This is a genomic window from Bradyrhizobium sp. Ken01 (assembly GCF_055807355.1).
Genome location: NZ_JBVVPC010000028.1, coordinates 55,624 through 110,614, shown reverse-complemented (window position 1 = coordinate 110,614; position 54,991 = coordinate 55,624). Strand labels below are relative to the sequence as shown.

Below are 54,991 nucleotides of genomic sequence, written 5' to 3'. Positions count from 1 at the left end.
CCTTGTCCTGCCAGCGCAGATACTTCGCCGAGTTGCCGAACGCCTCGCCGGTCTGCTTCACGTCGGCGCCCATGATCTCGTAGGCCTTGGCTTGGTCCTTGGCGATCATGTCGAGGGCCTCGAAATAGCTGTCGGCGAGCGCCTTGGCGGCCTTCGGGTTCTCGGTGAGGAATTTCGGCGTGCAGCCGAACGTGTCCATGACCATCGGATAGTCGAGCGTGGTCGCGATGATCTTGCCCTTGTCGGGTGCGGCACGAACCGTCGACAGATACGGCTCATAGGTCATCGCGGCATCGTTCTGGCCGGAGACGAAGGCCTGTGCGGCCGCCGCCGGCTCGAGGTTCACGACGGTGACGTCCTTCACCGACAGGCCGTTCTTCTTGAGCATCCAGGCCAGCGCGAAATAGGGCGAGGTGCCGGGCGCGGAAGCCGCAACCGTCTTGCCCTTCAGATCCTTGATCGAGGCGAGCTCGTTGCGCACGGCCATGCCGTCGGCGCCGTAGCTCTTGTCGAGCTGGAAGATCTGCTTGGTCGCGACGCCGTTGGCGTTCCAGGAGATCCAGGTCTCCACGGTCGTTGCCGCGCACTGGACGTCACCGGACGCGATCGCGAGATGGCGATCCTTCTGCGGTATCTTCTTGATGGTGACGTCGAGGCCGTTCTTCTTGAAGATGCCGGCTTCCTTCGCCAGCGTCAGCGGCGCAAAGCCGGTCCATCCGGAGATGCCGACGCCGACCTTGACGTCGTCGGCGAGCACGGGGGTGGAGACCGTAAGCGCAATGACTGCCGCAAATACTTTCGAACTACGCATGATAGTCGTCCTCTTGCCGATCGATGGATTGACGTCCTGTTGATCTTGGTCGGTCCTCATGGACCGTTGCCCGAAGCGTTGCACGATTTGTGCCGACATCGTCCTCTCAGCCTCCCTTGAATCGGGCGACAAGGCGGTGAGAGTCACCGGGATAGAGCAGCCGCACCGCGGTGATCGTGCGCGTGCTGCGCCAGGTATAGCGGTCGATCACGAGGCAGGGTGCGCCGACGGCGATGTCGAGCGCTTCCGCCGTGCGATCGTCCGCGACGATAGCGCTGATCGTATGCTCGGCCTCGGTCCATGGAACATGGTGAAGCAGCCACGAGCCGGGCGGCTCACGCGAAAAATCCGCGGTCGCCGCATCCGGCACCGACGCGAGATCGATCAACCTGTCCTCGACTGCGAAAGGCACGTTGTCGGCGCTGTGGCGGCAGGTGATCGCGATCACCTTGCCGGCCTTCTTGACGCCGAGGCGGTCGCGGTCGGCAGCGGTTGCGGTGCGGAGCTTGCGGCCGATCAGCTCGTAGCCGTAAGCGCGCCCGAGCCCGGTGATCTCGGCGCGCATGTCGGCGATCTTGAGCACGGCCGACTGGTGTTGCGGCCGGCGGACGAAGGAGCCGGCACGTCGCCGCCGCTCGATCAGGTCGGCTTGCGCGAGCTCCGACAGGGCCTTGTTCACGGTCATGCGCGAGCAGCCGTAACGCGCGACCAGCTCGTGCTCGAATGGGATGCGATGCCCGGGCGGCCACTCGCCGGTCAGAATGCGGTTCTCGATATCGGCGCGGATTCGCTTGTACAGCGTCGGCTGGTCGGTCGTATCAGTGGCGAGACTCATGCAACGAGCCTCCGCACTGATGCGTTGAAGCGTTCGCGCGCGGCCTGGCGCAGTCTGTGCTGGCCGCCTTCGACCACCTTGTCGCCGCCGACCCAGACGCAATCGATCGCACCGCTGCCCGCAGCAAAGATCCAGCCGTCCATGACGGAGTCGTGCGCGCGCCCCGCCAGCGAGGGATGCGTGATGTCGAGCGTGACGATGTCGGCGCGCGCACCGGGCGTGAGACTGACTGACGTCTGTGCCAAGGCCCGGGCACCGCCTGCAAGCGCATGATCGAACAGGGCGCGCCCCGTCGAGCGGCCTGGGCCAGCGGAGAGCACGTTCCGCCCGCGGTGCTTGAGCCGTTGGCCATATTCGAGCTGGCGCAGCTCGTCGGCGACGCCAACGAGCACATTGGAATCCGTGCCGATGCCAAAGGCGCCGCCGGCACCGACGAATTCGCGGGCCGGGAAAATGCCATCGCCAAGGCTTGCCTCGGTGATGGGGCAGAGTCCGGCGACCGCGCCGATCCTGGCGAAGGCAGTGACTTCTTCATCCGTCGTGTGGGTCGCGTGGATGAGGCACCAGCGTCGGTCGACGGGCGCGTGCTCCAGCAACCATTGCACTGGACGTCGTCCGGACCACGCCAGGCAATCCTCCACTTCCTTCACCTGCTCGGCGGCATGAATGTGCACCGGTCCCCCGTCCGCGAGCGGAATGATCGCTGCAAGCTCGTCCGGCGCCACCGCGCGCAAACTGTGCGGCGCGATGCCAATATTCGCGTCCGGCAATCGTGCAATCGCCTTGCGCGAGGCCGCCATCAGCGCGGAAAATTGATCAACCGTACATATGAAGCGGCGCTGGCCGGCGTGCGGCGCCGCGCCGCCGAAGCCGCCATGCGCATAAAAACTCGGCAGCAGCGTCAGCGCGATACCCGAGGCCTCTGCCGCCTGCGCGATGCGTGCGGCCATTTCGCCGATGTCGGCGTAGGGCGAGCCGTCGCGATCATGATGCAGATAATGGAATTCGCCGACGCGGGTAAAACCCTGCTCCAGCATCTCGACATAAAGCAAGGTCGCGACCGCTGCGACGTCGTCAGGCGTCATCGCCAGCGCGAAGCGGTACATCGTCTCGCGCCAGGTCCAGAAGGTGTCGGCGCTATCGCCGCGTAGTTCTGCAAGCCCCGCCATGCCGCGCTGGAACGCATGGCTGTGCAGGCTCGCCAATCCCGGCAGCGCGATCTGGTGGCGTTCGTCGCCGAAGGCCGGGGTCACGCCCGGCGTCACCTCGGCGATCGCGCCGGCGGCGATCACCACCTGCACGTCATTGGCCCAGCCCGAGGGCAGGAGCGCGGAGGCGAAATGCAGTCGTGTCATGTTTCCATGCCGGCTGGACAGAACCGCGACACGATTATATGTCTAGACATATAAGTCAAGCATCCCAGGGCGCAGGGGCATCCGCGAAGGGACAGTTGCATGGCAGAGCGCTTCGACCGGATCTGGCATAACGGCCGGCTCGCCACGATGCGGGCCGACCGTCCCGATCTCGGCGAGATCGAGCACGGCGTGATCGCTGCGCGCGGCGGCCGTATCGTCTATGCGGGTTCGCAGGCCGATTTTCCGGCGAGCGCCGATGCAGCCGACCGGATCGATTGCGAGGGGCGTTGGATCACGCCTGGTCTCGTCGATTGTCACACCCATCTGGTCTATGGCGGCAACCGCGCCCATGAATTCGAGCTGCGCCTGAAGGGCGCGAGCTACGAGGAGATCGCGCGCGCCGGCGGCGGCATCGTCTCGACGGTGGCCGCGACACGCAAGGCAAGCGAGGCCGAGCTCGTAGCACACGCGCTGCCGCGGCTCGATGCGCTGATTGGCGAGGGTGCCACCACGGTCGAGATCAAGTCCGGCTACGGCTTGGACACCGAGACCGAGATGCGGCAGCTGGCCGCCGCGCGAAGCCTGGGTCGTCAGCGGTCGGTCGCGATTCGAACCTCGTTTCTTGGTGCGCATGCCCTGCCGCCGGAGGCCGACGGCAACAAGGATCGCTACATCGATCTCGTCTGCAGGGAGATGTTGCCGGCGGTCGCGCAGGCGGGCCTGGCTGATGCCGTCGATGCCTTCATGGAGGGTATCGCATTCTCCGGGGAGCAGACGGCTCGGGTGTTCGAGACGGCGAGCCGGCTTGGACTGCCGGTCAAGCTGCATGCCGACCAGCTCTCGAGCCTCGGCGGTGCTGCGCTCGCCGCAAAATTCTCGGCGCTATCGGCCGATCACCTCGAGCACACCGACGAAGCCGGTGCAGCGGCAATGGCAAAAGCTCAAACGGTGGCCGTGCTGCTGCCCGGCGCCTTCTACTTCATCCGCGAGACGCAAAAACCGCCGGTCGAGGCATTCCGCAAGCACGGCGTTGCCATGGCGCTGGCGACCGACTGCAATCCGGGCAGCTCGCCGCTGACATCGCTCCTGCTCGCCATGAACATGGGCGCGACGCTGTTCCGGATGAACGTGACCGAGTGCCTTGCCGGTGTCACTCGCGAAGGCGCGCGAGCGCTCGGCGTGCTCCATGATACCGGCACGCTCGAGGCCGGCAAATGGTGCGACCTTGCGATCTGGGGCATCGAGCGCCCTGCCGAGCTGGTCTACCGCATCGGCTTCAATCCGCTGCACCGCCGGGTGTGGAGGGGACAGTGACGGAGCGGGGCGCGCCGATCGTTGTCAAGCCGGGAACGGTCAGCCTCGATGATCTCGCGCGCGTGCTCGAAGGCACATCTGTCGTTCTCGATCCCTCGTTCTGGCCGCGCGTCGACGCGGCCGCGGAGATCGTGGCAAGGGCCGCGCGAGCGGATGCTCCCGTCTACGGCATCAACACCGGCTTCGGGAAGCTGGCGTCGAAGCGCATCCCGCCTGATGAGACCGCGCTGCTCCAGCGCAATCTCATCGTCTCGCATTGCTGCGGCGTTGGCACGGCGACGCCCGAACCGATCGTCCGTCTGATGATGGCGCTGAAAATCATCTCGCTCGGGCGCGGCGCCTCCGGCGTGCGCCGCGAGGTGATCGAGCAGCTGCAGGCCATGCTGGCGCGGCGCGTCTCACCGCTGGTGCCGCAGCAAGGTTCGGTCGGCGCTTCCGGCGATCTCGCGCCGCTCGCGCATATGACCGCTGTGATGATCGGTGAAGGGCAGGCGATCGTCGACGGCAAGATCGTGTCGGGTAGCGATGCGCTCGCCGCGGCCAGCCTGCCGCCACTGACGCTCGGTCCCAAGGAAGGGCTCGCGCTGATCAACGGCACGCAATTCTCCACCGCTTACGCCATCTCCGGCGTGCTGCGCGCATTTCGCCTGGCCCGTGCCGCGCTCGTCACCGGCGCGCTGTCGGTCGATGCGGCGATGGCCTCCACGGCGCCGTTCCGCCCCGAGATCCAGGCACTCCGCGGCCATCCCGGACAGATCGCGGCCGCGGCAAGCTTGATGGCGCTGCTCGACGGCAGCGACATCCGCCTATCGCATCTCGAAGGCGACGAGCGCGTGCAGGATCCCTATTGCCTGCGCTGCCAGCCGCAGGTTGCGGGCGCGGCGCTCGACCTGATCGTGCAGGCGGCGCGGACGCTGATCGTCGAAGCCAATGCCGTCACCGACAATCCGCTCGTCCTGGTCGAGACCGGCGAGATCGTCTCCGGCGGCAATTTCCATGCCGAACCGGTGGCCTTTGCGGCGGATACCATCGCGCTCGCGCTGTCGGAGATCGGCGCGATCAGCGAGCGGCGCATCGCGACGCTGGTCGATCCCGCGCTCAATTTCGGCCTGCCGCCGTTCCTCACTCCCGATCCCGGTATCAATTCCGGCTTCATGATCGCCGAGGTGACGGCGGCCGCGCTCTATGCCGAGAACAAGCAGCGCGCGGCCGCCTGTTCGATCGACTCGACGCCGACCAGTGCCAACCAGGAAGACCATGTCTCGATGGCCGCGCATGCTGCACGGCGCCTGTCCGACATGGCGGACAATCTCGCCACAATCCTGGGCATCGAGTTCTTGGTGGCCGCCCAAGGCATCACACTGCGCGCGCCGCATGCGACCAGCGCGCCGCTCGCCGCCGTCATCGCCGCACTGCGCGAGCAGGTGCCGCAGCTCGGCGCCGACCGCTACATGGCCGGCGATCTCGCCAAGGCTGCTGCGCTGGTCGAGGCCGACGCGCTGCCGGCTGCGGTGCTCGCCGTACTTTCAACCGACCCGTTTCCGACGCTTGCCTGACGAGGTGCTCCGCATGAACCGCCGACTGGACAATGAACGCACCATTCGCGCGCCCCGCGGCAGCGAAATCAGCGCCAAGAGCTGGTTGACGGAAGCTCCCTTGCGCATGCTCATGAACAATCTCGATCCCGACGTTGCAGAACGTCCGAGCGAGCTGGTCGTCTATGGCGGCATCGGCCGCGCCGCGCGCGACTGGGAGAGCTTCGACCGGATCGTTGCTTCGCTGCGCGAGCTCGAGGACGACCAGACGCTGCTGGTCCAGTCCGGCAGGCCGGTCGGCGTGTTCCACACCCATGCCGACGCGCCGCGCGTGCTGATCGCCAACTCCAACATCGTGCCGCACTGGGCGACGCTCGATCATTTCAACGAGCTCGATCGCAAGGGCCTGATGATGTACGGCCAGATGACGGCGGGTTCCTGGATCTACATCGGCAGCCAGGGGATCGTGCAGGGCACCTACGAGACGTTTGTCGAGGTCGGGCGTCGCCATTACGGCGGCAGCCTCGCCGGCAAATGGATTCTGACGGCCGGTCTCGGCGGCATGGGCGGCGCGCAGCCGCTGGCAGCGACCATGGCCGGGGCCTCGATGCTGGCGGTCGAATGCCAGCCGAGCCGCATCGAGATGCGTCTGCGCACCGGGTATCTCGATCGCCAGGCCGCAACGCTCGACGAGGCGCTTGCGATCATGGCGGAGGCGGCGAAGACGAAGAAGGCGGTCTCGGTCGGCCTGCTCGGCAATGCCGCCGAGATATTTCCCGAGCTGGTCCGGCGTCGTGTCAGGCCCGACATCGTCACCGATCAGACCAGCGCGCACGATCCGATCAACGGCTATTTGCCGAAGGGCTGGACGCTCGCCGAGTGGGAGACCAAGCGCGCCGCCGACCCCAAGGCCGTGGAGCGCGCCTCGAAGATCTCGATGGTCGAGCACGTCCAGGCCATGCTGGATTTCCATGCGCAAGGCATTCCGACGCTCGACTACGGCAACAACATCCGCCAGATGGCGCAGGACATGGGCCTGAAGAATGCCTTCGATTTCCCCGGCTTCGTCCCCGCCTATATCCGTCACTTGTTCTGCCGCGGCGTCGGGCCTTTCCGCTGGGCTGCGCTGTCGGGCGATCCCGAGGACATCTTCAAGACCGATGCCAAGGTCAAGGAGCTGATGCCTGACGACAAGCACCTGCACAATTGGCTCGACATGGCCAAAGAGCGCATCAAGTTCCAGGGCCTGCCGGCGCGGATCTGCTGGGTCGGGCTCGGCGATCGCGATCGCCTGGGCCTTGCCTTCAACGAGATGGTGGCGCGTGGCGAATTGACGGCACCCATCGTGATCGGCCGCGACCATCTCGACAGCGGCTCGGTGGCGAGCCCCAACCGCGAAACCGAAGCGATGAAGGACGGTTCGGACGCTGTGTCCGACTGGCCCTTGCTCAACGCGCTGCTCAATTGCGCCAGCGGCGCGACCTGGGTGTCGCTGCATCACGGCGGCGGCGTCGGCATCGGCTATTCCCAGCATGCCGGCATGGTGATCGTCGCCGACGGCACGCCGGAAGCGGCGAAGCGGATCGCGCGCGTGCTCTGGAACGATCCTGCCAGCGGCGTCATGCGCCACGCCGACGCGGGCTACGACACCGCGATCGACTGCGCCCGCGACAAAGGGCTCGATCTGCCGAGCCTGCGCTAGGCGCGACTCAGGCCACGACCCTGGCTCCGGCGCCGCTGAGGCGTTGGCGTTCCTTTGCGAGATACTCGTCGATCGCGTCGCCGTGCATGGGCTTTGCGAAGTAGTAGCCCTGGATGAAGTCGCATCCCAGCCGGCGCAAGGTGTCGAGCTGAGCGCGGGTCTCGACGCCCTCGGCGACGCAGGCGATCTCCATGTCGTCACAGAGGCCCGTGAGAGACTTGATGATCTTGTGGCTCACTGGATTGTCGTTGACGTCGGCGATGAAGCTGCGGTCGATCTTGATTTTGTCGAGCGGCAGCCAGTGCACGTGGCTCAGCGAGGAGTAGCCGGTGCCGAAATCGTCCAGCGAAATGCCGCAACCCATCGCCTTCAATGCCGCGATCGACTGTTGCGCGCGTACGAAATCGAAGGTGACGGCGGTCTCGGTGATCTCGAAGTCGATCCGGCGCGGCGGCAGCCCGCTCTTCTCCACGATGGTGATCAGCGGCAGGATGCCCTCGGGCGAGCAGACGTCGTGGGCGGACAGGTTGAACGACAGGCGGATGTGGTCGGGCCAGGTCCTGGCCGTCGCGAGCGCACGTACCAGCAGCGCCTGCGTCAGCGGCCGGATCAGGCCGATGCGCTCGGCGGCCGGAATGAAGTCGGCCGGCGAAACCAGGCCAAGGCGGGCGCTGTGCCAGCGCGCCAGGACCTCGAAGCCGGCGGTGTGCTCGCTCATGGCGTCTACGATCGGCTGGAACACCAGGTCCATCTCGGTGCTGAAATCGGCGGTGCGCAGCAAATTCTCGATGACGCCGCGGCTGCGGATCTCGGCCTCGAGCTCGCTCGAGAAGATCACGGTGCGGCCGCGCAGATGGCGCTTGGCGTGATAGAGCGAATAGTCGGCGCATTCATAGAGCGCTTCCGCCGTCGTTGCCGATTGCGGGAATAGCGCGAAGCCGATCGAGCAGGACAGCCCGGTATGGGCGGTGTCGAGCTGGTAGGGCAGCTTGACCTGGTCACCAACGCGTTCGCCGAGCCGCATCAGATCCGTATCGTCAGGGTCGCCGCACACGACGAGACCAAACTCGTCGCCGCCGAGCCTGGCGAATTCCACCCGCTGCGGACCGAAGCCCTCGCAGACCTCGCGGATGCGCCGGCCCGCCTCGATCAGAACGCGGTCGCCGACGGAGTGGCCGTAATTGTCATTGATCGGCTTGAAGCCATCGAGGTCGATGATCCCGACCGCGACTCGAACGTTCCTGCGCTCGGCATCGGTGAACGCGCTCGACAACTCGGCGAAGAAGCGGCGGCGGTTCGGCAACTCCGTCAGGGAATCGAGGTTGGCGAGGCGGAAGTTCTCGTCCGAAAGGGCCTGGGTGGCGGCCTGCTGCGCCAGCAGCGATTTGCGGCTCGCGACGAGATCGGCGAAGTCCCGATAGTAGATGAACAGCACCGTCACCATCGCCCCCGACACGAGCAGATTGTTGACGGCGATCGCCTTCAGCGTCGGCTCGCCGGTGGCCCAGAAGAACAGCACATAGGGCACGTCGACGACCAGCGTCACGATCAGTGCCGCCGAGCGCAGATGCATCAGCGAGAAAATGCAGCCGATCACGGTCACCGCCATGTAGAAGGCCACCTGACTCTTGGCGAAAGCATCGCCGTAAGGGTAGAGTGCGAAGGACCATGCTGTGAAGCCTGCGCCGATCGGCGCCGCGATCCAGTTGGTAAAGCGCAGATTGCGCAGGATGTCGGCATCGGTGCGCACGACACGGCGCTGGCGCAGCCACCAGAATGTGCGAAAGCCTGTGATCGCGATCAACAGGGCGGGCACGATCATACTGAGCGAGGGCGGTGCCAGCGGCACATAGGTATAAGCCACCGCGATCGTGTTTGTGATCAGGATGAAATAGAGCAGCGGGATTTGTTTTGAGAACGCGTCGAATTGCGCGCGCATCAGTTCCGGATTGTCGGCCGGCACCCGAAACAGCTCCACAACGGCAGCTAGATGAGACTTCAAATTGGTGACAGGCATTGCAATTTCAGCCCTGGATTCCTTCAAAACGCGGCCGATCTTGCACGGCGAGGGTAAAGGGCGCGTTAGATTGGAGTCTTTCGCGAGAGGTTCGACGCGCCGCTGATCTTCTCGATACGCGCACCGGTGAGGCTGCGTTAACGATATCCGGCGGCGGAAGTGCGGGGATTGGCTGAAAGAGCCTGCATAAGTAGCGGCTACGCTCCGCTAACCATGTGCGCCAGCGCAACGTATTGTCGCACCGACGATTTCGTGGCAATGCGCGGAATAACTGTGCCTGTCCGTTTTGACCATGGCGGCCATCGCTGCAACGCGGCCGGCTGAGGTTTGACCGCGCGCAGTCGGCTCGCCATACTTTGCCCCAAGGCGAGCCAGAAAGACTCGTCGCCATCGGGAGCTGAAATGACCAAATCATTCTCCGTCCTTACGGGGACGCTGATTTCCCTCGTCTCCTTCACTTCGATTGCCTTCTCGCAGCCGGCCTGCGTCACCCAGAATATGGCTGTGCCGCCTGGGGCCAACACCGCCGACAAGGCGGGCCCGTTCTTCATCGATACGACGGGTCTCGACTTCAAGACGGCGCCTCCGACGCGCGATCCCTCCAATCCCAATTACCCGCGCGCCACCGAGCTTCCTGACGCAACGCTGCCGCCACCGGGCGCCGAGGGCAATTTCATCGTCGGTCCCACCCACAATCCTGCGCCGGAGACGATCGCGAAGGAGGGCGTGCCGCGTGGGACGACAAAGTCCTTCACGTTGTCGTCGAAGGAGAGCACCATCTACAATCCGGGCCTGATCCGCGACGATCTTGCCGGTTGCACCAATTCCTCGATCATGACGACCATCACGGCGCCGAACGACAAGTCGCACATGATCGTCACCACCAGCCATCCAGGGATCTGGTCGCGCACCATCGACGTCTACGTGCCGGCGCAATATGTGCGCGGCACCGAGGCGCCGTTCATCGTGGTCGGCGACGGCGGCTCCAACGCCTACAAGGATCTCACCGTCACGCTCGACAATCTGATCGCGCAGCGCCGCGTGCCGCCGATGATCGCGATCCAGATCGGCAATGGCGGGCAGGACGCGCAGGGCAGTCAGCGCGGCCGCGAATATGACGCGGTGTCAGGCGCCTACGCGCAATTCGTCGAGCGTGAAGTGCTGCCGCTGGTCGAAAAGAACGCCGAGGTCAGGCTGACCAAAAATCCCGATGGGCGTGCGACCATGGGGCTGAGTTCGAGCGGCCTGGCAGCCTTCACCATGGCGTGGTTCTATCCCGATCTCTATCACCGCGTGCTGGCGTTCTCGCCGACCATGGTCAACCAGCAATGGCCGCATGACCCGTCGCTGCGCGGTGGCGCCTGGGAATATCACAGCGCATGGACGGGGCCGGCCACACCCAATCTCATCTCTAAGGCGGGCGTGCTCAGGCCGGCCGAGCCGCCCGGCGTGCCGCTGATCGTCGCTGCGCCGGCCAAGCCGATCCGCTTCTGGTTCTTCGGCGGCGACCAGGACCTGTTCTATCCGAACCCCACCATTCCCGACGGCATGCACGACTGGACCCTCTCCAACGCGCTGATGGCCAAGGTGCTGGCGGAGAAGGGCTACCACTATCAGTTCCTGTTCGTGCGCAACGCCAAGCACGTCGACCGTCCCACGATCGCGCAGACGCTGCCGTCGGCGCTAGAGTGGGTCTGGAAGGGCTATCCTATCCCTTGAGCGCAGGGAATAAAGGGTCAGGCGAGGGCGGCCTGGCGTTCGCGCATTGGCTCGCGGACACGGTCGGGTTTCCCCGGCTCGGCGAGCCGCGTAAAACTGCGCTGGCTTGCATGCGCGGGTGCTTCGACAATCACGCCTTCGCAAACGATCTGCCCGCCGAGCATCCTGAATTCCAGCTTGTCGTAGCGCGGCATCGTCTCGCCGGGCGCGGGCGGCAGCAGCCCGACGCTCCCCTGGATGTTCAGCGTGGCATCGCCGGCGCCGTGAAGCCGCGGATTCCACATCCTGATCCCGGTCTCCGCCCAACGCTGCCGGATCAGCGTGGCGCGGTCGGCGGGTTCTACGGCTCTCACGCGAGCTTTCGGTGCACTCGGGATCTCCGGAGCGGGAGACACAAGGGCCGGAGCTGGCTCGATAGTTGTGACGACGCCGGGCGTCTCGGTGGAATCTTCCACTTCGCCGTCGGAGGGATCGCTGTCGATGCTCTCCTCGGGGACATGCTCCAGCGAGATGTCGCGATCCGCGAACGCGACGCACGTGTCGTCGAGAGTCGAGAAAGCATCCACGTCGACGACGGGCGCGATCGCGTCAACCGGGACGACCTCGACATCGACAGACGAGGCCTTCTCCGCGACAACGGGCTCAACGTCGGCCGCGAGTTCGGAAGTTGGATCTCTGTTGATGATGAGTTCGGGGACGTCGATCGCTTCGCGCAGGACGTCGATGGTCGCGACCGAAGCTCCTACGACGACCGGCTCGACTTCCGCCGCCGTCTCCGGGGATGATTCGCCGCTGCCGCTGACATCGGCTGGCGCTTCCGACGTGCTCTCCGCGATGACAGGGCTGGCGCTGTCGTCTTCGGGGGCTGAAGCTGCGACCGCGGGGTCGCAGTGCGTCGGATCCGCGCCGATGCTGGTGTCGAGAACCTCCGCGGCTTCTGCGATGTCAGCAACAAGGGCGAGCGAGGCGTCTGCGGTATCAGGCGCGACGTCGATGCTGCCGCCGTGCGGCGCGGGCCGAAGCCGTTTGAACGCCCATTTCACCGCGGGGATGCGGCGCAGCAACGATATCAGTCTCGAAAGCACTGGGAGTTGTCCAAGAGGTACTCGGCTTAAGGCCATCGCTGATTCGCCAGCAATGTAAAAATCCCCGGCTGTCACACTGATGTCAATGTAGATGGGACCAATTGCAGAACATCCACGCTTTCAGTTTTGCCGCGTGACTGTAGTCAAGGTGCCGCCCGCCAATACTCTTCGTTCGACAGCAAACCCTTCACGCATAACATCGGTGACGACATACTTGAGCCGCACGAAGGCGTCTGGGGAGAGGGGGCGATCGCCCCCTCTCCAGAATTTCCGACCGATGCCGGCGTACTTTCCGGAGCCAGCGCCGCCGCCGGCCTGGCTGCCCATGTTATTGGTGTTGCTGCCGCCCGCCGACGGAGTCTGCTTGCCCTTGCTGTCGGCGGCCTCGTTCTGCATGTTCGACGATGCGCCGGTCGTCATGCCCTTGGTCGCGGGGCCCCGCGACGAGGGGCCAACGTCGCCCTGGCCGGATGCGCCTGGGGCGGGTTGTGTCTGCGCAAAGGCGCTGCCGGTCGCCAGCGCCATGATGCATGCGGATGCCAAAATGATCTTCTTCATCTGGTTTCCTCCTGGGTTGACGTGAGGACAACTTGCGCGCGGAGCGGACGTTCCTCACGGGGAGACGTCGCGAGGATCATGACCAAGCGCCTTGGGGCGCTTGTCGCGTTCCCTGTAGGGCTCTATCGACGGTAGAGTTTGGAACATCGGGCATCTGGTGTAAGGACGAGGCATGAAAAGGATACTGACTCTCGGAGCGGTTCTGCTCTGGTCCACTATCGCAGTGGCGCAGGAGCGCGCCATCACTGTGGCCTCGACGACGTCGACGGAACAGTCGGGGCTGTTTGGCTATTTGCTGCCGCTGTTCTCGAAGGCCGCGGGCATAGACGTGAAGGTCGTGGCCGTCGGCACGGGCCAGGCGCTCGACATCGGACGGCGCGGCGATGCAGACGTCGTGTTCGTCCATGACAGGCCTGCCGAAGACAAGTTCATGTCCGAAGGCGAGGGTGTGAAGCGCTTCGACGTCATGTACAACGACTTCGTCATTGTCGGGCCGAAGAGCGATCCCGCGAAGATCGCCGGCGGCAAGGACGTGGCCGAGGCGCTGCGCAGGATCGCGGCCGCGAAGGCGCCGTTCATCTCGCGCGGCGACAAGTCCGGCACGCACGCCGCCGAATTGCGGCTTTGGAAGGAGGCTGGCGTCGACCTCCGTGCCGCCAAAGACGGCTGGTATCGCGAGATCGGTCAGGGCATGGGCCCGGCACTGAACATGGCGTCGTCGTCGAATGCCTATCTCCTATCGGACCGCGGCACCTGGTTGTCATTCAAGAACCGCGGCGAGCTCGCCGTCCTGACCGAAGGCGACAAGCGGCTGTTCAACCAGTACGGCGTCATGCTGGTCAATCCGGCCAAGCATGCAAACGTGAGGGCGCGGGACGGGCAGGCCTTCATCGACTGGCTGATCTCTCCTGGGGGGCAGGAGGCCATCGCCGGCTACAAGGTCGGGGGCGAGCAGCTATTTTTCCCCAACGCGCCCCACTAGCAGGAAGGCGACGGTCGACACTGCGACGCTGAGTGCGAGCAGGATCAGCCCGAGCCCGAGCGCCAGCGGTAAGTCGCCCTTGCTGGTCTCCAGCGCGATCGCGGTCGTCATCGTGCGCGTGAAGCCGCGGATGTTGCCGCCGACGATGAGGATGGCGCCGACCTCGGCGATCGCGCGCCCGAAGGCTGCGAGAAAGGCCGTCAGCAGCGAGGTCCGGCCCAGCGCGAACAGCAAGCCGATGCTGCGTAGCGTTGACAGCCCGTCGATCCGCGCCAGGTCGCCATACTCCGCCCACAGCAGGCTCGCCGGCCGGTGCACCAGTGCGACCACGATCGGTGTCGCGAGCAGCGTCTGCGCAACCACCATGGCCGCCGGCGTGAACAACAGGCCGGCGGGCCCGAGCGGGCCGGAGCGCGACAGCAGGAGATAAAGCGCGAGCCCGACCACCACCGGCGGAAGACCAAGCAAGGCATTGGTGAGGACGATGATGACCTGCCGTCCGCGGAACCGGGTGATCGCAAGCAGGGCTCCGAACGGCGCCCCAATCAGAAGCGCCAGGATGCTGGCGGTCAGGCTGACGCGAACCGACAGTCCGACGATGCGCAGAAGCTCTGCGTCGGCCTCGCCGATCAGCGCGAATGCGGCGCCGATGGATCGCGCGAAGTCGTTCATCCGTGCCCGAGCTTCGGCGCCCGCCGCCATGGCTGGGGTGCGTCGATTCCGGGGCTGCGGAGGTGATTCACGTATATTTCCCTGAGGGCATCGTCGTGCAAGGCGACGGCGGAGCGGTTTGGTAACCCGAATTTGACCGGAATCAAAGCCCCGTGCGGCATGGCACCGTCGGGGCTCAGATCAAGCCGCGCAGCACTTCAACAAGCCGGGCACACTCGGCCTCCGTTCCGACCGTGATGCGGAGGAAGTCCTCGATGCGCGGCTTTCCGAAATGACGGACCACAACGCCACGCTGCCGAAGCGCTGCCGCGAGATCTGCTCCGCTCCGGCTTCGATGGCGTGCGAAGACGAAGTTGGCGAGCGACGGCAACACTTCGAAGCCGAGCTGTCTGAGATCGCGGGCCAAGGTTTCGCGGCTTGCGATGATGCGGGCACGGGTGTCTCGGAACCAGCCGTCATCCTCGATCGCGGCGACGGCGCCGGCGATCGCGAGGCAATCGAGCGGATAGGAGTTGAAGCTGTCCTTCACCCGTTCCAGCGCTTCGATCAGTGGTCGTTGGCCGATGGCAAAACCAACCCGCAGGCCAGCGAGCGAGCGCGACTTCGAGAAGGTCTGGATGACCAGCAGATTGTCGTGGCGTGCAACCAGCGGCACGGCGCTCTCGGCGCCGAAATCGACATAGGCCTCGTCCACCACCACCAGCCGGTCCGGCTGTTCGGCCAGCAGCGATGCGATTGCGTCGCGCTGAAGCGCGATGCCGGTAGGAGCGTTCGGGTTGCAGAGGAGGATGGCACTCGATGGTCGCCTGTAATCGGAGATATCGATCCTCATCGCAGCATCGAGCGGCACCTCGTCGTGCGTTATTCCATAGAGGCCGCAATAGACGGGGTAGAAGCTGTAGGTGACGTCGGGGAATAGAAGCGGTGGTTCGTGCTTCAGAAGCGCCTGGAAGGTGTGGGCCAGAACCTCGTCGGAGCCGTTGCCGACGAACACTTGCTCGGGCGCCACATCGCAATGGGCCGCGATCGCCTCGCGCAGGCGCGTCGCGCGAGGATCGGGATAAAGGCGCAGCCGCTCCGCGGCCGATGCGATCGCCGCCAGCACGCGCGGCGAGGGCGGGTAGGGATTCTCGTTGGTATTGAGCTTGACGATGCCGTCCTGCTTGGGCTGCTCGCCGGGGACGTACGGCGAAAGCGTGTGGACGACCGGACTCCAGAAGCGGCTCATGATCTCCAATCCGAACTTGATCGGGGCACAGTACGGTATGCGGGACCTCGGCGGAAGTGCGCCTGCATTCAGCATTCCAGGCAAATCCGCACGACGTTTACTGCCGGAGACGTTCCCGCAAGCGCGACCCTTATGCTAGGGTCATCGCACCACCGCCCAGAATGAAAACAAGAACGAAGGCTGGCGCGCCCCAAGGCGCCGAACGGCCGAAAAGAGAGGAACACATGCCGGGTGCAGCCCTTCCCAGCGCTCCCTCGATTCCGACCGCACCCGTCGCCTCAGCCGTTCTCGACCGCTTGCGGGCCATCGTCGGCGACAAAGGCCTGATCCTCGACGAACCAGACAAGCTGCCCTTCGTGACCGACTGGCGCGGCACGCTGGCGGGGCAGGCCGCGGCGGTCGTGCGTCCGGCCAGCACCGCGGAAGTCTCCGCTGTCGTCAAGCTCTGCTACGACAACGGCATTGCCATCGTTCCGCAAGGTGGCAACACCGGCCTGATGGGCGGCGCTACGCCGTGGCCCATGCACCGCGGCATCGTGCTGTCGCTCGGTCGCATGAACCAGGTGCTGGATGTCGATCCCGTCGGCTACGCCATGACCGTGGAGGCAGGCTGCATCCTCGAGACGCTTCAGGACACAGCCGCGCGCCACGACCGCCTCTTTCCGCTCAGCCTCGGTGCTCAGGGCTCGTGCATGATCGGAGGCAATCTGTCCACCAATGCCGGCGGCGTGCAGGTGCTGCGTTATGGCAATGCGCGAAATCTGGTGTTGGGTCTGGAGGTCGTGCTGGCCAATGGCGATGTCTGGGAGGGCCTGCGCGCACTCAAGAAGGACAACACCGGCTATGACCTCAAGCATCTGTTCATGGGCGCCGAAGGGACGCTCGGCATCATCACCAAGGCGGTGCTGAAACTCTGGCCGGCGCCGAAAGACGTATGCACGGCATGGCTTGCAATCCGCGATCCCAAAGCCGCTATCGACCTTCTGTCGGAGGCGCATGCCGCTTCCGATGACAATGTCGGTTCCTGCGAGCTCATCAGCCGTGCGTGCACCGACATGGTGCTGCGCCACATTCCCGGCACCCAGGATCCTCTCAAGGCTGAGACCGAATGGTATCTCCTTCTCGAATGGTCGTCGGCCCGGCCACGGCAGGACGGCGGCACGGGCATGTCGGACAGGATGGAGCAGTTCCTGGCCGACCACCTCGAGGCGGGCCGGGTGCTGGATGCGGTGATCGCGCAAACCGAAGCGCAGTCGCGCAACATGTGGCGAATTCGCGAGAGCGTGGCCGACGCATCGCGCACAGAAGGGCCGGGCTTGAGCTACGACGTGTCCGTCGCGGTCTCCAGGATCCCCGAGTTTATCGACAGCGGTCTTGATGCCGTGCTCGCCATCCTGCCGACGATCCGCCCCTATCCGCTCGGCCATATCGGAGACGGCAATGTGCACTTCTCCTTCATGGGTCCGAAGGGCATGGACCTCGATACGCTGTCCCAGTATTCCGCGGCAATCACACGGGCCGTCAACGACCTCGTCACCTCCATGGGCGGCTCGATCTCGGCGGAACATGGCATCGGCATCGAGAAGCTCGACGAGCTCCAGCACTATCGCTCCCGGACCGAGCTCGACATCATGCGCACGATCAAGCGAGCGCTCGATCCCAAGAACATCATGAATCCGGGCAAGGTACTTCGTCTCGATTGAGCCGCTACCGCCTCGAGCTCGGTGCTTCCGAACGCTCGGCGCTTCCAGAGACGGGTGCCGCAGATTGGCCGGGCCAAACAGGCCCGGGAGCGCGAATCATGCCGTTTCGCGGCCGAAAGGCAGCTTTATTCCCGCCTTGGATGCTTTAAGGAAGGGACAGGATCAGGTCGCACCCGCCCGGGAGCGGTGCTAGACCCTGATCCAGGAACAATGGGACGGGGCCGGTATGGCACGTCCACAAGGATGAAGGATTTGAGGCAATGATCCAGACCGTTGGCATCATCGGGGCAGGGACCATGGGGAACGGCATCGCGCAGATTTGTGCCGCGGCCGGGCTTTCGGTCGTGATGGTCGATATTTCCGATGCGGCAGTGAACCGCGGGATTTCGACGGTTGGCGGCAGCCTCGAGCGCCTGGTCAAGAAGGAGAAGATGTCGGCGGCCGATCGCGACGCCACGCTCAAGCGCATCACCGGCACCACGGACCGCGCCAAGCTCGTCGATTGCGATCTCGTCATCGAGGCCGCGACCGAGAACGAGGAACTCAAGGTCAAGATCCTGAAGGATCTCTGCGCGACGCTGTCACCGCGCACGCTGCTCGCCACGAACACCTCGTCGATCTCGATCACGAAGCTCGCCGCGGCGACCGACCGGCCCGACCGCTTCATCGGCATGCACTTCTTCAATCCGGTTCCGGTCATGGCGCTGCTGGAGCTCATCCGCGGCTTGCAGACCTCCGACGACACCCACGCCAAGGCGCTCGATTTCGCCAAGCGCGTCGGCAAGGTGGCGATCACGGCCAAGAACAGCCCCGGCTTCGCCGTCAACCGCATCCTGTGCCCGATGATCAACGAGGCGATCTTCGCGCTGCAGGAGGGGATTGCGACGGCAGAAGAGATCGATGCCGGCATGAAGCTCGGCTGCAACCATCCGATCGGACCGTTGGCGCTCGCCGATCTCGTCGGGCTCGACACCATGTTGTCGGTGATGGAGGTCTTTTACAAAGGCTTCAACGACCCCAAATACCGTCCGGCCCCCTTGCTCAAGGAAATGGTCGACGCCGGCCATCTCGGCCGCAAGACGGGGCAGGGCTTCTACACCTACAGCGCCTGACAATGGCGCGGGCGGCGGGCGTTGCGTGCTCGCCGCCAGACCCCGCGATTTGCGCTGCGACAAAGACGCCGCGCGCAATCGGCCCGACAATGTCGAACGGGCGGCCTGCGGGAACAACGGAACGGATAACAAGGGACATGTCGGATCGACTGAAGGCCGAGCGCGAGGCGGCGGCCGCGCGGCGGAATTTGCTGACCCAGGATGCAATCGAGCGCACGGGGATCACCGAAGAGATGATCGGGGAACTCGTGACCCGTTTCTACGGGCGCGTGCGCGAGGATGAGTTGCTGGGGTCGGTGTTCGTGATCGTTCAGAATTGGGACGAGCATCTGGCCAAGCTCCGGGATTTCTGGTCGTCGGTCGTGCTGATGAGCGGCCGCTACCATGGTTCGCCGATGCGGGCGCATATGCCACTGAACTTGGTCGGGGATCATTTCGACCGCTGGCTAGATCTGTTCGAACAGACCGCGCGCGAGGTCTGCCCGCCGCAGGCAGCCGCGCTGTTCATCGACAGAGCGCGCCGCATCGCCGACAGCTTTGAGATGGCATCGGCAACCTTGGCCGGCCGTATCGCGTCGCCGCGTCACGTGCTCCGCTCCTAGAATACAAAATGCCTGCCTGAGAAACGCGCAAGCCGCACTGATGGCGCTATGGTTCGCGCCGAGCGTCGGCGCATTGCACCAATACCAATAGCATTAACCTGATCTGCAAAATCATCATGCCGGTCGCGCAGCGTGACGTTGCAATTAAAAAAACGCGCGAAAATGCGGGTGTTCGAGTTCAATCAGTGCGAGCATAACCGTGTGATGCACTGCGGGAAAAAATCTTTGCCTTTTTTTCGGCAGAGTTCCAGCGCCTGCTTGTGAACATGTCGCGTGCATCGTTCAACCCATCCTCTTCATCCTCCGACAACACAGCGGAATCCGAAGCTGACGCGTGCACGGAGCAAACCCGGCGGGCGCTGTTGATGAGCGCGCTGGCCACGACGGCGTGCCTCGCCTGTTCCACGCAGGTCCACGCGAGCGAGGATGCGCCCGGCTCCGACGAGCGGCCTCAGAAGGGCGATCTGCTCGTATTCTCCGAAGGCGATCAGGAGGGAAAGCCCGTCACCGCGGCCGCTCTGTCGGCCGGCGGACCGCCGGTGCATGCCTGGCCGAAAGATCCGAAGACATCGGTCGTGCGCAGCGCCTCGCGCCTCAACGAGATCCTGATTATCCGGCTCGACCCCGCGGAGCTCGACGAGCAGACGAAAGCGCGCGCTGTCGACGGCATCATCGCCTATTCGGCAATCTGCTCGCATGCCGGCTGTCCCGTCACGGCGTGGGTGAAGAGCGATGTCGGTGACAAGGAAGTGCTCAAATGCATGTGCCACAACTCCGAATACGATCCTCGCGCGGGCGCGCAGGTCGTGTTCGGGCCGGCGCCGCGACGGCTCGCTGCGCTGCCGCTGGCGCTGGCTGACGGCTCGCTCAGCGTCGCCGGAAACTTCGTCGGAAAGGTAGGTGGCGCGCAGCCGGGATGATGGGCGTGCGGGTTGTGCCCGCGTCATGAGAGACCGCATCCGCCGATGGGCGGACGACGGGACGAACGACAAGAATTCAAAACAAGAATTCAAACGAATGAAAAAAGGGGAACGCCATGACCAGGAAGCAGTGGTTACTGTCCGGCTTCGTCGCCTTCACATGTCTTGCCTCGACCGCCGCCATATCAGGCCCGGTCGAGAACTACGCGCCGGTCACGGCGCAGCGGTTGGAAAACCCGGAGCCCGCCAACTGGATGCTTTACCGGCGGACCTATGACGGGCAGGGCTACAGCCCGCTCGACCAGATCAACACCTCGAATGTTAAGAACCTCACCCCGGTCTGGACCTTCGCGACCGGCGTCGTCGAAGGTCACGAAGCGCCGCCGATCGTCAACAACGGCGTGATGTTCGTTGCGACCCCGATGGGGCAGGTGATCGCGCTGAACGCCAAGACCGGTGACGAGTATTGGCGCTACAAGCGGCAGCTCCCCGACGATCTATTCCAGCTGCATCCGACCAGCCGCGGCGTCGGCCTCTGGGAGGACAAGCTCTATCTTGCCACCACCGACGACCATGTCGTCGCGCTCGACGCCAAGACCGGCAAGGTGGTGTGGGACACCAAGGTGCAGGACTACAAGAAGGGCCAGTACATGACCCTGATGCCGCTGATCGTCGACGGCAAGGTCATCGTGGGTGGCTCCGGCGGCGAGTTCGGCGTGCGCGGCTATGTCGCCGCCTATGATGCCAAGGACGGCAAGGAGCTGTGGCGGACCTATACCATTCCCGGCGAAGGCGAACCCGGCCACGACACCTGGCAGGGCGAGGATTGGAAGAACGGCGGCGGCTCGGCCTGGATGACCGGCAATTACGACAAGGACACCAAGACGATCTATTGGGGCGTCGGCAACGCCGCGCCGTGGCCCGGCGAGATGCATCCCGGCGACAATCTCTATACCTCCTCCGTGCTCGCGCTCGATCCGAACACCGGCAAGATCAAGACCTATCACCAGTATCACCAGAACGATTCCTGGGACTGGGACGAGGTCGAAGCGCCGATGTTGATCGACCTGCAACGCGACGGTCGCAACATCAAGAGCCTGGTCCATCCGGGACGCGATGCGATCTTCTGGATACTCGAGCGCACACCGACCAAAATCAACTACGTCGCCGGCTGGCCGTTCGTCTCCACCGACGTCTGGAAGGGCATCGACGCCGAGAGCGGCAGGCCGATCGTCGATCCCGCGCACAAGCCGATGGTCGGCAAGCGCGTGGAGTTCTGTCCGTCGCTGTGGGGCGGCAAGGATTGGCCGTCGGCGGCCTACAGCCAGAAGACCGGCCTCGTCTACGTGCCCGCCAACGAGAATTTCTGCGGCGGGTTCACCGGCGAGAAGGTTCCGCTCAAGCCCGGCGAGCTCTGGCTCGGCACCAAGCCGGAGGACATCGGCCTGAAGACGAAGCCGGGTGCCGATCATTTCGGCGAGCTCCAGGCTTGGGATCCTGCCACGGGCAAGAAGGTGTGGCAGCACAACTTCCCCAAGTCGCAGCTGTTCGGATCGGTGACGGCGACCGCAGGCGATCTCGTCTTCGTGGGCGGCACCAACGACCGCAACTTCCGCGCCTTCAACGCGGAGTCCGGCGAGCTGCTCTGGGAGCAGAAGACCAACTCCGGCATCATGGGCATGCCGGTGTCCTATGAGATCGACGGCACGCAATACATCGCGATCCAGTCGGGATGGGGCGTGGATGCGCAGCGCATCCAGGATGCACTCGTGACCAACGATATCGGCATCGAAGCCAACGTGCCGCAGGGCGGCGTGATCTGGGTGTTCGCGCTGAAGAAGTAAGCTCCGCTGGCGGATCGAAAGAAGCGGAGTGTCAGGGGGCAAATGCGGCGGACGGCAACGTCCGCCGCATTTTGCGTCGGCGTTGTCCCTTCTCCCCTTGCGGAGAAGGTGGCGCGAAGCGCCGGATGAGGGGTTCTATCCGCGCATCTCAATATGCGAGACCCGCGCAGGCATACCCCTCACCCAAGCGGGGTCGTGGCAACCGGCGTCGCTGCCCTCTCCCGCAAGGGGAGAGGGCGTATCGATGCGCTTCGGCGAAGAAGTAGAGCCGATAATCACGGCGTCAAAATGCCGATGCGCAGATCGCTACTTCCCCTCGCGCTCGACCTTGTCCTTTGCCTTCTGGTTCATCTCGCGAACCTTGGGATCGGGATTGTGCTGCCCGGTGGTCTGGCTGGTCGAGGGCGGCGTGGCATTGGTGTTAGGGAGAGAGTTCTGGTCCGGCGTGCTGGGGCGCGTCGCGGTGGTCGGCGGCGCGGTGTTGCTCTGGGCGTATGCGCCAGTGGCCGTCAAAAGAAAGGCGCTCGACAGCAACGGGACTGCGAGCGCCTTTGAGATATGGGTCATCGATCTGCTCCTGTCAGATCGATGCAAACGGCGCGAGGCCGCCTTGTGTTCCCGCCTTTACGCTTCCAATTGCTTGCCGAGCGGAAGGCTGCGGACGCGCTTTCCGGTCGCGGCGAAGATGGCGTTCATCAGCGCCGGCGCGAATGGCGGGACGCCGGGCTCGCCCACGCCGCTCGGCGGCGTGTCGGGTCCTGGCGGCACGATGTAGACGTTGGTCACCGCAGGGGATTCGTCGATCCTGAGGACCTGGAAGTCGTCGAAGTTCTTCTGCTGCACCTTGCCGTCCTTGAAGGTGATCTCGCCGTATTTGGCGAGACTGAGCCCCATGATCGCCGCGCCCTCGATCTGGGAGGCGATGCGCTCGGGGTTGACATAGGTGCCGCAGTCGATGGCGGTGTCCACCCGCGGCACCGTCAGCTTGCCCTTGTCGTCGACGGCCACCTCGACGATGGTCGCGATATAGCTGACGAAGCTGCGGTGCACGGCGATGCCGAGGCCATGGCCTTTCGGCACTTGACGGCCCCATTCGCCCTTCTCGGCGACCAGCTCGACCACCTTGCGCAGGCGCGCGGTGTCGATCGGATAGCTGTCCAAGGGCTCGCCGTAGTTCCACATGTCCTTCACAGCAGGCTTGACGATGCGCGGGCTGCCGATCAGCGCGAGCAGCGTCTCCTTCTGGTCGCGGCCGGTCGCATGGGCGATCTCGCCCACCATCGACTGGACCGCAAACGCGCGCGGGATGTTCGAGACCGAGCGGTACCAGCCGATGCGGGTGAACGCCGCGGCCTCGGGGTTCTCGCAGGAGATGTTGGCGATCTCGAAGGGCATGTCGACGAGGCCCATGCCGAGCTCGAAAGGCGCCTGGTGCTTTGCACCTGCCGCAAACGTCGAGCCGATGCTCGGGGCCACGCTGCGATGGCGCCAAGCGACCACTTTTCCGCTCTTGTCGAGCCCCGCCTCGATCCGTTCCACGGAGACCGTGTGCAGGAAATCGTGGCGAACGTCGTCCTCGCGCGTCCACTGCACCTTGACGGGCACGCCGAGCTCCTTCGACAGCAGCGCGGCCTCGAGCGCGAAGTCGCATTTCGACTTGCGGCCGAAGCCGCCGCCGAGCAGCGTGACGTTGACCGTGACGTTGCCCTCGGGAATGCCGAGCGTCTTCGCGACGTCCTCGCGCGTACCGCCCGGGCTCTGCACCGGCGCCCAGATCTCCGCCTTGTCACCCTTGACGTCGGCGACTGCCACCGGTGGCTCCATGCTGACATGGGCAAGATGCGGCAGATAATATTCGCCGACGACGACCTTGTCGGCGCCCTTCAGAGCAGCCTCGGCGTCGCCTTCCTGGCGCACCACAAGACCCGGCTTGCGCGAGGCCTCCTCGAGCTCCTTGCGGTAGGCGACGGAATCGTATTTGCCGTTGGCGCCGTCGTCCCAGGTCAGCTTCAGCGCGTCGCGGCCCTTGATCGCCGCGCCGGTGTTGCGCGCGATCACGGCAACGCCGCCGAGCGGCTGGAATTTCGACGGCCACGGCCAGCCGCGCACCTGCATCACCTTCTCGACACCGGGGACCTTCAACGCCGCGTCCGGATCGAACTTGACCAGCTTGCCGCCGGTCACCGGCGGGCGCGCGATCACGGCATACTTCATGCCAGGCAGCCGCACGTCGGCGCCGTAACGCGCCTTGCCGGTGGTGATGTCGTGGAGATCGACGATGCCGATCTGGCCCTTGCCGAGATAGCGGAAGTCCTTGGGGTCCTTCAGCTTGAGCCCTTCGATGCTCGGCACCGATTCCTTGGCGGCATCGGCTGCGAGCTCGCCGAAGCCAAGCTTGCGGCTCGTCGCGCTGTGGACGACCTCGTGATTGACGGCCTTGACCTCGGTTGCCGGCACACCCCAGCGTTTCGCGGCGGCTTGCTCCAGCATGGTGCGGGCGGAGGCACCGATCTGGCGCATCGGCATCAAATAGTGCCGCGTGCTGCGCGAGCCGTCGGTGTCCTGGTTGCCGAACTTGACCTCGTCGCCATGGGCCTGTTCCACCTTGACCCGCGCCCAGTCGGCTTCCATCTCCTCGGCCACGATCAGCGGCAGGCTGGTGCGCACGCCGGTGCCCATTTCGGCGCGGTGGGCGAGGATGGTGACGGTGCCGTCGGGTGCGACCGCGACGAATACGCGCGGATCGACCACGACGCCGTGCGGCATCTTGCCGGCGCCGGTCTCGTAGGCGAACGCCTGGCGCGACATCACGGGCGCCGCGAGCACGAAGCCGCCGGTGATGCCGAGCCCCTTCAGGATGCTGCGGCGCGAAACCTTCTCGACCTTGATGTTCTTCTCGAAGCCACGAAGCTTCTTCGGGTTGTCGATGAAATTCATGTCACACTCCCGTCGATGCGAGATGGACCGCATTCTCGATGCGCTGGTAGCAGCCGCACCGGCAGATGTTGCCGGACATCGCTTCGCGGATCTGGTCGTGCGACGGCTTTGGGTTCTCCATCAGCAGCGCAGCCGCCTGCATGATCTGGCCTGCCTGGCAGAAGCCGCATTGAGGAACGTTGACCTGCCGCCAGGCCTTCTGCACCGGGTGATCGCCGTTCGGATGCAGTCCCTCGATCGTCGTGACCTCGCGGCCGGCGACGTCGTTGATCGACGTGATGCAAGCGCGCACGGCTTCCTTGTCGACGATGACGGTGCAGGCGCCGCACAGGGCCTGGCCACAGCCGAACTTGGTGCCGGTCAGCCCGGCCTCATCGCGCAGGAACCAGAGTAGCGGGAGATCCGGGTCGCCGTCCCAGCTCTGTTCCTGGCCGTTGATCTTCACCTTGATCATGATCGTCCCTCGCTCTTCATAAGCTTGTTGATTTCAGATTTTCCAGATGCCGGTCGGTGCAATGTCCGCTGTGCGGCGTCGCATTCCAGCGGTCATCCCGCGCGGGCAGATCCCGGCAGGAATCAGGAATGCCAATGTCATGTCCGGATGTGTTCGATACCTCCCGTCTTGTTCTTGATTATTGAATTCGCGCGGCATCGTCACGTCGCGATCTTAGCAAGGATCGCTTCGGTCTAGCATTCACAGCCAAGTGTTCTCTAGTCAGCTGTTCTCGATGGGAAAAGATTGCAACGAAGGTTTGTCAAAAGCAGGGCGCCGCATCACGCCGCGCGCCTCTCGAGATGGGCACACTAAAAAAGCTTCGTCCGCCAGAAGACCTGTTCGGACGAAGCAGGATGCCTCAGTCGAGGGAGGGAGAAACGCAGGCGCAGCGGACTTCAAGCAGGAAGCCGGCAGCCCTGCGCAGTCATTCAGAGACCAGGACTGAGGGAGCTCGCGGCCCCCACACAAGCGCAATCGAGAAGCGGCGGCATCGCCGCGATTGTCCCGGGCCGGCTCCGTCCGCTCGCTGGGTGTGGTGGAACCAGCGAGCGGGCGGGGCGCGGCAAACGTCAGGCGGCCTTTTGCCTAGGCGGCCTTTGCTCAGGCGGCCTTGGCCTTCGCTACATGGGTTGCGATCGCGTCCATTAGCGCCGGCGACAGGCAGTCATAGGGCTCAAGTCCGAGCTCTTTGAACCGAGCCCGTATTGCGCCCATCTGCTCCGGCTTCACGCCCGATTCGATCACCGACGAGACGAAGGCGGCGAATTGCGGCGCCTGCGAACCCTGTTCCTGGAACAGTTCAGGGTGGATGAAGTCGAGGCCGTAGAACGGGTGACCCTTGTTCTCAATGCGGCCGTACATGTGCGTGCCGCAGGCCTTGCAGGCGTAGCGCTGGATCACCGCCGACGGATCGACGATCTGGAGCTTGTCGCCGTTCTCGAGCACGGTGACGTTCTGGCGGGGTACCACGGCGACGACGGAGAAATTCGCGCCCTGCGGTTTCCAGCACTTGGTGCAGCCACAGGCATGGTTATGCGCGACGTCGCCCTTGACGGCGACCTTGACCTGATGGTCGCTGCATTTGCAGGCGAGTGTGCCGCCGGCGAAGCTGCCGCTGCCCTGTTTGATGCCGTTATCGATCGAGGGATGGAGTGCAACAGTCATGGGTCGATCCTCCTTGGGGTGACGCTTTTCGAGCTAGAACACGACGACTGAACGGATCGATTTACCCTCATGCATCAAGTCGAAGCCTTTGTTGATGTCTTCGAGCTTGAGCGTGTGGGTAATCATCGGGTCGATCTGGATCTTTCCGTTCATGTACCAGTCGACGATCTTCGGCACGTCGGTGCGGCCCCGCGCGCCGCCGAAGGCGGTGCCGCGCCAGTTTCGCCCGGTGACGAGCTGGAACGGGCGGGTCGCGATCTCCTTGCCGGATTCGGCAACGCCGATGATGATCGAGGTCCCCCAGCCACGATGGCAGGCTTCCAGCGCCTGGCGCATCACTGTGGTGTTGCCGGTGCAGTCGAAGGTGTAGTCGGCGCCGCCGTCGGTCAGGGTCACGAGATGCGGGACGATGTCGCCGGTGATCTTCTTGGGATTGACGAAATCGGTCATGCCGAACCGGCGTCCCCATTCCTCCTTGGAGTCGTTGATGTCGACGCCGATGATCTTGTCCGCGCCAGCCATCTTGGCGCCCTGGATCACGTTCAGGCCGATGCCGCCGAGGCCGAACACGACCACGTTGGAGCCCGGCTCGACCTTGGCGGTGTTGACGACGGCACCGACGCCGGTGGTGACGCCGCAGCCGATGTAGCAGCTCTTGTCGAACGGCGCGTCCTCGCGGATCTTGGCGACCGCGATCTCCGGCAGCACAGTGAAGTTCGAGAAGGTCGAGCAGCCCATGTAGTGGTAGATCGGCTTGCCCTTGTAGGAGAAGCGGCTGGTACCGTCGGGCATCACGCCCTTGCCCTGCGTCGCGCGGATCGCGGTGCAGAGATTGGTCTTCTGGCTAAGGCAGCTTTTGCATTGCCGGCATTCCGGCGTGTAGAGCGGGATGACATGGTCGCCCGGCTTCACCGAGGTCACGCCAGGACCGATCTCGCGGATGATGCCCGCGCCCTCATGCCCCAGGATCGACGGGAAAATTCCCTCGCTGTCGAAGCCATCGAGCGTGTAGGCGTCGGTATGGCAGATGCCCGTCGCCTTGATCTCGACCAGGACTTCGCCGACCTTTGGTCCTTCCAGATCGACTTCGACGATCTCGAGCGGCTTCTTGGCTTCGAAAGCGACGGCGGCACGTGTCTTCATCTTAAACTCCTCAAATTCCAGCAGGGCGCCAGGAATCAGGTCCTGGTCGGGCTCCGCACGTTCACTTCTTGCCCATGCACGAATCTTCGTTCTTGGTATAGGCGTCGTTCTTGTCCTCGTGCTTGCCGGGTCTTGTGCGGCCCCAGGCCTCGTTGGAGCGGGCGCGCAGATAGACGTAGAGATCGTCCATGTAGCAGGCGACGTTCGGGTTATCGCCGAAGGCCGGCATCACGTTCTCTGCGGCAGTCGAGATGTTCTTGCGGCCGGAGGCGACGACGCCGAGAAAGTCGGCATAGCTCATCGTCTTCAGCGAATCCTTGAGCGCCGGGGCGTAGGTCGAGCCCATGCCATCCGGGCCGTGACACACATGGCAGTCCGAGTGATAGCGGCGGTATCCGGAATAGGTGTACCAGTCGACGGATCCGTCAGTGATCTTGTAGGTCGGGTTGCCTTCCTTGTCGGACCATTCGCCGGTTTCGTTCTGCTTGACGGCGGTCGGGTCACCTGAGCCGTCCGCGACGGCAATTTCCCCGGACGCGACCAAGAACATCGCAGCAATGGCAGAGCAGATTTTACGCAAGAGATTTTCCTCGGAAGGCCTTCGGTGAGACGAGCCGGCGCGTGGAGTTGATCCACGCGCCGGAGCGATGCTGAGAGGTCTAGTTGGGCAGCGAGAACACGGTCAGCGTACCGCCGAGTGCCGTGTAGTTGCTGAGCGCCGCGTAGCCACCGACTGCGCCGAGACCGGCGGTCGGATCGGTCAGGCCTGCGGCCAGACCGATGCCGGCCCAGCCACCCACGCCGGAGAGCACTGCGATATACTGCTTGCCGCCGTTCTCATAGGTGGTGACGTTGCCGATGATGCCGGAGGGAGTCTTGAACTTGTAGAGCTCCTTGCCGGTCTTGGCGTCGACTGCCTTCAGGTAGCCTTCGAGCGTTCCGTAGAACACCACGTTGCCTGCGGTTGCGAGCGCACCCGACCAGACCGAGAACTGCTCCTTGTTCGACCAGACGATCTTGCCGGTCTTGCCGTCCCAAGCGATGAAATTGCCCATGTGGGTTTCACCCTGCGGCGGATACATCGAGAGCGTCGCACCCACATAGGGCTGGCCCGCGGTGTAGCTCACCTTGAACGGTTCGTAGTCCATGCAGACGTGGTTGGTCGGAACGTAGAACAGCTGCGTGTCCGGCGAGTAGGCTGCCGGCTGCTCGTCCTTGGTGCCGAGCGCGGCCGGGCAGATGCCCTTCACGTTGTGGTCCTCGCCCGCCTTGTCGGTCGAAGCTGCGTCGAGCACCTTCGGGCGGCCGTAGGTCGGCGAGTTCTTGTCCATGTCGACGCCGGAGGTCCAGTTCACCTTCGGATCGTACTTTTCAGCGACCAGGAGCTCGCCGGTGACGCGATCGAGCGTGTAGCCGAGGCCGTTACGATCGAAGTGCGTCAGCAGCTTGCGCGGCTGGCCGTTGATGGCCTGGTCCGAGAGGATCATCTCGTTGACGCCGTCATAGTCCCACTCGTCGTGGGGCGTCATCTGATAGACCCACTTGGCAACGCCAGTATCCGGGTTGCGAGCCCAAATCGTCATCGACCATTTGTTGTCGCCGGGACGCTGTTTGGGGTTCCAGGTCGAGGGATTGCCCGATCCGTAGTAGACGAGATTCAGCTCGGGATCGTAGGAGATCCAGCCCCAGGTGGCGCCGCCACCGATCTTCCACTGATCGCCTTGCCAGGTCTTGAGACTGGAGTCCTTGCCGACCGGCTTGCCGAGCGCGGTGGTCTTCTCGGCGTCGACTAGAATCTGGTTATCCGGCCCTTCCGAGTAGCCACGCCACGCCAGCTTGCCGGTTTTGATGTCGTAGGCGGTCATATGCGCCTGAACACCGAACTCGCCGCCAGAGATACCGATCAGCACCTTGTCCTTGACGACCATGGGAGCCGAAGTGCCGGTCTCGCCCTTGCTGGCGTCGCCGTTCTTCGCGGTCCATGCCACCTGACCGCTCTTGGCATCGAGCGCGACGAGCGTGGTGTCGGCCTGATGCAGGAAGATCTTGCCGTCGCCATAGGCCAAACCGCGGTTGACCGTATCGCAGCACATCACCGGGATGACATTCGGATCCTGCTTCGGCTCGTACTTCCAGACGATCTTGTTCTCGTTGGAAAGGTCAATAGCATAGACCTTGTTCGGGAACGGCGTGTGGACGTACATCATGTTGCCGATGATCAGCGGGCCGCCTTCGTGGCCGCGCAGCACGCCAGTCGAGAAGGTCCAGGCCACCTGGAGCTTGCCTACGTTTTGTGCGTTGATCTGGTTCAGCTTGGAATAGCGGGTGTTGGCATAGTCGCCCGTCGGCATCACCCAGTCTTTCGGGTTCTGCGACATCTTGAGCACTTCGTCGTTGGCCGACGCGCTGCCGACGGCGAGAGCCGCCGCGGAGCCGAGATAGGCCGCGAGTAGTACCTTGCGCATAGTCATTCCTCCATTGGTCTCGTTTATTTTTTCCGAAGCATTGCTAATCGCCGGGCTTTTCGTCCGGCGTCTGCTCGTGCAGGGCGGTCACGATTGGGACCAGAAACGATGCTGTGGTGTTTCCTCCTCCTGATGAGAGCCACGGGTCCACGTGCGGAGCGGCCCGTTCTTGTTGTTCCTGATACAATCCCTAACGACTTCGTTATCGGGAAACTTGCCCAAGAGAGAAGCTGGTTTGCTTGACAGCGCACGGGTCGGAAGTTTTTGATTTTGCAGTAGCGAATTCAGCGGCTTCCTCAACGCTTTGGGAGCGCCTTCAACGCTCAGGTTCCCCTTGACGGCGCTGCAACTAAGGCGGAGGATTAACTTTCAAGGGTGGCAATGGAACGATGGCGCTCGTTCTAGAAGATCGCTCAAAATCGAGGTAAACGTCACGCAATCACGGTTCAGGGCTCCGGCAGCGCGGCTCGCGATTCGCGTCAAATCTCCGGATCAAACCAGTGGCTGGATTAATGTCCGACACGATTCACACGCTCTCGACGACGGGAATGACGCCGAAACGTCAGATCCAAAGCTGGATCGACGGGCTGACCAGCCTGTGTGGGCATTTCGACGTCGATCCGCTCGAAGCGTCCTCGCTCGAGGGCCGCATCGACTACACCAGCGTCTCGCGCCTGAAGCTCTGCCAGATCGAGGTCAGCCAGCATCGCATCGCGCACACGCTGGCGCGCGCCAAGGCCAATGAACACCCGTATATCAAGATCCACTTCCAGACTTACGGTGTGTCTTATTTCGAGCAGGAAGGCCGCCACATCGAGCTGAACCCGGGCGACATCATTGCCTATGACGTCTCCTGTCCGCATTCGATCATCAGCCCCGCTTTCACGCGCCACGACGTGGTGATCGTGCCGAAGGCGCTGCTGCGCGACCGCGGATTCCCGTCGCAGCGAATGCCCGCCTGCAAATTGACCTCACGCACGGGGACGGGGCGCATCGCCCATGATTTCGTGCATGCGACCTTCGACGAGGCGGCCAAGCTGTCGGCGAACAGTGCGGTCGGCGTGGCCGATTCGCTGATCGACCTCTTGCTGCTGCCGCTGCGCGAGGCCGACACGATGCTCGATCGCGTCGGGCCCGAAGCGACCTATGTGCGCGCGCAGTTCTTCATCCGCGAGCATTTGCGCGATCCGGATCTGTGCATCGACCAGATTTCCGGCGAGCTCGGCTGCTCCAAGCGCTATCTGCACATGCTGTTCTCGGAGCGCGGCACCACGGTGAGCGACTACATCTGGCAGGCGCGTCTTCAGAATTGCCGCCAGGAGCTCGAGGCCCACGCCGGCAAGACCATAACCGACGTCGCGTTCTCCTGGGGCTTCTCCAGCTCATCGCATTTCAGCCGGGTGTTCCGGAAATATTTCGGCGTGGTGCCGTCCTCGATCCACAAGGCGCAACAGGGCGCGGTTGCGGCGGACGAGCACTAGGCAAACGCCAGGTTCGGCGTCGACGACGACGGTTGACCCTCACGCGCCCGCGATGTCTCTCACGCCGATATGGCGATGTAGGGAATGCTTGTCAGGAGAGCGGCGAGCAGCACCGCATTGCCCAGCATTCCGCTCCAATGGAGCCGGCGCAGCCGGCGCGGGGCCTCGGCATCGCCGGCGTCCCTGGCGCTGAGCTGTTCGTCCATCCGTTGCATGAACCCGCGGCGTCCGTAGATCGCCAAGGCTGCAAGGAGGCCGACGCCCATTGCGGCGACCAGACGACCGTCGAGCAGGAAAGCGACCGCTCCGATGATTCCGGCAACGCGCATCACCAGAAAATGGGCATTGAACATTCCGCGCAAAAGCTGGGCGACGGGCTGGATATCTAGCCTCACCAGCAGGAAGGCCGGAGACGCCAGCGTGAAATAGCCCATCGGAAAGAGCAGGATGATCATGACGGCTACGGCGACGCCATCCGGTGTCATGGGATCGGCCTTTCTCGTCCGCGCCGGCGAGACCTTCCCGCCAGCGTCGCACAATCATAGCGGGAAAATACGTTTCCGGCACCAGGCTTTGATCGGATGCCGCGCCGCGAAGGGCGTCTTGCCTCGCGGTTCAGGCGGGCTCAAGGCCGAGCGACCGCGCGCTCTCGATCCAGATCGGCAGCTCGCGCCGATACAGCGCGTTGGTTTCGTTGAAGCCGATCGCGGGTTCGAGCACGAACGTGTTGAGCACCTCCTTCACCTTCGGATCGCCGTTGGCAGCCACGCAAAGCTCTGCCAGGCGGTCGACAACCGGCTGCGGTGTCGCTTTCGGCACGGCCCAACCGGAGAAGCCGCTGACGGTGAAGAATTTCGACGTCGCGCCCTGCTCGGGGAGGGTCTTGATATCAGGGATCGCGTCGACCTTCTTCGAATGCACCGCGAACACGGTGCCACGGTCGCTCTGCAAAACCGATTGCGCTGCCGTGTAGCTGCCCATGGCCACATCGAGCGTACCTTCCAGCATGCCCGTCCACATCGGGGCTTCGCCGCGATAGTGGATCGGCTCGATGGCAAGGCCATACTGCTTGTTGAGTTCGTGGACCGTCATATGCGGGGCCGAGCCCGCGCTATAGGTGCCGAAGTTGACCTTGCCGCTCTTGCGCGCAAAGGCGACGAAATCCTCCAGCGTCTTGACGCCGGTTTTCGGGTTCGCCACCAGCAGGAGGCCGGCGCCCGGAATGACGCTGACGAGCGTCAAATCCTTGTCCATGTCGTAGCCCGGAGTCTTCATCACAACCCGGTTCATGATGTAGGTGGTCGAGATCGAACACAGGATGGTGTGGCCGTCGGGCTCCGCGCGGGCGACCTCCGCCGTCCCGATCGCGCCCGCGGCACCGGGCTTGTTCTCGACGACGACGGTCTTTCCGACCTGCTTGGAAATGAATTCACCATAGGCGCGCGCGAGCAGATCGGTCTGTCCGCCGGCGGGATAGCTGCAAATCATGCGGATCTGCCGCGATGGCCACGCAGCTTGCGCCGAGGCGCCGCGCGAGACGAAAGGCATCGCGAGTGTGCTGGTGCCGGCGGCGATGAAGTGGCGGCGATCGAGTTTTGCGGACATGATTCTCTCCCGGATTGTCACCGACGGTACTGCATCGGGTCGTCTCTGCCATGGGCGGCAGGCGAGACAGATTGGCGCATTCGAAGGGTCGCGCTGTGCCTATTCGCGCGTCATCCGGACAATCGCACTTTTCGCATGACACGTAGCCAGACGATTTCGGTCAGCGCTACCGCAAGCAAGCCGAAGCTGCCGCCGATCAGCACGTTGACGATGCGCTCCTCCGCGATGCCGCTGGCGCTGCCGGCGAAGGAAGCGGCCAGCGCGATGAAGAAGCAGCGCAGGCCGAAGCCGACGATGTAGCGGGAGAACGAGATCAGCGTGAGGGTGGCCGCGAGAACCGCGAGCGCATAGCCGACCCGGCTTTGCGGCAGAACCATGCCGGCAAGGAAACCGAGCGGCACGCCGGCGACGGCGCCGATCGCCCGCTGCTTCAGCTTGCCGGTCGAAGCGGCGAGATCGCCGACCACGACGCTTGCGGCCGACCACATCACCCATTGGCCCTGCGCGAGATCGAGGATCTCGACCAGCGCCGCCGCAGTGAACACCGCAAGGGCGGTTGCCCCCGCGGGCGCAAACCACTCGGCCGCGGGTGGTCCGAACGAACTCGCGGCATCGCCGCACCGTCGCCGGTCGTAAATCCGGATGGCGCAGACCAGAGCCAGCGCGATCGGAGAGGACACGATGATCATGCCGGCATGGCGCAGGGCTTCCGAGGCGCTCACGCCCTCCCGCACCTCGCAGGCAAGATACACGGCGGGGATGAACACCCAATTCCCGAGCGTGCGGAAATGTTCGCCATAGCGCGTTACCGCGACCGCAAGGAATCCGGCAAGCGCCGTCAGCACTGCGAATAGCGGCTTGATCGGGCTCGCGAGGAACAGCGCGGCAAAGGTGAGGAGGATGGCGAGATAATGCCACGCGACGACTTTCGGCGGCAGGTGCAGCCTGAGTGCGGGAATGAGCAACGAGACCGCGATCAATCCGAGATTCAGCAGCGCCGTCTCGCGCGCGATGAAATAGGCGGCGACCATCGGGCCGACGACGATCAGCGCCCGCACCAGCTCGCCGGTCTTGATTTCCCGGGCGAGGAGGTCGCGCAGGCTTGCGGCGGAAGGATTCACGATGCCACCAAAGGACCGTATGAAAACGGCGGCATCATAGGGTGCAGAATGTCGCCGAGCCAGCCATGGTTGTAGCGGGCCCATCGCCGACCACTTTATCCGTCATTCCGGGAGCCGGACGCTCCGGTCACCGCTGAATGATCTTCATCCAGACGTCGCCGAGGATCGCAGGCTCACGCGGCGGCAGATAGGTCAGCCCCGCCTGCCTGCCGAATTCGGCGATCTTGCCCTCGGCGGTAAGCCCGCTCAGCGCCTTGTTGACGGCGTCGATCAGCGCGGGATCGCTGACCAGCCCGACATAGCCGCGATTGGCGCCGATCGGATAGTAGTAGCCGGACGCGGTGATCGCCGTATCGGGGTGCGTAGCGCGATGGGCGTCGAGGCGGCCGAGGTCGATCAGCGTCGCGTCATAGTCGCCGCGGGCAAGTGCACCGAGGAGATCATCGCGCCCGGGGACGAGATGCGTGATGTCGTCGATCAGGCGCCCCTTGTCGAAGGTCATGAGGATCGCATCGCCGAGCGAGCCGCTCTCGATCACGAGGCGCAGGCCGGCGAGGTCGCCAATGTCGTCGATCTTGCGACCCCGCGCCTTCGGTCCGAGCACGACCGTCATCGGCGAGTAGACATAGGGCTGGCTTGGCGCGAGCACGCCGAGCGCGACGCGGCGGCGCCTGTCGTCGCGCGTGGCGCCTGCAAAATCCGGCAGGCGCGCCGTTTTCATGCCGGGCTTGACGAGGGAGTCCGTCGTCAGCGCGTAGCTGCCGACGAGCGAGCAGCGCCCGTCGGACAGCAGCGCATTGGCCTCGAGCTGCGGGCTCGAATCCTCGTCCAGCTTGCTCTCGAACCACTGGATCGTCAGCGGCCGTCCGAGCCGGTCGGCGATCGCTTGCGCCAGCAGCACGTCGAAACCCGAGTCCGGCTTGCCCTTGTGGTGCACCGACAGCGGTGGCCGGTCCTCGTCGAGACAAATCTTCAGCGGGTCGTCAGTCGCGCGCGCGGTCGTAGTCGCCGCCGCGAGGATCGCGGCAATGCCCCACACGGCCAGCCAGCGCCTCATGGTTTTCTCCGGCTCGAGATGAAGGCCCAGAGATTCCCGATCTCCTCGTCGCTGAGAATGTCGGCCCAGGGTGGCATCCTGTTGTTCTTGCCGTTCTTCACGGTGGTGACGAAGCGCGTCTTGTCGTCGGGGAAGGCGCGCAGGTCCGGCGTGATGGTGCCGGGGTTCATCATGTTGGGGCCGTGGCAGTGCGAGCATTTCTCCGCATAGGTCGACTTGCCGTGGTCGATCTGCGCCTGCACGGGATTGCCGGTTGAATCATCGGCGGCACGAACGGTCGCCGCAAGCGCGACCGTCAGCACCGCGACGGTGGCGAGGATCGCCACCGTCTTGTGAGATAGCTTTCTCAGCATCGTGCCGTGGTTATTGCTTGACCGCAAAAACCCAAAGCGAGCCGCCGGGCGGGACTTTGGCCAGCCGTTCGTCGCCGGAGAACAGCGAGTAGACGCCGCCATAGCCGCTCGTCACCGCGACATACTGCACGCCGTCCTGCTGCCAGGTCACCGGTTGTCCCTCGATGCCCGAGCCGGTCTGGAATTGCCAGAGCTTCTTGCCGGTGTCGGCATCGAAGGCCTCGAACTCGCCGGTCAGCGCCCCCGAGAACACGACGCCGCCCGCGGTCGACAGCACGCCGGAGAAGCGCGGGATGTCGCTTGGTGCTTCCCACTTCGCCTTGCCGGTCATGGGATCGATCGCCTTCAGATGACCGCGCGGGCCGTCGCCCCATTCCCAGAGATCGGTGAGGTCCATGCCGAGATACCATTCACCCTGCTTGAAGGTGGCGGGTTCAGTCTTGTACCTGCCGCCGAAGGCGAGCGTGTTGGCGTAGGCGAGGCCGGTCTGCGGATTGAACGACATCGGCTCCCAGTTCTTGCCGCCGAGGATCGACGGATAGACTGTCACCTTCTTGCCCTCACGGGCGTCCTTCGAGACGTCGGTCTCGATGGGCCGTCCGGTCTTCATGTCGATTCCGGTCGCCCAGTTGACCTTCACGTAGGGATTGGCCGCGAGCAGCTTTCCGTTGGTGCGGTCGAGCACGTAGAAAAAGCCGTTGCGGTTGGCGTCCATCAACACCTTGGTCGGCTTGCCCTCGACGTTCATGTCGGCGAGGACCATCTCGGCCACGCTGTCATAGTCGAACGGATTGTTCGGCGAGAACTGGTAGTGCCACTTGATCTTGCCGCTCTTGGGATCCATCGCCAGCACGGAGCAGGTGTAGAGGTTGTCGCCCGGGCGCACCGCCGAGTTGAACGGTCCGGGATTGCCGATACCCCAATAGACCGTGTTCAGCTCGGGATCGTAGGAGCCCGTAATCCAGGTCGAGCCACCGCCGAGCTTCCAGGTGTCGCCCTTCCAGGTGTCGCCGCCGGGCTCATCGGGGGAGGGGATCGAATGGGTGCGCCACAGGTGCTTGCCCGTCGCGGGGTCCCAGCCGTCGATGAAGCCGCGGGTGCCGAACTCGGCGCCGGAGATGCCGGTGATCACCACGCCGTCGGCGACCAGCGGCGCCACCGTCATCGAATAGCCTTCCTTGATGTCGGCTGCCTTCTGCCGCCACAGCTCCTTGCCGTCCTTGGCGTCGAGCGCGACCACGTTGGCGTCGAGCGTGGTGCGGAACACCTTGCCCTCATAGAGCGCCGCGCCGCGATTGATGATGCCGCAGCAGACGATGCGCGGCGTTTCGGCGGGATATTCGACCTTGGATTTCCAGATCTGCTTGCCGGTCTTGGCGTCGACCGCCATGGTCGCGTTGTGCGACGTCACGTAGATCACGCCCTGGTAGACCAGCGGTTGGGATTCCTCGCTGCGATCGTCGTTGAAAGAGTAGTTCCAGACCGGGACAAGGTTCTTGACGCTGTCCTTGTTGATCTGGTTCAGCGTCGAGAAACGCTGAAGATTGTAGCCCATCCCGTAGTTGAGAACGTTCGATGTATCGGTCGCACCCTTGACCAGCTGCTCGCTGGTTTGTGCACTTGCACAAGTCGACGTAAGCATGACGAGGCTCGCGGCCATCGCAAAGCGTTTCATCCGTTCCTCCCAGTATGCGCGCCTATTGACGCTGCGACAGCAACACTCCGCCCGAATGCAAAACGCGTCAATACGAAAGTCGTAATTGCGACGCCGATATAGTGGGCGCCGGATGCCGTCATCTGACGGTGACCTGGCAAGCCACGCTCACTTGTGCGCAGGCGCTGAAGAAATTCCGCGGCATGGAGCAGGGCGCGTGCGCGACGGCAGCGGTCGGGCCGACGGGTTCCGCAAGTTGTGCGGTGCGCAGGCTGCAATTCGGGGCTTGAACGGAGGCTCGCTTGTGGACTTATGTCGTTTCGATCCGGCTCGAATCGGAGCCCTTGGTCAAGGAGGTTTTCATGATATCGCGTCGCTCTGCTGCACTTGCGCTCACGATTGCGCTGATGTCCGGTCCGGCATGTTCGGCCTCCGGCAACGCAGTCAAGACGTTCGATACCGATAATGACGGCACGCTTGATCTTGCCGAGGTGAAGAAGGCGGCGGCTGCGTTGTTCGCCAAGCTCGATCCCGATCACGACGGCACGCTCGACGCCCGCGAATTGCGCGGACGGTTAACGGCGAAAGAACTCGCCGCCGCCGATCCCGATCGCGACGGGACTCTCACGCTGGACGAATATCTCTCGGTGGTGGAGCAGCGCTTCAACGCGGCGAATCCCGACAAGGATGGAACGCTGGATGCGAAGGAGCTGAACTCGCGCGCCGGCCGCGCGCTGCTGCGCTTGTTGCGGTGAGAACCGGGCCGCTTGACTGGGAGCGAAGGCGAGTTGCCCCAGAGAGAAATTTGCAAGCGCGATGCGACAGTTCGCTGTGTCAACGGCGCGATTCCAGACTTGCGCTGTGTCTGACGCAGCCCTAGGTTTTGGCCGGCGCGATGTCGCGCTCAATCCCTTGGGAGTCCCCGAATGGCCTGGAAAGCTCCGAAGATCGTGGAAGTGCCGGTCGGCATGGAAATCAACATGTACGCCTGCGCTTTGCGCAAATAAGACTGCAAGTAAGACTGACGATCTGCCGCGGCTTCGATGGCAACCACCGTCGAAGCCGTGGTAGTGTCGGGGATGCGCGCGAGAGCCCTTACATTCTGGACCATAGCCGCCTGCACTGTCGCGCTCGCGCCGGCATGCGTCAGCGCCGAAGAGGGCTTTGATACCGAGCACATCTTCGGCTTCATGATCGGCACCGATGTCGGCAATCCCGGCGAGCGCGAATTCCAGACTCAGACGACAGGACGATTCGGCAAAGGTGGCGGGACCTATCGCGCGCTGTCGCAGGAGGTCGAGATCGAGATCGTGCCGCTGCCGAACTTCCGCATCGAGGTCGGCGGCACGGCCACGCTGCACGACATCACCGGCGTCCCCGATATCGGCGACCGCCGCCAGTTCAATTTTCAGGGCGCTTCGCTCGACCTGCGTTATCGCCTGCTCGATCGCGAGCGCGCGCCATTCGGATTGACTGTCGCCGCCGAACTCCATGGCGACCGCATCGACGAGACTTCTGGCGCAAAAGGGCGGATGTACGGTACCGATTTCACGCTCGCCTTCGATCGCGAGCTGATCCCGAACTTCGCCATCGGGGCGCTCAACCTGATCTATCAACCCGAATGGGCGCGTTTCGAGATGGCGGGACTGTCCGAAAAGAGTTCGACCATTGGCGCGGCCTTCGCCGGCCTGGTGCGCGTGCGGCCCGACGTGCTGCTCGGCGGCGAGGTCCGCTACTTCCGGCAATACGAGGGCATCGGCCTGGGCGAGTTCGCGGGCCAGGCGCTCTTCGTCGGTCCGACCGCTTATTTCCAGCTTTCCGAGCGCTCGCGCCTGACCATGAGCTGGAGCATGCAGGCCTGGGGCCGTCCGGCCGGATCGGGCGGCAATCTCGACCTCGTCAATTTCGAGCGCCACCAGGCGAGGCTGGTCTTTGGAGTTAATTTCTAGCGCTCGCGCCTCGGTTGCGGAGAGAGTTGACCGGCAATTCCCGCTTATTTCACGCGACCGGATTGAAACTTCCCGCTCCTCGGAACGTAATCTTTTGTGCTATTCTTCATCGCCTCTGCGAGGATCCCGGCATGAACCCGATCGACCTGGTGGTGACTGTGTGTGCGGTGCTCTCGCCTGCGACGTGCGAGGAGCAGCATCTGGTGTTCAACTATGCGGGGTCGCCGACGCAATGCGCGATGGCCGCGCCGCCCTATATCGCGCAATGGGTCGGCGACCATCCGAAGTGGCAGGCGGTGCGATGGCGCTGCGAATATCCGCACCCCAACGACAAGGCGTGAAGCCGCCGGCGTTACTTAGTGCAGTCCTTCAGATCCTTGTCGGCGATCGAGAACACCGCATCCGCCTTGATCTCGATGTCGCGCACGATGCACTGCCGTGCATTGGGATAGCTGACCCTGGCGTCGTAGCGGCCGGGCTCGACGCCGGTGATGCGCAGCCGCTCGTCGTGATCGACCTCCTTGTCCTTGTCGTTCAAGCACTGGTTCGGCCCCCACTCGGTCTTCCCGGCCGGCGAGAGCTGGAAGCCGGAGATCGTCTCCGTCGTCAGATTCCAGAGCCGGATACCCTTGCCTTTGGCCTGCGCGAGCGCCGCGCCCGGCATCGCAACCAACAGGATGCCGATCGCAATCAGCGTACGCCGCATGGTGATCCTCCCGCGAAGATGTCGTTGGTCCAATTGACCATGAGTTCTCATTTCGATTCAAGCTGCAACGCGGCGAGCTCGGCCCTGATCTTGCCGAGTTCGGCCTCGCTGCGCTCCGCGCGCGGGATGGCAATCGGCACCTCCCGCACGATGCGCGCCGGTCGCGGCGACAGCAAGAACAGGCGGTCGCCGAGCCGGATCGCGTCGTCTAGGCTGTGGGTGACAAGCAACGTCATCACCGGACGGCGCGCCACCAGCGTCGCGATCTCGTCGCGCAAACGGCCGGCGAGAGCATCGTCGAGCGAGGCGAGGGGCTCATCGAGCACGAGCAGGTCAGGCTCGACGGCAAAGGCGCGGGCGAGCGCGACGCGCCGGGCGAGGCCCAGTGACAATTCGCCCGGAAAATGGCTGCGATGCGCATCCAGCTCCAGGATCCTGAACAGCTCGGCGAGCTTGGCGTCGGTGACATCGGGTGCCGCAAGCCGCACATTCTGCTCGACCGAGCGCCATGGCAGCAGTCTCGGCTCCTGGAAAACCATGCCGATCCGCGCTTCCGGTGGGCGCGAGACGCGCCCCTCGAAATCGCAGTCGAGCCCGAGGATGATGCGCAGCATCGTGCTCTTGCCGCAGCCGGAGGGACCGATCAGCACGCCGACCTCGCCGGATTGAAGCGCGAAGCTGATCGGCGCGAGCACCTCCTGCGTTCCGCCCGCGGCACTCCTGAAGCTCTTGCCTGTGATATCGACCTCAAGCCGCACGGGGTCGCCACCGTGTTGCGCGGGCTTCGAACGGTTGCACCAGCGCGGTTTCGATCACGAGCACAACGGCGGCGAATGTCAGGGAATAGGCGAGCAGCCGTGGCGTATCGAACAGCTGGAAGGCGACGCCGATCTCGAAGCCGACGCCGTTGGGTCGCCCCAGGAGTTCGGCGACCAGCACGATCTTCCACACCAGCGACAATCCGGAGCGGGCTGAGGCCGCGATATAGGGCGCCAGTTGCGGCAGCACGACGTGGCGGAAGGTGCGCCAGGGCGGCATCGCGAACACGCTCGCCATGTCGTCCAGCGAGCGGTCGAGCGCGCGCGCGCCCTCGCGCAGGGTGACGATGGCGGTCGGCAGCTTGTTGATGGCGATCGCCGCGATCGCTGCGGCCTCGGTGAGCCCGGCCCAGATATAGGCCAGCACGATCACGACCAGCGCGGGCAGGTTCAAGAGCAGGATCAGCCAGGGATCGCCGAGGCGGTCGGCGAGCTTCACCCGTCCCATCAGATAGCCGATGGCGCTCCCGAGTGACATCGCCAGCACGAAGGCGAGGCTTACGCGGGCGAGCGTGGCGCCGAGATGCAGGAACAGCGCGCCGCTCGATGCTTCCGCGATGACGACGTCGAGCACGGCGGGCGGAGAGGGCAGCTTTGCGGCGCCGACGAACAGGGCGGCAATCCACCAGATCGCAAGCAACAGGGCAAACGACAGAAGACGCAGCACCTCAGTCTCCGGCAACTGCGTGATAGAACGTGCCGGGATCGAGCTCGGCGGCCGGGCCCACGAGGTCGCGTCCGCCGGTCTCGGCCAGTACGCGGTAGAGCACGCGCGCGTCCTTTTCTTCGTCGTCGATGCTCCGGCGCGGAATGCCGTCGCGATAGCGCTCGTGATAGGTCTTCAGCATGGTGGCATCGCTCGTGCCGGTGAGCGGCGCGATCTTGTCCCAGGCGGCATCCGAGGTCACCAGCAGCTGCTTGGCCTTGCGGGTCATCGCGATGAAGCGCGCCACCGCCTCGCGATGATTTGCTGCCCAGCTTTCGTCGAAGACATAGCCGACTGCAGAGACCGCGCCCTTGGCGCCGAGTTTCGGCAATATGTCCTCGATGCCGGCAAGGCGGCGGAAACCCTTGGCCTCCAGCTGCGCGCAGAAATTCCAGAAATTGAGGCTCGCATCCATCTCGCCGTCCAGCGCCTTGGCGGCGATCAGAGGCGGAGCACCATAGACGATCGTCGCCTCGGACTTCAGGTCGATGCCGTCCTGCTTCATGCGCGCCTGGAGCAGCAGCCAGCTCTTGTCGATGGGACCACCGCCGACGGCGAGCTTGCGGCCCTTCAAATCCGCGAGCGACTTGATCGGCGAGGAGGCCGGCACCATCACCGCGCCGAGCGCGCTGGAATAGGGATAGAAGGTGAGCTTTGCGCCGAGCGTGCGCTCGCGCGACACCCACAGCCAATCGGACAGGATGATGTCGGCATTGCCGGCGCGCAGGGCGATCTTGCCGGCCTCGGGGCTCGCAAGCTCGGTGACGTCGAGCGACAGGTCGGCCTCCTTGTCGAGGCCGCCGGCGCGGATCGCGGCCAGCTCCCAGGAGAATGTTCCGGTCTTCTGCACCGCAAGGCGGATCGTATCCGCGGCGCGGCCGGGCCCGGCTAGTGTCAGCGCCAGCGTCACCGCGAGCGCCAATGATCGACCAAATACTCTCATCACCTTGTGAGCCGTTTCCTCTGATAGGGTGCTTTTCAGGACAATACGCATAGCATAGCTTCCGTCGCAACCAGCGGGAGGACGCTCATGAATCTGGCCGGACAGCTACGACCGATTGTCGCCGCATTGGCGGTGTGGGCTGCGACCGCGCTCGCTGCGCAGGCTGAAGAGGCCAATGATTATCCGACGTCGGCGCGTGCCGAGTATGTCTATGGCTGCATGAAGGCCAATGGCGAGAGCCGGCAGGCGATCGAGCAATGTTCCTGCTCGATCGACGTGGTGGCCTCGATCGTGCCCTATGAGCGCTACGTCACCGCGGAGACGGCGCTCAGCATGTCCCAGGTCCGCGGTAATCTCGGCGTCCAGTTCCGCACGTCAGAGCAGGCGAATTCCGCGGTGAATGACCTCAGGCGCGCGCAGGCGGAAGCCGAGGTGAGGTGTTTTTGACCGCTGCCGCGCTGCTTCGCTTCCCTCGTCAAGGTCGCCGGCGTAGCTTCGATGGTATGATCCGACGGGCTTGCTTGGTAGGATATCTCGATGGACCGGCGCGGCGTTGGAGTGCACCGGGCGGTTGGTGATGCGCCCATCATCGATGATGCAAACGCCGATGCGCCTCAAGCGCGTCGCGCAAGACGGTTCCCGCTTGGCCCGGCATTGGGAATAATCGCCGCATTGTCGGCGGTCTCGAATGCGAGCGCGCAGGAGGCAGAGCCGCGATCGTATTCGAATACGCCTGTCGGATTGAATTTCCTGATCTCGGGCTACGTTTACGCCCAAGGCAAGCTCGCGTTCGATCCCAGCACCGCGATCGCCGATGCCACATTCCGCTCCGATACCGGCGTAGTGGCCTATGTTCGGTCCTTCGACGTCGCTGGCCAGTCGGCCAAGTTCGATGCGATCGTGCCGGCATCGTCGTTTGCCGCGCATGGGCTCGTCAACGGCGAGCCGCGCGAACGGGAGATGTCCGGTCTGGGCGATCCGCGATTTCGTGTCTCGGTCAACCTGTTTGGGGCTCCCGCGCTCTCGGCGAAGGACTTCGCCAGCTACCACCAGGATCTGATCGTGGGCGTAAGCCTTCAGGTCTCCGCGCCCCTCGGGCAATATGACAGCACCAAGCTGCTCAACCTCGGCGGCAACCGTTGGTCCTTCCGGCCCGAGCTCGGAATTTCAAAGGCATGGGGACCATGGACGGTCGAACTCGCCCCCAGCGTGACCTTCTTCAGCGACAACACCGACTTCTTCGGCGGCAAGACGTTCTCGCAGGCTCCGATCTATGCGGTGCAGGGACATGTCATCTACACGTTCCAGTCCGGCATATGGATGGCGCTGGACGGACTGTATTTCGCCGGCGGCAGCACGACCCTCAACGGCATCAAAAACGACAACGAGCAGGCCATCTCGCGCGCGGGCGTGACGGTTGCGTTTCCGATCGATCGACAAAACTCAGTCAAGCTCTCTGCCAGCACCGACATCACCAGCCGCACGGGAAGCGAACTGACAGCTGTCGGTATCGCATGGCAGTATCGTTGGGGCGAGGGATATTGAGGGACGATGATGGATGCCCTCACGTCCCCGGCTTCTCCACATCCCACTCGTTGCGGAACACGTGTCCGTCCGTATCCTTGGCTTCTGCGCGAAAACGCCTGGCGCCGTTGGAAACATAGGTGAAGCGCAGATTGGGATCTTCCGAGATCGAGATGCCGCCTTCCATCGAGAGCACGGGGCTGTCGTCCTGGGTCAGCTTGAGCTGATTGATGAAAAAGGCGGGAATGTAGAGCTGCGTGACTTGGTCCATCTGCAGGCCGGAATTGTTGGGGTGGCCGATCATGATCTGCGCCTCCCGCATGCGGCTCGCCGGGGCCTCCTCGCGCGCGAATTGCCGGTAGCGCATTTGCCCGAGCCGGTTCTGGGCTTCCTCGGCATTCTTGCCAGCTGGTGCCGAGCAGCCGCCGGAGGCTTTCACATAGACTTTCGAGACGTAGAGCTGTCCGTCGCTGAGCTCGGCCACCGCATGGACGTCGGTGTAGTTGTTGACGCGCACGCGCGTCGAGATTTCAGTGACGTTGGCATCCGGTCCGAGCTCGAACTTCGCCGCCATCGGTGCCGGGTTACGATCGATCACCAGCGTGATCGAACGGATGCGGCGGGCATCGCCGGGCGAGAGCTTGCTGCGCAGGGTCACAGGCACGATGGCCGCGTCCTCGGCGCGATAGGGCATCTCGATGCCAATGACATTGCCGCCGTCATTCATCGGACGGTTGCTGAAGATGTCCTGCACCAGGCCTGGCCAGGGATCGTAAGCTTCTTCCGCCTGCGCCGGCACGGCGAATGCAATGCCGAGGAGCAGGGCGATCAGAGGCAGTCGGCGCGTGCATCCCGTCATGGTCATGGTCCCGCGGACGAAGCAACCTTTCGCGCATCGTAGCGCGTCCGCTACTCCCATTCAATTTCCGAAAATGCTGCGGTTGCGTTGCGGGCGTTGTAGTCTTCGAACAGCTCCCAGTGCGGCCGTTCCGAGGCGGCGGCCTTGTCAGCGGCGGTTCGGATCGGCTCGCCCTTCTTGTTCGATGCCCGGACGTCCGCCAGCAGTGCCGTCAGATAGCGCCGTTCATCGGTCAGCGCCGCAGGCCATTCGCTCACGGGCCCGTGACCGGGAACGACGCGCTGCGCCGGAATACTCTCGAGTTCCGCGAGAGTGCCGAGCCAGCCGCGAATGCTGCCGTCCATCACCGGAATATGGCGGAGGAAGACGAGGTCGCCAGTGAACAGCGTCTTCGTCGTCTCGTCGAACACGGTCAGGTCATTGTCGCTGTGCCCGGCCGGCCAGGCCCGCAAGCTCAGGCGGCGCGCGCCGAGATCGAGCGTCATTGTGTCCGTGACGAGCATTGTCGGCGGCACGATCTTCACGGGAGATATCAATTCGTCGCCCATGATGCGCCTAAAATTGTCGAGATAATACGGCCCGCGCGCAGCGAGCGCCCGCGGCAGCCTGCTGTGACCGACGAAAATGGTGTCCCCGAGGGCGAAGGCCGCATTGCCGAAAACATGGTCGGGATGGCCGTGGGTATTGATGACGTAGCGGATCGGCTTGCTGGTGCGGGCCCGCACCGCCGCCAGCAGCGCCTCGCCCTCGCGAACGCTACCGCCGGTATCAATCACGGCCACCGCATCCTCGCCCACGATGAAGCCAACATTGGCGATGTCGCCCTCGTTCTCGCGGGTCATCAGGGCGATGGTCCCGGAGTGTACGAAGATTCCCGGCGCGACTTCGCTCACAGGCAATTCGGCCGCTGCGGCGCATGCTAGCGTCGCTTTCACCAGCAGGGACAAGGCTGCGATCACGAGAGCGATGCGAGACACTTTTCCGCCTCAGTTCAAAGGGTTTGCGCGCATTGCACTGCAACAAAGAAAAGCCAGCACACAGTCTGGCAAAACATGGCGCGTCATGCGTTGCATGGCTAGCATTCAAACAAGCCTAGGAGGAAGCGCGATGACGGAGGCCGGACGACATCGTCGCTGGTTGTTTTCACTGAGTATCCTGGTTGCGTCTTGCGCGTTCGGCGACGTCGCCATCGCGCAGACCAACGAGACGGGTGACCTCTCGTTCGAGCTGGTCGATCCCAAGGTGCTGCGCGTCTGTTCCGACCCGCGCAATCTGCCGTTCTCGAACGAGAAGGGCGAGGGGTTCGAGAACAAGCTTGCTGAGCTGTTTGCGGACAAGCTCCAGAAGAAGCTCGACTATGTCTTTTTTCCGCAAGCCACCGGCTTCGTGCGCATGACGCTCGGCTCGCATCGCTGCGACGTCATCATGGGCTTCCCCCAAGGCGACGACCTCGTGCAAGGCACCAATCCCTATTACCGCACGAGCTATGCCCTCGTCGCGAAAGCAGGCAGCGGGCTGGAGGAGGTCGACACGCTCGAGGATGCCAGGCTGAAGGGCAAGCATGTCGGCATCGTCGCCGGCACGCCGCCTGCGACCAACATGGCCATCGCGGGACTGATGGGTGATGCAAAGCCCTATCCGCTGATGATCGATACCCGCTATGACAATTCGGCGCAGGCAATGATCGATGATCTCACGGCCGGCAAGATCGATGCCGGCGTGCTGTGGGGACCGATGGCGGGGTTCTACGCGAAGAAGGCGGGCTCGCTTCATGTCACGCCGCTGGTCAAGGAAACTACCGGGCCAAAACTGGTCTATCGCATCGGCATGGGCGTACGTGGCGCCGATCAGAACTGGAAGCGACAGCTGAACAAGCTGATCCAGGAGAACCAGGGCGAGATCAACAAGATCCTGCTCGACTTCGGCGTGCCGCTGCTGGACGAGAACGATCGGCCGCTCGGCGCGGAGACGGCCAAGAAGGCACCATGACATGAGGCGGCGCGTTGTCGCTGCGCTGATCGCCGCCATGCTGGTGGCGCCGGTCGTCGCGCAGCAGCAGGAGCCGTTCGAGCCCGAGGGCTATCGCACCGATAGTTACCGCGCGCCTGTGCCGGCGACGCTCGGCGGCGCGCGCGTACTGTCGACGTCAGAAGCCGAGGCGATCTGGCACGCGAAGAGCGGCGCCTTCGTCGACGTGCTGCCGCGCGCGCCGAAGCCGAAGAATCTTCCAGCCGGTACCGTCTGGCGCGAGGCGCCGCGCAAAAATGTTCCGGGAAGCATCTGGCTGCCGGATACCGGCTACGGCATCCTGCCGCCCGCCATGGACGACTACTTCCAGCGCGGCCTCGCGCGTGCATCACACGGCGACAAGACCGCGCTGCTCGTGATTTATTGCCTGGCCGATTGCTGGATGTCCTGGAACGCCGCCAAGCGCGCGCTCGGGTACGGCTACTCCAACGTCGCCTGGTATCCCGATGGCACCGACGGCTGGGAGCGTGCAAACTTACCCACTGAGGAGGCGCAGCCCGAGCCTCGGCCGGAGCAGTAGGCAGAGATCGTCATGCCCGGGCTTGTCCCGGGCATCCAAGTTCTTCGTGCCGCGTGGCTATGCGTGGATGGCCGGGACAAGCCCGGCCATGACGCCCTGTCGCACGTGGGAAGAGGCGAGGAAAGCCTACTGCTTCTGCAACTTCGTCAGCGTGCCCGTGCCGTTATTGTCGGTCGCAGCGTAGCTCACCCTGTCGCCGGCGTGGACGGCATCGAGCATCGCGGCATCCTTGGCCTTGTACTCCTGGAGTGCGCCGGCCCCGCCTGCGCTGCCGCCGACTGTGCCCTTCTGCGTCTGCTGGATCGAAATCGTGCTGTTGAGCCGATCTATGCGGGTGACCATTCCGGTCAGATCGTCAGCGAATGCGCTGCTTGCGAGCATGCTGATGGCCGCAGCGCCTGCGAGGATGAATTTCTTGGTTCCCATCGAGGCCTCCCGATGCCTTGGATTACCCATCGACAAGACATCCTAGACCGATTTGGTTCCGGCATATAGCGCGGCGGCGGGTTAACAACCGCAATGGAGGCGCGGGAACCTGCTGCAAGCGGTCAATGAGGCTGACGCTATTCCATTTCCTGCTGGATCACGCGTCCGAGCGCAAACAGCCGCTGGTCGATGGTGGTGGGAACCTCGCAGACGAACCGCACCACCTTGTGGCGGTCCTCGAAAATGCGGGTCTTCCAGATCAGCTCGTTGCTGAGCGCATCGACCTTCGCCTCGTCGCGCGGCGTGGCGCCCTGGAGCGCGTGGAGCTGGACACTCTCCTCGCGGATCTTGTCGGCGGCTTCGCGCTGCTTGCGGCTGACGCGCTCCAGCCCGCTCATGACCTGGGAGCGCTGAGCGTTGAGCGTGTCGAACAGGCCTGCGAACAGCAGTTTCGCATTCGCGGTCTTGTCGGACGCGGAGCCTGCCAAAAACTCCTTCACCAACTTCTCGGCCTCGTCCAGCGGCGTCTTGCGTGCCGACAGTTTGGCGACCAGCGCGCTGACTTTGGTGTCGTCCTTCCACTTGTTCTGCACGTCGTCGAGCGAAGGACCGGCCCAAACGGCTGCGAGCGAAATTTCCGGCACTTTTGCCTGCGTGCAGGGCCAATCCGGATAGCGCGGATCGGCCGCGCGTGCTGCCGTGCTCACGGCTGCGAGCATCAGAGCGGCCATGGCCAGAACCCGAACCGTCATCCTTCGCCTCCCGCAGGGCCCCGTCGCGCCAGCCCGCGCGAGGGATCATAGGCATAGATCGCGCCGATCATGAAGACGATTGTGCAGGTCGCGACCACCGCCAGCGAGATCCAGTTGATTTGCCCGTAGAATGCAAAACGTATCAGCTCGACCGCATGGGTGAACGGATTGGCCTCGCAGACATAGTAGAGATAGGGGCTGCCCTCCTGCACCCGCCAGAGCGGGTAAAGCGCCGACGAAGCGAAGAACATCGGGAAAATGACAAAATTCATCACCCCGGCAAAGTTCTCCAGCTGCTTGATGCCGGAGGAGATCAGCATGCCGAGCGAGCCCAGCATCAGTCCGGACAGGATCAGTGCCGGCAGCACGGTGAGATAGCCTGATAGAGGAGGGGTGATGTCCCAGAACCAGGCGATCAGCAGGAACGCGTAGACCTGGAGCAGCGACACCGCGGTGCCCGCGAGCAGCTTGCAGAACAAGAGGTAGCCGCGCGGCAGGGGGCTTACCAGCAGCGTGCGCATGTTCCCCATCTCGCGGTCGTAGACCATCGAGAGCGAGGACTGCATGCCGTTGAAGAGCTGGATCATGGCCATCAGCCCGGGCGCGATGAAGACCTCGTAGAGGATGTAGGTCTCGTAGGGCGGGATGATGGAGATGCCGAGCACCTGACGGAAACCGGCGGCGAAGATGAACAGCCACACCAGCGGCCGCACCAGCGCCGAGACGAACCGCTCGCGCTGGTGCAGGAAGCGCAGTCCCTCGCGCCAGACGATGCCCGTGAGGCAGGTCATGTATTCGGCGGCCGAGAAGCCGCGTGGCGCCTCGCGCGTGGTGATGCTGCTCATGCGCCGCCGCCCGGCAAGGTCTGCGCGCCGGTCAGGCGCATGAAGGCGGTGTTGACGTCCTGCGCGCCGGCTTGCGCGACGACGCGACTCATCGGTCCCTGCGCCAGCACCTTGCCCTGATGCAGCACCACGAGATCGTCACCAGCCATAATTTCGTCGAACAGATGCGTGGCCCAGAGCACGCCGATGCCTTGCTCGCTCACGAGCTGGCGCACATGGCTGATGATGTCGGCGCGCGCCTTGACGTCGAGGCCGACGGTGGGCTCGTCCAGCAACAGCAGGCGTGGCCGATGCAGCAGCGCACGGGCGATCTCCAGCCGCCGCATCTGCCCGCCCGAGAGATCGCGCACCTTGCTGCCGGCGCGCTCGGTAAGCCCGATGCGATCGAGCAGCTCGGCGGCTCGCGCCCGAGCCTCGCGGCGGCTGATGCCGTGGAGTGCGGCGTGATAGAGCAGGTTTTGCGTCAGCGACAGGTCGAGATCGAGCGTGCGCGGCTGGAACACGACTCCGAGCAACCGCAGCGCTTCGCCGGGACTCCTGCTGATGTCATGGCCGAAAATGCCGACGCGGCCGGACTGGATGCCGAACAGGCGCGTGATCAGCGAGAACAGCGTGCTCTTGCCCGCCCCGTTGAGGCCGAGCAGGGCCGTGAAGCTCGCGGGCTGCACATTGAAGGACACGTCCATCAGCGCGCGGCGCGGGCCATAAGCGTGGCTGACGCTGTCGATCGACAGCGCGGGCACGGCCGCCGGATCGGGCCTTGGTGTTTCGCGTTGTTCGGTGATGGGAGCAGGGCTGGTCATGGCGCGATCGTGATACCCCAGGGCAGTTCGCCCACCTGAATGGTCTTGATCACTTTTTGCGTGGCGACGTCGACGACGGAGACATCGTTGGACACGCCGTTGGTGGTCAGCAGAAATTTCTCGTCCGGCGTGAATGCCATGTGCCAGACCCGTTGTCCCACCAGCAGATATTTCGTTACCTTGCGCGAGGCGGTATCGACCACGGCGATGCGGTTGGCGGGCCCGAGCGCGATGAAGGCGGTCTTGTCGTCCTTGGTCATGCCGATGCCAACGGGCTGGATGGCTTCCCTCCTCAACCCCGGAATCTCGAAATTGATCTTGCCGGTCACCTCGTGCTTTCCAGGATCGATGATCGAGACGGTGCCGCCGATCTCCGAGGACACCCACAATTCCGAAGCGTCGTGCTTGAACTCGGCAAAGCGCGGCCGCGCGTCGACCAGCACGTTGGCAACAATCTGGCGCGACGACGTGTCGATGAAATGCGCCATGTTGGTGGTCTCGGACGTGTTGATCAGCGTCTTGCCGTCCGGGCTGATGGTCATGCCCTCGGGCTCGACGCCGACCTGGATGTCGCCTATGCGCGCGCGCTTCTCGAGGTCGATCACGGTCACCGTGTTGTCGTTCTCGTTGGCGACATAGAGGACCTTGCCGGCGGCATCCTGGGCGAACAATTCAGGGTCGGGCCCGGAGGGCAGGCTGTCCACCACGGTTTGCGTCTTGGCGTCGATCATCTGGATGGTGTCGTCGTCGCCGACCGCGACCATCACGAACTTGCCGTCGCGCGTGAAGTCGATGCCGCGCGGGCGCTGGCCGACCTTGATGGTCTTGGTCACCGTCCAGCTGTCGGTGTCGATCACCGACACCGTGTTGCTCTTCTCGTTCGAGACATAGGCGATGAACGCATGCGCCGGCGCCGCCGCCAGTGCCAATCCGGACAGCAACCCAACGCGCCACGCGCGCAACGTCCAGGTCCTCACTTTGATGTCCTCACTTCAGCTTGCATTTGCTCTCCGGGCGGTCATAGCCGAGGGTGTCGAGCTCGGAGACCTGGTGCAGGAAACCTTCCTGCGGCGACACCGACACCACCATGCGACCGTCGACCAGCAGGATCGGCTGGCGCAGCTGCAGGTTCCAGTCGCGCAGGGTCAGCTTTGTGCCCTTGAAGGCGGCGACCGAGAAATCCGGCCCCTTGATGAAATCGGTGACCTTCTTGACGTCGCCGGAATTGGTGCGCGAGGTGGCCTCTCCGATCATGCGCACCGCCGTCCATGCCTGCATGTCGAGTGCGGTCATCCGCCGCGCGTTGAGCTTGACGAAGCGGTTCTGCATCTGGATCGCGCCCCACTGGTCCTGCGCGGCGTCCCAGCTCCGCGGCACGAGGCCGGCAGAGCCCGCGACAGGCCGTGGATCCCAGGTGCGATAGGGCAGGTAGGCGCCGAACACCTCGCTCTCGTCGGCGGCGACCAGCACATCGTAGGCCGGCGCCTGTTGCGTGAACACCGGGATCTGGCGCTGGATCAGCGTCACGCCCGAGTCCGTGCGGCGCGCGCCGCCTTTGTCTTCGAAGCTGCGTTCCTGCACGATCTTGGCGCCGAACCGCGTCGCGGTGCGCCGGAGCGCATCGGCGAACAATCTGTCCTCGTCATGCGAGCCGACCACGAGGAGCCAGCGCTTCCACTGCTTCCACACCAGATATTGGCCGAGCGCATCGGCCAGCATTGCGCGCGTCGGCGCGGTGTGGATGACGTTGGCACGGCAATCGGCCTCGCGCAGCCGCTCGTCGATCGCGCCGGCGTTGAACAGCAGCGTGCCGCGCTCGCGCAGGGCGTCGGCGACCTTCAGCAGCGCGTCGGCCGGCAGGTCGGCGATGATGAAGCCGTTGCGTGCGGCGAGGTCGGTCGCGGCCTGCACGGCATCCTCGCCCTCCTTGATACGCCGCTCCTCCAGCGCAAATCGCTGGTTGAGGAATTTGCCGGTGGTGTTGTTGTCCTCGATGGCGAGGCGCGCGCCGGCGACGCCGTCATTCTCCGCGGGCTGCTCGACCAGCGACAGCGTCGATCTGGTGCCGGCAATTCCGAGATAGCCGACGCCGATCATGACAGGGTCGGCCGCGAGCGCGCTCGTCGCAGCAAAACCCAGGCCGATCAGGCCGACCAACCATCGGATCATGTTTCCTCCGTACAACTCCCCGGCTTGACCGCCGATGGAGAATTGTCTCTGCTAAAGCATGACCGATTTGTCAGGGCATGCAACCCCGCATTTCGTCCTCACGCTGCCACGCCGGGAATCACGATCATGCGAGCGCTGATATGTTTCGCCGCTTTGCTGTTGACGGGCTCGGTCGCGCTCGCCGATCCGCCGAAGCTCGCGGTGTTCGATTTCGAACTGATCGACACCAGCCTGCCCGGCGAGTTCTACGGATCCAAGCCCGAGGAGGCGCGGCTCGACCTGATCAGCGAGCAGTTGCGCAAGGCACTGGTTGAGTCAGGCAGGTTCCAGTTGCTCGATATCGCACCGATCCGGGATGCGGCCCGTCACGCCAATCTGCAGGCCTGCGGCGGCTGCGACCTCAAGCTTGCCGGGCAGTTGGGTGCCGATTTGGAAATCACCGGCATGGTGCAGAAGGTCTCGAACTTGATCATCAATCTGAACATCTACCTGCGCGACGTGAAGACCGGCAACATGATCACGGCTGCCAGCGCCGACATGCGCGGCAACACGGATGAATCCTGGACGCGCACGATGAGCTATCTGATCCGCAACCGGTTGCTGGCACCGAATTACGGCAAGCCGGAGTAGAGTCTTCCAAGGGAGAGGCAGAAAGCTCACCCCTTCAATCTCTCCGCATGCCAGTGCAGGTGATCGCCCATGAAGGTCGAGATGAAGTAGTAGCTGTGATCATACCCCGCCTGTCGTCGCAGCGTCAGTGGGATGTTCGCCTTGTTGCAGGCGGCTTGCAGCAGCTCCGGCTTGAGCTGCTCCTTCAGGAAATTATCGGCCTCGCCGACGTCGACGAGGAAGCCTGAAAACTTCGCGCCGTCCTCGATCAGCGCCACGGTGTCGTGGCTGCGCCACATATCCTTGTTCGGCCCGAGATAGCCGGTCAGCGCCTTGATGCCCCAGGGCACGAGCGACGGCGCCACGATCGGCGCAAAGGCGCTGACCGCGCGAAAACGATGCGGGTTGCGCAGCGCGACCGTCAGCGCGCCATGGCCGCCCATCGAATGGCCCATCACCGATTGGCGCTTCGCATCGACCGGAAAATTCTCCGCCACGAGTTTCGGCAGTTCGTCGGTGACGTAGCTCCACATGCGATAATTGCGCGAAAACGGCGCTTCCGTCGCATCGACATAGAAGCCGGCGCCTAGGCCGAAATCATAGGCATTGTTGGTATCGCCCGGGACGTCGGACCCGCGCGGGCTGGTGTCGGGCGCCACGAAGATCAGGCCGAGCTCGGCGCAGGCTTTGCGGAATTCGCCCTTCTCGGTGACATTGGCGTGCGTGCAGGTGAGGCCGGAGAAATACCAGACCACGGGCAGCTTGGCGCCCTGCGCGTGCGGGGGAACATAGACCGAGAACGTCATGTCGGTTCCGGTCGCCTGGCTGGCATGGCGATACACGCCCTGCACGCCGCCATAGGATGTATTGGTCGAGACAGTCTGGATCGTCATGCCATTATGCTCCGTGGCATCAAACCACATCAGGATTGCAACGCTTGTGTGACCGAATTCGTGGCGCCGTCAGGCCACGCCGCTGTCGATCGCCAGCCGCACCAGCTCGACAGAGGTTTTCACTCCGAGCTTCTGGCGCATGATGGACGAGGTGTTGGCGACAGTCTTGTAGGACGACTGCACCAGCCAGGCGATCTCGGAAAGGCTCTTTCCGGCACTGAGCAACCGCAAAATCTCCATCTCGCGCGCGTTCAGCTTCGACAGCGGGCTTTGCGCCAGCGCGGGTCCGGCAAAGGCGATGCTGCGCGCGATCGCGCTCGGCAGATAGGTGCCGCCGCCGCCGACGATGCGAATCGCCTCGACGAGATCGTCGGGGTCGCCGGTCTTGGAGACGTAGCCCTTGGCGCCGCACTCGATCGCACGCGCGGCAAAAGCAGGGTCGTCGTTCATGCTGAACATGATGATTCGGGCATCGGGGGCGCGCTCGAGAATGCGGCGCGCGAGCTCGAAGCCGGACACGGTCGGCAGGTTGATGTCGATGATCGAGAGGTCGGGGCGCTCGACGATGAAGACGCACTCGCCGTCTTCGGCGTCGGCGGCCTCCAAAATCTCGATCTCGCCCTCGTCGGCCAGCACGGCACGGCAGCCGGAGGCGACGATGGGATGATCGTCGACGATCAAAATGCGCATAGGCGTTCCTCGCGACAGCGTCTTGGCCTGTTTCGCGCCCGGCCGGGATTGCTGTACGCTTTCGATTAGATATCGGGCGCTTCGCCTCTGTCAACGTTATCGGACAGGCGCAAGCCGATCCTTCGCGGGGGCACGGGCGAGACCAATGTGGCAAAATCTATCCTTGCGCGGGCGCATCAACCTGCTGCTGGCGCTGCTGCTGGCGCTGGGGCTCGCCGTCAATATCGGCCGCCAGGTTGCGGAAGCCGGGCCGCGCGTGCAGGCCGAGGACCAGAGCGTGA

The 54,991-nt window shown here is 64.1% G+C and carries 57 protein-coding genes (2 of these 57 running past the window's edge); 21 read left to right on the top strand and 36 right to left on the bottom strand.

Going from position 1 to position 54,991, the window contains the following annotated elements:
* From AC0L3S_RS24945 to AC0L3S_RS24935, 3 genes are all read right to left on the bottom strand, one after another.
* Positions 1-811: the 5' portion of an ABC transporter substrate-binding protein gene (locus AC0L3S_RS24945; protein ID WP_473281920.1), read on the bottom strand. 134 nt of this gene lie to the left of the window's left edge; 811 of the gene's 945 nt are visible here — the first part of the coding sequence; the start codon lies at positions 809-811; the stop codon falls past the left edge of the window.
* A 106-nt stretch (positions 812-917) separates the two neighbouring features.
* Positions 918-1,646, bottom strand: a complete 729-nt coding sequence (hutC, locus tag AC0L3S_RS24940; RefSeq protein ID WP_473264972.1) for a histidine utilization repressor — start codon at positions 1,644-1,646, stop codon at positions 918-920.
* The gene (locus tag AC0L3S_RS24935; RefSeq protein WP_473281918.1) at positions 1,643-3,001 is read right to left on the bottom strand and encodes a formimidoylglutamate deiminase; all 1,359 of its coding nucleotides are present in this window, start codon (positions 2,999-3,001) and stop codon (positions 1,643-1,645) included. Before AC0L3S_RS24935 ends, hutC begins: the two co-directional genes overlap by 4 nt.
* A gap of 99 nt (positions 3,002-3,100) precedes the next feature.
* Here AC0L3S_RS24935 and hutI point away from each other — a divergent pair, with 99 nt between their 5' ends.
* From hutI to hutU, 3 genes are read left to right on the top strand one after another with little or no spacing between them, the layout of a single operon-like run.
* Complete coding sequence (gene hutI / locus AC0L3S_RS24930; protein ID WP_473281916.1) at positions 3,101-4,315, top strand: imidazolonepropionase; 1,215 nt, start codon at positions 3,101-3,103, stop codon at positions 4,313-4,315.
* Positions 4,312-5,871 carry a histidine ammonia-lyase gene (gene hutH, locus AC0L3S_RS24925; RefSeq protein WP_473281914.1) on the top strand — a complete coding sequence of 520 codons (1,560 nt, stop codon included), beginning with the start codon at positions 4,312-4,314 and terminating at the stop codon, positions 5,869-5,871. Before hutI ends, hutH begins: the two co-directional genes overlap by 4 nt.
* A 13-nt stretch (positions 5,872-5,884) precedes the next feature.
* Positions 5,885-7,552 carry a urocanate hydratase gene (gene hutU, locus AC0L3S_RS24920; RefSeq protein ID WP_473281912.1) on the top strand — a complete coding sequence of 556 codons (1,668 nt, stop codon included), beginning with the start codon at positions 5,885-5,887 and terminating at the stop codon, positions 7,550-7,552.
* 7 nt (positions 7,553-7,559) lie between these two features.
* Here the strand turns inward: hutU and AC0L3S_RS24915 are convergent, their stop codons facing one another.
* On the bottom strand, positions 7,560-9,569 hold the full coding sequence (locus tag AC0L3S_RS24915; RefSeq protein WP_473281910.1) for a putative bifunctional diguanylate cyclase/phosphodiesterase: 2,010 nt from the start codon (positions 9,567-9,569) through the stop codon (positions 7,560-7,562).
* A gap of 402 nt (positions 9,570-9,971) precedes the next feature.
* Between AC0L3S_RS24915 and AC0L3S_RS24910 the strand changes: the two genes are divergently transcribed.
* The gene (locus AC0L3S_RS24910) at positions 9,972-11,288 is read left to right on the top strand and encodes an alpha/beta hydrolase (RefSeq protein WP_473281907.1); all 1,317 of its coding nucleotides are present in this window, start codon (positions 9,972-9,974) and stop codon (positions 11,286-11,288) included.
* 17 nt (positions 11,289-11,305) lie between these two features.
* Here the strand turns inward: AC0L3S_RS24910 and AC0L3S_RS24905 are convergent, their stop codons facing one another.
* Positions 11,306-12,373, bottom strand: coding sequence for a hypothetical protein (locus tag AC0L3S_RS24905; protein WP_473281905.1), 1,068 nt, complete (start codon positions 12,371-12,373; stop codon positions 11,306-11,308).
* Between the two features lie 120 nt (positions 12,374-12,493).
* The gene (locus AC0L3S_RS24900) at positions 12,494-12,931 is read right to left on the bottom strand and encodes a hypothetical protein (RefSeq protein WP_473281903.1); all 438 of its coding nucleotides are present in this window, start codon (positions 12,929-12,931) and stop codon (positions 12,494-12,496) included.
* Positions 12,932-13,103: 172 nt separating this feature from the next.
* Here AC0L3S_RS24900 and AC0L3S_RS24895 point away from each other — a divergent pair, with 172 nt between their 5' ends.
* Positions 13,104-13,913 (top strand): ABC transporter substrate-binding protein, encoded by an 810-nt coding sequence (locus AC0L3S_RS24895; protein ID WP_473281899.1) that lies wholly within the window; start codon positions 13,104-13,106, stop codon positions 13,911-13,913.
* Here AC0L3S_RS24895 and AC0L3S_RS24890 read toward each other — a convergent pair.
* Positions 13,887-14,585, bottom strand: a complete 699-nt coding sequence (locus tag AC0L3S_RS24890) for an ABC transporter permease (protein WP_473264962.1) — start codon at positions 14,583-14,585, stop codon at positions 13,887-13,889. The two genes, AC0L3S_RS24895 and AC0L3S_RS24890, sit on opposite strands and share 27 nt — an antisense overlap.
* 175 nt (positions 14,586-14,760) lie before the next feature.
* A complete protein-coding gene (hisC, locus tag AC0L3S_RS24885; RefSeq protein ID WP_473281897.1) occupies positions 14,761-15,813 on the bottom strand; it encodes a histidinol-phosphate transaminase in 1,053 nt (350 codons plus the stop codon).
* A 224-nt stretch (positions 15,814-16,037) separates the two neighbouring features.
* Here hisC and AC0L3S_RS24880 point away from each other — a divergent pair, with 224 nt between their 5' ends.
* The 5 genes from AC0L3S_RS24880 (at position 16,038) to AC0L3S_RS24860 (ending at position 21,994) form a co-directional block, all read left to right on the top strand.
* Positions 16,038-17,516, top strand: a complete 1,479-nt coding sequence (locus tag AC0L3S_RS24880; RefSeq protein WP_473281895.1) for an FAD-binding oxidoreductase — start codon at positions 16,038-16,040, stop codon at positions 17,514-17,516.
* A 260-nt stretch (positions 17,517-17,776) separates the two neighbouring features.
* Positions 17,777-18,628, top strand: coding sequence for a 3-hydroxybutyryl-CoA dehydrogenase (locus AC0L3S_RS24875; protein WP_473250896.1), 852 nt, complete (start codon positions 17,777-17,779; stop codon positions 18,626-18,628).
* Positions 18,629-18,765: 137 nt separating this feature from the next.
* Complete coding sequence (locus tag AC0L3S_RS24870; RefSeq protein ID WP_473264959.1) at positions 18,766-19,230, top strand: group III truncated hemoglobin; 465 nt, start codon at positions 18,766-18,768, stop codon at positions 19,228-19,230.
* Between the two features lie 266 nt (positions 19,231-19,496).
* Complete coding sequence (locus AC0L3S_RS24865) at positions 19,497-20,150, top strand: QcrA and Rieske domain-containing protein (RefSeq protein WP_473281893.1); 654 nt, start codon at positions 19,497-19,499, stop codon at positions 20,148-20,150.
* 116 nt (positions 20,151-20,266) lie between these two features.
* The gene (locus AC0L3S_RS24860; RefSeq protein WP_473281891.1) at positions 20,267-21,994 is read left to right on the top strand and encodes a methanol/ethanol family PQQ-dependent dehydrogenase; all 1,728 of its coding nucleotides are present in this window, start codon (positions 20,267-20,269) and stop codon (positions 21,992-21,994) included.
* 306 nt (positions 21,995-22,300) lie between these two features.
* On the opposite strand, the gene AC0L3S_RS24855 is transcribed toward AC0L3S_RS24860, so the two are convergent.
* From AC0L3S_RS24855 to xoxF5, 8 genes are all read right to left on the bottom strand, one after another.
* Positions 22,301-22,561, bottom strand: coding sequence for a hypothetical protein (locus tag AC0L3S_RS24855; RefSeq protein WP_473281888.1), 261 nt, complete (start codon positions 22,559-22,561; stop codon positions 22,301-22,303).
* Between the two features lie 57 nt (positions 22,562-22,618).
* Entirely contained in the window at positions 22,619-24,931 is a 2,313-nt protein-coding gene (locus AC0L3S_RS24850; RefSeq protein WP_473281886.1) for a xanthine dehydrogenase family protein molybdopterin-binding subunit, read from the bottom strand.
* 1 nt (position 24,932) lies between these two features.
* On the bottom strand, positions 24,933-25,385 hold the full coding sequence (locus tag AC0L3S_RS24845; protein WP_473281884.1) for a (2Fe-2S)-binding protein: 453 nt from the start codon (positions 25,383-25,385) through the stop codon (positions 24,933-24,935).
* A gap of 33 nt (positions 25,386-25,418) precedes the next feature.
* Positions 25,419-25,589: a hypothetical protein gene (locus AC0L3S_RS24840; protein WP_473281882.1), complete on the bottom strand. Its 171-nt coding sequence runs from the start codon at positions 25,587-25,589 to the stop codon at positions 25,419-25,421.
* Positions 25,590-26,027: 438 nt separating this feature from the next.
* Entirely contained in the window at positions 26,028-26,591 is a 564-nt protein-coding gene (gene gfa / locus AC0L3S_RS24835; protein ID WP_473281880.1) for an S-(hydroxymethyl)glutathione synthase, read from the bottom strand.
* 33 nt (positions 26,592-26,624) lie between these two features.
* Positions 26,625-27,734 carry an S-(hydroxymethyl)glutathione dehydrogenase/class III alcohol dehydrogenase gene (locus tag AC0L3S_RS24830; protein ID WP_027566533.1) on the bottom strand — a complete coding sequence of 370 codons (1,110 nt, stop codon included), beginning with the start codon at positions 27,732-27,734 and terminating at the stop codon, positions 26,625-26,627.
* 61 nt (positions 27,735-27,795) lie between these two features.
* Positions 27,796-28,284, bottom strand: a complete 489-nt coding sequence (locus AC0L3S_RS24825; protein ID WP_473264977.1) for a c-type cytochrome, methanol metabolism-related — start codon at positions 28,282-28,284, stop codon at positions 27,796-27,798.
* Between the two features lie 109 nt (positions 28,285-28,393).
* Positions 28,394-30,199, bottom strand: a complete 1,806-nt coding sequence (gene xoxF5 / locus AC0L3S_RS24820) for a lanthanide-dependent methanol dehydrogenase XoxF5 (RefSeq protein WP_473264951.1) — start codon at positions 30,197-30,199, stop codon at positions 28,394-28,396.
* A gap of 512 nt (positions 30,200-30,711) precedes the next feature.
* Here xoxF5 and AC0L3S_RS24815 point away from each other — a divergent pair.
* Entirely contained in the window at positions 30,712-31,680 is a 969-nt protein-coding gene (locus tag AC0L3S_RS24815; protein WP_007601369.1) for a helix-turn-helix domain-containing protein, read from the top strand.
* A gap of 59 nt (positions 31,681-31,739) precedes the next feature.
* On the opposite strand, the gene AC0L3S_RS24810 is transcribed toward AC0L3S_RS24815, so the two are convergent.
* The 6 genes from AC0L3S_RS24810 to AC0L3S_RS24785 all read right to left on the bottom strand — a co-directional run bounded on the left by AC0L3S_RS24810 (position 31,740) and on the right by AC0L3S_RS24785 (position 37,491).
* Positions 31,740-32,165 carry a hypothetical protein gene (locus AC0L3S_RS24810; protein ID WP_473264950.1) on the bottom strand — a complete coding sequence of 142 codons (426 nt, stop codon included), beginning with the start codon at positions 32,163-32,165 and terminating at the stop codon, positions 31,740-31,742.
* 130 nt (positions 32,166-32,295) lie between these two features.
* Positions 32,296-33,285, bottom strand: coding sequence for a Bug family tripartite tricarboxylate transporter substrate binding protein (locus AC0L3S_RS24805; protein ID WP_473264949.1), 990 nt, complete (start codon positions 33,283-33,285; stop codon positions 32,296-32,298).
* 110 nt (positions 33,286-33,395) lie between these two features.
* The gene (locus AC0L3S_RS24800; RefSeq protein ID WP_473281878.1) at positions 33,396-34,406 is read right to left on the bottom strand and encodes an FUSC family protein; all 1,011 of its coding nucleotides are present in this window, start codon (positions 34,404-34,406) and stop codon (positions 33,396-33,398) included.
* A gap of 127 nt (positions 34,407-34,533) precedes the next feature.
* A complete protein-coding gene (locus AC0L3S_RS24795; RefSeq protein ID WP_473281876.1) occupies positions 34,534-35,463 on the bottom strand; it encodes a substrate-binding periplasmic protein in 930 nt (309 codons plus the stop codon).
* A complete protein-coding gene (locus AC0L3S_RS24790) occupies positions 35,460-35,816 on the bottom strand; it encodes a c-type cytochrome (RefSeq protein ID WP_473264945.1) in 357 nt (118 codons plus the stop codon). The genes AC0L3S_RS24795 and AC0L3S_RS24790 overlap by 4 nt, the downstream gene beginning before the upstream one ends.
* 10 nt (positions 35,817-35,826) lie before the next feature.
* Entirely contained in the window at positions 35,827-37,491 is a 1,665-nt protein-coding gene (locus AC0L3S_RS24785) for a methanol/ethanol family PQQ-dependent dehydrogenase (RefSeq protein ID WP_473281874.1), read from the bottom strand.
* A 341-nt stretch (positions 37,492-37,832) separates the two neighbouring features.
* On the opposite strand from AC0L3S_RS24785, the gene AC0L3S_RS24780 reads away from it, so the two are divergent.
* The 4 genes from AC0L3S_RS24780 (at position 37,833) to AC0L3S_RS24765 (ending at position 39,760) form a co-directional block, all read left to right on the top strand.
* The gene (locus AC0L3S_RS24780; protein WP_473281872.1) at positions 37,833-38,225 is read left to right on the top strand and encodes an EF-hand domain-containing protein; all 393 of its coding nucleotides are present in this window, start codon (positions 37,833-37,835) and stop codon (positions 38,223-38,225) included.
* A gap of 171 nt (positions 38,226-38,396) precedes the next feature.
* On the top strand, positions 38,397-38,477 hold the full coding sequence (gene pqqA, locus AC0L3S_RS24775) for a pyrroloquinoline quinone precursor peptide PqqA (protein ID WP_018460299.1): 81 nt from the start codon (positions 38,397-38,399) through the stop codon (positions 38,475-38,477).
* A gap of 36 nt (positions 38,478-38,513) precedes the next feature.
* Positions 38,514-39,419 (top strand): hypothetical protein, encoded by a 906-nt coding sequence (locus AC0L3S_RS24770; RefSeq protein ID WP_473264942.1) that lies wholly within the window; start codon positions 38,514-38,516, stop codon positions 39,417-39,419.
* Positions 39,420-39,550: 131 nt separating this feature from the next.
* Positions 39,551-39,760 (top strand): hypothetical protein, encoded by a 210-nt coding sequence (locus tag AC0L3S_RS24765; RefSeq protein WP_027566545.1) that lies wholly within the window; start codon positions 39,551-39,553, stop codon positions 39,758-39,760.
* Positions 39,761-39,771: 11 nt separating this feature from the next.
* On the opposite strand, the gene AC0L3S_RS24760 is transcribed toward AC0L3S_RS24765, so the two are convergent.
* From AC0L3S_RS24760 to AC0L3S_RS24745, 4 genes are read right to left on the bottom strand one after another with little or no spacing between them, the layout of a single operon-like run.
* A complete protein-coding gene (locus AC0L3S_RS24760; protein WP_085350566.1) occupies positions 39,772-40,125 on the bottom strand; it encodes a hypothetical protein in 354 nt (117 codons plus the stop codon).
* Positions 40,126-40,172: 47 nt separating this feature from the next.
* The gene (locus tag AC0L3S_RS24755) at positions 40,173-40,883 is read right to left on the bottom strand and encodes an ABC transporter ATP-binding protein (protein ID WP_473281870.1); all 711 of its coding nucleotides are present in this window, start codon (positions 40,881-40,883) and stop codon (positions 40,173-40,175) included.
* Positions 40,873-41,610 (bottom strand): ABC transporter permease, encoded by a 738-nt coding sequence (locus tag AC0L3S_RS24750; protein WP_473281868.1) that lies wholly within the window; start codon positions 41,608-41,610, stop codon positions 40,873-40,875. The genes AC0L3S_RS24755 and AC0L3S_RS24750 overlap by 11 nt, the downstream gene beginning before the upstream one ends.
* Position 41,611: 1 nt before the next feature.
* Positions 41,612-42,592, bottom strand: a complete 981-nt coding sequence (locus tag AC0L3S_RS24745) for an ABC transporter substrate-binding protein (RefSeq protein ID WP_473281866.1) — start codon at positions 42,590-42,592, stop codon at positions 41,612-41,614.
* A gap of 87 nt (positions 42,593-42,679) precedes the next feature.
* Between AC0L3S_RS24745 and AC0L3S_RS24740 the strand changes: the two genes are divergently transcribed.
* Positions 42,680-43,039: a hypothetical protein gene (locus AC0L3S_RS24740; protein WP_007601391.1), complete on the top strand. Its 360-nt coding sequence runs from the start codon at positions 42,680-42,682 to the stop codon at positions 43,037-43,039.
* A 90-nt stretch (positions 43,040-43,129) separates the two neighbouring features.
* On the top strand, positions 43,130-44,137 hold the full coding sequence (locus AC0L3S_RS24735; RefSeq protein WP_473264939.1) for a transporter: 1,008 nt from the start codon (positions 43,130-43,132) through the stop codon (positions 44,135-44,137).
* Positions 44,138-44,156: 19 nt separating this feature from the next.
* On the opposite strand, the gene AC0L3S_RS24730 is transcribed toward AC0L3S_RS24735, so the two are convergent.
* The gene (locus AC0L3S_RS24730) at positions 44,157-44,975 is read right to left on the bottom strand and encodes a quinoprotein dehydrogenase-associated SoxYZ-like carrier (RefSeq protein WP_473264938.1); all 819 of its coding nucleotides are present in this window, start codon (positions 44,973-44,975) and stop codon (positions 44,157-44,159) included.
* Between the two features lie 50 nt (positions 44,976-45,025).
* On the bottom strand, positions 45,026-45,952 hold the full coding sequence (locus AC0L3S_RS24725) for a quinoprotein relay system zinc metallohydrolase 2 (protein WP_473264937.1): 927 nt from the start codon (positions 45,950-45,952) through the stop codon (positions 45,026-45,028).
* Positions 45,953-46,082: 130 nt separating this feature from the next.
* Between AC0L3S_RS24725 and AC0L3S_RS24720 the strand changes: the two genes are divergently transcribed.
* On the top strand, positions 46,083-46,964 hold the full coding sequence (locus AC0L3S_RS24720) for a substrate-binding domain-containing protein (RefSeq protein ID WP_473281864.1): 882 nt from the start codon (positions 46,083-46,085) through the stop codon (positions 46,962-46,964).
* A 1-nt stretch (position 46,965) separates the two neighbouring features.
* Positions 46,966-47,523 (top strand): PQQ-dependent catabolism-associated CXXCW motif protein, encoded by a 558-nt coding sequence (locus tag AC0L3S_RS24715; RefSeq protein ID WP_473281862.1) that lies wholly within the window; start codon positions 46,966-46,968, stop codon positions 47,521-47,523.
* A 126-nt stretch (positions 47,524-47,649) separates the two neighbouring features.
* Here AC0L3S_RS24715 and AC0L3S_RS24710 read toward each other — a convergent pair whose 3' ends face one another.
* The 6 genes from AC0L3S_RS24710 to AC0L3S_RS24685 form a co-directional block, all read right to left on the bottom strand.
* Positions 47,650-47,949 carry a copper-binding protein gene (locus AC0L3S_RS24710; RefSeq protein ID WP_473281860.1) on the bottom strand — a complete coding sequence of 100 codons (300 nt, stop codon included), beginning with the start codon at positions 47,947-47,949 and terminating at the stop codon, positions 47,650-47,652.
* Between the two features lie 137 nt (positions 47,950-48,086).
* Positions 48,087-48,701 carry a hypothetical protein gene (locus AC0L3S_RS24705; protein WP_473281858.1) on the bottom strand — a complete coding sequence of 205 codons (615 nt, stop codon included), beginning with the start codon at positions 48,699-48,701 and terminating at the stop codon, positions 48,087-48,089.
* Positions 48,698-49,546: an ABC transporter permease gene (locus tag AC0L3S_RS24700; RefSeq protein ID WP_473264933.1), complete on the bottom strand. Its 849-nt coding sequence runs from the start codon at positions 49,544-49,546 to the stop codon at positions 48,698-48,700. The genes AC0L3S_RS24705 and AC0L3S_RS24700 overlap by 4 nt, the downstream gene beginning before the upstream one ends.
* Positions 49,543-50,349 carry an ABC transporter ATP-binding protein gene (locus tag AC0L3S_RS24695; RefSeq protein WP_473281856.1) on the bottom strand — a complete coding sequence of 269 codons (807 nt, stop codon included), beginning with the start codon at positions 50,347-50,349 and terminating at the stop codon, positions 49,543-49,545. Before AC0L3S_RS24695 ends, AC0L3S_RS24700 begins: the two co-directional genes overlap by 4 nt.
* Entirely contained in the window at positions 50,346-51,326 is a 981-nt protein-coding gene (locus tag AC0L3S_RS24690) for a PQQ-dependent catabolism-associated beta-propeller protein (protein WP_473281854.1), read from the bottom strand. The genes AC0L3S_RS24695 and AC0L3S_RS24690 overlap by 4 nt, the downstream gene beginning before the upstream one ends.
* A gap of 10 nt (positions 51,327-51,336) precedes the next feature.
* Complete coding sequence (locus AC0L3S_RS24685; protein ID WP_473281852.1) at positions 51,337-52,518, bottom strand: ABC transporter substrate-binding protein; 1,182 nt, start codon at positions 52,516-52,518, stop codon at positions 51,337-51,339.
* A 126-nt stretch (positions 52,519-52,644) separates the two neighbouring features.
* Between AC0L3S_RS24685 and AC0L3S_RS24680 the strand changes: the two genes are divergently transcribed.
* Positions 52,645-53,148, top strand: a complete 504-nt coding sequence (locus AC0L3S_RS24680) for a DUF3280 domain-containing protein (RefSeq protein WP_473264930.1) — start codon at positions 52,645-52,647, stop codon at positions 53,146-53,148.
* Positions 53,149-53,174: 26 nt separating this feature from the next.
* Here AC0L3S_RS24680 and fghA read toward each other — a convergent pair whose 3' ends face one another.
* Both fghA and AC0L3S_RS24670 read right to left on the bottom strand, forming a co-directional pair.
* A complete protein-coding gene (gene fghA, locus AC0L3S_RS24675; protein WP_473281850.1) occupies positions 53,175-54,020 on the bottom strand; it encodes an S-formylglutathione hydrolase in 846 nt (281 codons plus the stop codon).
* Between the two features lie 69 nt (positions 54,021-54,089).
* On the bottom strand, positions 54,090-54,710 hold the full coding sequence (locus tag AC0L3S_RS24670; RefSeq protein ID WP_473281848.1) for a response regulator: 621 nt from the start codon (positions 54,708-54,710) through the stop codon (positions 54,090-54,092).
* A gap of 145 nt (positions 54,711-54,855) precedes the next feature.
* Here AC0L3S_RS24670 and AC0L3S_RS24665 point away from each other — a divergent pair, with 145 nt between their 5' ends.
* Positions 54,856-54,991, top strand: partial view of a histidine kinase gene (locus AC0L3S_RS24665; protein WP_473281846.1) — the 5' portion only. 1,223 nt of this gene lie beyond the right edge of the window; only the first 136 of its 1,359 coding nucleotides appear in the window; it begins with the start codon at positions 54,856-54,858; its stop codon lies off the right edge, out of view.

Bases quoted from the DNA above. Each gene is read 5' to 3' on its own strand.
- gfa (WP_473281880.1), bottom strand. From the start codon at position 26,591: ATGACTGTTGCACTCCATCCCTCGATCGATAACGGCATCAAACAGGGC.
- AC0L3S_RS24785 (WP_473281874.1), bottom strand. From the start codon at position 37,491: ATGAAACGCTTTGCGATGGCCGCGAGCCTCGTCATGCTTACGTCGACT.
- AC0L3S_RS24895 (WP_473281899.1), top strand. From the start codon at position 13,104: ATGAAAAGGATACTGACTCTCGGAGCGGTTCTGCTCTGGTCCACTATC.
- AC0L3S_RS24815 (WP_007601369.1), top strand. From the start codon at position 30,712: ATGTCCGACACGATTCACACGCTCTCGACGACGGGAATGACGCCGAAA.
- AC0L3S_RS24915 (WP_473281910.1), bottom strand. From the start codon at position 9,569: ATGCCTGTCACCAATTTGAAGTCTCATCTAGCTGCCGTTGTGGAGCTG.
- hutC (WP_473264972.1), bottom strand. From the start codon at position 1,646: ATGAGTCTCGCCACTGATACGACCGACCAGCCGACGCTGTACAAGCGA.
- AC0L3S_RS24860 (WP_473281891.1), top strand. From the start codon at position 20,267: ATGACCAGGAAGCAGTGGTTACTGTCCGGCTTCGTCGCCTTCACATGT.
- AC0L3S_RS24810 (WP_473264950.1), bottom strand. From the start codon at position 32,165: ATGACACCGGATGGCGTCGCCGTAGCCGTCATGATCATCCTGCTCTTT.
- AC0L3S_RS24730 (WP_473264938.1), bottom strand. From the start codon at position 44,975: ATGACGGGATGCACGCGCCGACTGCCTCTGATCGCCCTGCTCCTCGGC.
- AC0L3S_RS24900 (WP_473281903.1), bottom strand. From the start codon at position 12,931: ATGAAGAAGATCATTTTGGCATCCGCATGCATCATGGCGCTGGCGACC.
- AC0L3S_RS24760 (WP_085350566.1), bottom strand. From the start codon at position 40,125: ATGCGGCGTACGCTGATTGCGATCGGCATCCTGTTGGTTGCGATGCCG.
- AC0L3S_RS24855 (WP_473281888.1), bottom strand. From the start codon at position 22,561: ATGACCCATATCTCAAAGGCGCTCGCAGTCCCGTTGCTGTCGAGCGCC.
- AC0L3S_RS24765 (WP_027566545.1), top strand. From the start codon at position 39,551: ATGAACCCGATCGACCTGGTGGTGACTGTGTGTGCGGTGCTCTCGCCT.
- AC0L3S_RS24700 (WP_473264933.1), bottom strand. From the start codon at position 49,546: ATGAGCAGCATCACCACGCGCGAGGCGCCACGCGGCTTCTCGGCCGCC.
- hutU (WP_473281912.1), top strand. From the start codon at position 5,885: ATGAACCGCCGACTGGACAATGAACGCACCATTCGCGCGCCCCGCGGC.
- AC0L3S_RS24865 (WP_473281893.1), top strand. From the start codon at position 19,497: ATGTCGCGTGCATCGTTCAACCCATCCTCTTCATCCTCCGACAACACA.
- AC0L3S_RS24715 (WP_473281862.1), top strand. From the start codon at position 46,966: ATGAGGCGGCGCGTTGTCGCTGCGCTGATCGCCGCCATGCTGGTGGCG.
- AC0L3S_RS24745 (WP_473281866.1), bottom strand. From the start codon at position 42,592: ATGAGAGTATTTGGTCGATCATTGGCGCTCGCGGTGACGCTGGCGCTG.
- AC0L3S_RS24770 (WP_473264942.1), top strand. From the start codon at position 38,514: ATGGCAACCACCGTCGAAGCCGTGGTAGTGTCGGGGATGCGCGCGAGA.
- AC0L3S_RS24735 (WP_473264939.1), top strand. From the start codon at position 43,130: ATGGACCGGCGCGGCGTTGGAGTGCACCGGGCGGTTGGTGATGCGCCC.
- AC0L3S_RS24685 (WP_473281852.1), bottom strand. From the start codon at position 52,518: ATGATCCGATGGTTGGTCGGCCTGATCGGCCTGGGTTTTGCTGCGACG.
- AC0L3S_RS24825 (WP_473264977.1), bottom strand. From the start codon at position 28,284: ATGTTCTTGGTCGCGTCCGGGGAAATTGCCGTCGCGGACGGCTCAGGT.
- AC0L3S_RS24710 (WP_473281860.1), bottom strand. From the start codon at position 47,949: ATGGGAACCAAGAAATTCATCCTCGCAGGCGCTGCGGCCATCAGCATG.
- AC0L3S_RS24795 (WP_473281876.1), bottom strand. From the start codon at position 35,463: ATGAGGCGCTGGCTGGCCGTGTGGGGCATTGCCGCGATCCTCGCGGCG.
- hisC (WP_473281897.1), bottom strand. From the start codon at position 15,813: ATGAGCCGCTTCTGGAGTCCGGTCGTCCACACGCTTTCGCCGTACGTC.
- AC0L3S_RS24830 (WP_027566533.1), bottom strand. From the start codon at position 27,734: ATGAAGACACGTGCCGCCGTCGCTTTCGAAGCCAAGAAGCCGCTCGAG.
- AC0L3S_RS24805 (WP_473264949.1), bottom strand. From the start codon at position 33,285: ATGTCCGCAAAACTCGATCGCCGCCACTTCATCGCCGCCGGCACCAGC.
- AC0L3S_RS24870 (WP_473264959.1), top strand. From the start codon at position 18,766: ATGTCGGATCGACTGAAGGCCGAGCGCGAGGCGGCGGCCGCGCGGCGG.
- AC0L3S_RS24695 (WP_473281856.1), bottom strand. From the start codon at position 50,349: ATGACCAGCCCTGCTCCCATCACCGAACAACGCGAAACACCAAGGCCC.
- AC0L3S_RS24910 (WP_473281907.1), top strand. From the start codon at position 9,972: ATGACCAAATCATTCTCCGTCCTTACGGGGACGCTGATTTCCCTCGTC.
- AC0L3S_RS24670 (WP_473281848.1), bottom strand. From the start codon at position 54,710: ATGCGCATTTTGATCGTCGACGATCATCCCATCGTCGCCTCCGGCTGC.
- pqqA (WP_018460299.1), top strand. From the start codon at position 38,397: ATGGCCTGGAAAGCTCCGAAGATCGTGGAAGTGCCGGTCGGCATGGAA.
- xoxF5 (WP_473264951.1), bottom strand. From the start codon at position 30,199: ATGCGCAAGGTACTACTCGCGGCCTATCTCGGCTCCGCGGCGGCTCTC.
- AC0L3S_RS24680 (WP_473264930.1), top strand. From the start codon at position 52,645: ATGCGAGCGCTGATATGTTTCGCCGCTTTGCTGTTGACGGGCTCGGTC.
- AC0L3S_RS24890 (WP_473264962.1), bottom strand. From the start codon at position 14,585: ATGAACGACTTCGCGCGATCCATCGGCGCCGCATTCGCGCTGATCGGC.
- AC0L3S_RS24845 (WP_473281884.1), bottom strand. From the start codon at position 25,385: ATGATCAAGGTGAAGATCAACGGCCAGGAACAGAGCTGGGACGGCGAC.
- AC0L3S_RS24790 (WP_473264945.1), bottom strand. From the start codon at position 35,816: ATGCTGAGAAAGCTATCTCACAAGACGGTGGCGATCCTCGCCACCGTC.
- AC0L3S_RS24935 (WP_473281918.1), bottom strand. From the start codon at position 3,001: ATGACACGACTGCATTTCGCCTCCGCGCTCCTGCCCTCGGGCTGGGCC.
- AC0L3S_RS24850 (WP_473281886.1), bottom strand. From the start codon at position 24,931: ATGAATTTCATCGACAACCCGAAGAAGCTTCGTGGCTTCGAGAAGAAC.
- hutI (WP_473281916.1), top strand. From the start codon at position 3,101: ATGGCAGAGCGCTTCGACCGGATCTGGCATAACGGCCGGCTCGCCACG.
- AC0L3S_RS24780 (WP_473281872.1), top strand. From the start codon at position 37,833: ATGATATCGCGTCGCTCTGCTGCACTTGCGCTCACGATTGCGCTGATG.
- AC0L3S_RS24720 (WP_473281864.1), top strand. From the start codon at position 46,083: ATGACGGAGGCCGGACGACATCGTCGCTGGTTGTTTTCACTGAGTATC.
- fghA (WP_473281850.1), bottom strand. From the start codon at position 54,020: ATGACGATCCAGACTGTCTCGACCAATACATCCTATGGCGGCGTGCAG.
- AC0L3S_RS24875 (WP_473250896.1), top strand. From the start codon at position 17,777: ATGATCCAGACCGTTGGCATCATCGGGGCAGGGACCATGGGGAACGGC.
- AC0L3S_RS24880 (WP_473281895.1), top strand. From the start codon at position 16,038: ATGCCGGGTGCAGCCCTTCCCAGCGCTCCCTCGATTCCGACCGCACCC.
- AC0L3S_RS24705 (WP_473281858.1), bottom strand. From the start codon at position 48,701: ATGACGGTTCGGGTTCTGGCCATGGCCGCTCTGATGCTCGCAGCCGTG.
- AC0L3S_RS24740 (WP_007601391.1), top strand. From the start codon at position 42,680: ATGAATCTGGCCGGACAGCTACGACCGATTGTCGCCGCATTGGCGGTG.